This is a genomic window from Citrobacter youngae, from assembly GCF_003818115.1.
GTDB classification, from domain to species: Bacteria; Pseudomonadota; Gammaproteobacteria; order Enterobacterales; family Enterobacteriaceae; genus Citrobacter; species Citrobacter youngae.
On record NZ_RPOI01000039.1, the window covers coordinates 1 to 49,619 of the forward strand.

Annotated in this window: 46 protein-coding genes, 2 tRNA genes and 1 other RNA gene; 20 read left to right on the forward strand and 29 right to left on the reverse strand. The window is 52.7% G+C overall.

What is annotated here, in order from left to right; genetic code table 11:
* Window positions 1-307 precede the first annotated feature (307 nt).
* From rnpB to garP, 5 genes are all read right to left on the reverse strand, one after another.
* Window positions 308-684, reverse strand: an RNA gene (rnpB, locus tag EHN13_RS23200) — RNase P RNA component class A.
* Between the two features lie 32 nt (window positions 685-716).
* Window positions 717-1,862 carry a glycerate 2-kinase gene (garK, locus tag EHN13_RS23205; protein ID WP_061068667.1) on the reverse strand — a complete coding sequence of 382 codons (1,146 nt, stop codon included), beginning with the start codon at window positions 1,860-1,862 and terminating at the stop codon, window positions 717-719.
* A gap of 65 nt (window positions 1,863-1,927) precedes the next feature.
* Window positions 1,928-2,818 (reverse strand): 2-hydroxy-3-oxopropionate reductase, encoded by an 891-nt coding sequence (gene garR, locus EHN13_RS23210; RefSeq protein ID WP_048213366.1) that lies wholly within the window; start codon window positions 2,816-2,818, stop codon window positions 1,928-1,930.
* A gap of 28 nt (window positions 2,819-2,846) precedes the next feature.
* On the reverse strand, window positions 2,847-3,617 hold the full coding sequence (gene garL / locus EHN13_RS23215) for a 2-dehydro-3-deoxyglucarate aldolase (RefSeq protein WP_048213367.1): 771 nt from the start codon (window positions 3,615-3,617) through the stop codon (window positions 2,847-2,849).
* A gap of 15 nt (window positions 3,618-3,632) precedes the next feature.
* A complete protein-coding gene (gene garP, locus EHN13_RS23220; RefSeq protein ID WP_048213368.1) occupies window positions 3,633-4,967 on the reverse strand; it encodes a galactarate/glucarate/glycerate transporter GarP in 1,335 nt (444 codons plus the stop codon).
* A 411-nt stretch (window positions 4,968-5,378) separates the two neighbouring features.
* Between garP and garD the strand changes: the two genes are divergently transcribed.
* The 8 genes from garD to EHN13_RS23265 all read left to right on the forward strand — a co-directional run bounded on the left by garD (window position 5,379) and on the right by EHN13_RS23265 (window position 13,532).
* Window positions 5,379-6,950, forward strand: a complete 1,572-nt coding sequence (gene garD, locus EHN13_RS23230) for a galactarate dehydratase (RefSeq protein ID WP_124022151.1) — start codon at window positions 5,379-5,381, stop codon at window positions 6,948-6,950.
* Between the two features lie 179 nt (window positions 6,951-7,129).
* On the forward strand, window positions 7,130-7,984 hold the full coding sequence (locus EHN13_RS23235) for a tagatose bisphosphate family class II aldolase (RefSeq protein ID WP_061068670.1): 855 nt from the start codon (window positions 7,130-7,132) through the stop codon (window positions 7,982-7,984).
* Between the two features lie 132 nt (window positions 7,985-8,116).
* Window positions 8,117-9,388: a tagatose-bisphosphate aldolase subunit GatZ gene (gene gatZ / locus EHN13_RS23240; protein ID WP_061068671.1), complete on the forward strand. Its 1,272-nt coding sequence runs from the start codon at window positions 8,117-8,119 to the stop codon at window positions 9,386-9,388.
* Between the two features lie 14 nt (window positions 9,389-9,402).
* On the forward strand, window positions 9,403-9,867 hold the full coding sequence (gatA, locus tag EHN13_RS23245) for a PTS galactitol transporter subunit IIA (protein ID WP_048213372.1): 465 nt from the start codon (window positions 9,403-9,405) through the stop codon (window positions 9,865-9,867).
* 29 nt (window positions 9,868-9,896) lie between these two features.
* Window positions 9,897-10,181, forward strand: a complete 285-nt coding sequence (gatB, locus tag EHN13_RS23250; protein WP_003828616.1) for a PTS galactitol transporter subunit IIB — start codon at window positions 9,897-9,899, stop codon at window positions 10,179-10,181.
* Between the two features lie 4 nt (window positions 10,182-10,185).
* Window positions 10,186-11,559 (forward strand): galactitol-specific PTS transporter subunit IIC, encoded by a 1,374-nt coding sequence (locus EHN13_RS23255; RefSeq protein ID WP_048213373.1) that lies wholly within the window; start codon window positions 10,186-10,188, stop codon window positions 11,557-11,559.
* A gap of 44 nt (window positions 11,560-11,603) precedes the next feature.
* The gene (gene gatD, locus EHN13_RS23260) at window positions 11,604-12,647 is read left to right on the forward strand and encodes a galactitol-1-phosphate 5-dehydrogenase (protein WP_124022152.1); all 1,044 of its coding nucleotides are present in this window, start codon (window positions 11,604-11,606) and stop codon (window positions 12,645-12,647) included.
* Between the two features lie 111 nt (window positions 12,648-12,758).
* On the forward strand, window positions 12,759-13,532 hold the full coding sequence (locus tag EHN13_RS23265) for a DeoR/GlpR family DNA-binding transcription regulator (protein ID WP_124022153.1): 774 nt from the start codon (window positions 12,759-12,761) through the stop codon (window positions 13,530-13,532).
* 109 nt (window positions 13,533-13,641) lie between these two features.
* Here the strand turns inward: EHN13_RS23265 and rsmI are convergent, their stop codons facing one another.
* The gene (rsmI, locus tag EHN13_RS23270; RefSeq protein ID WP_003024942.1) at window positions 13,642-14,505 is read right to left on the reverse strand and encodes a 16S rRNA (cytidine(1402)-2'-O)-methyltransferase; all 864 of its coding nucleotides are present in this window, start codon (window positions 14,503-14,505) and stop codon (window positions 13,642-13,644) included.
* A gap of 63 nt (window positions 14,506-14,568) precedes the next feature.
* Here rsmI and EHN13_RS23275 point away from each other — a divergent pair, with 63 nt between their 5' ends.
* Genes EHN13_RS23275 through dolP form a run of 4 tightly spaced genes read left to right on the forward strand, consistent with a single transcriptional unit; the run spans window position 14,569 to window position 18,183 of the window.
* Window positions 14,569-16,620 (forward strand): penicillin-binding protein activator, encoded by a 2,052-nt coding sequence (locus EHN13_RS23275; protein ID WP_124022154.1) that lies wholly within the window; start codon window positions 14,569-14,571, stop codon window positions 16,618-16,620.
* Window positions 16,578-16,973 carry a YraN family protein gene (locus EHN13_RS23280; protein ID WP_124022155.1) on the forward strand — a complete coding sequence of 132 codons (396 nt, stop codon included), beginning with the start codon at window positions 16,578-16,580 and terminating at the stop codon, window positions 16,971-16,973. The genes EHN13_RS23275 and EHN13_RS23280 overlap by 43 nt, the downstream gene beginning before the upstream one ends.
* Window positions 16,974-17,007: 34 nt before the next feature.
* Window positions 17,008-17,598: a DnaA initiator-associating protein DiaA gene (gene diaA, locus EHN13_RS23285; protein ID WP_124022156.1), complete on the forward strand. Its 591-nt coding sequence runs from the start codon at window positions 17,008-17,010 to the stop codon at window positions 17,596-17,598.
* Between the two features lie 9 nt (window positions 17,599-17,607).
* Window positions 17,608-18,183 carry a division/outer membrane stress-associated lipid-binding lipoprotein gene (dolP, locus tag EHN13_RS23290; RefSeq protein ID WP_003024954.1) on the forward strand — a complete coding sequence of 192 codons (576 nt, stop codon included), beginning with the start codon at window positions 17,608-17,610 and terminating at the stop codon, window positions 18,181-18,183.
* A 93-nt stretch (window positions 18,184-18,276) separates the two neighbouring features.
* Here the strand turns inward: dolP and EHN13_RS23295 are convergent, their stop codons facing one another.
* Entirely contained in the window at window positions 18,277-18,912 is a 636-nt protein-coding gene (locus EHN13_RS23295) for an NAD(P)H-binding protein (RefSeq protein ID WP_003024957.1), read from the reverse strand.
* Window positions 18,913-18,949: 37 nt separating this feature from the next.
* Window positions 18,950-19,378 (reverse strand): YhbP family protein, encoded by a 429-nt coding sequence (locus EHN13_RS23300; RefSeq protein ID WP_124022157.1) that lies wholly within the window; start codon window positions 19,376-19,378, stop codon window positions 18,950-18,952.
* 43 nt (window positions 19,379-19,421) lie between these two features.
* Between EHN13_RS23300 and EHN13_RS23305 the strand changes: the two genes are divergently transcribed.
* Complete coding sequence (locus tag EHN13_RS23305) at window positions 19,422-19,730, forward strand: GIY-YIG nuclease family protein (protein ID WP_269149339.1); 309 nt, start codon at window positions 19,422-19,424, stop codon at window positions 19,728-19,730.
* Here the strand turns inward: EHN13_RS23305 and EHN13_RS23310 are convergent.
* On the reverse strand, window positions 19,717-20,220 hold the full coding sequence (locus EHN13_RS23310) for a GNAT family N-acetyltransferase (protein ID WP_003024966.1): 504 nt from the start codon (window positions 20,218-20,220) through the stop codon (window positions 19,717-19,719). The two genes, EHN13_RS23305 and EHN13_RS23310, sit on opposite strands and share 14 nt — an antisense overlap.
* Window positions 20,214-20,738 carry a ubiquinone anaerobic biosynthesis accessory factor UbiT gene (gene ubiT, locus EHN13_RS23315; RefSeq protein WP_124022158.1) on the reverse strand — a complete coding sequence of 175 codons (525 nt, stop codon included), beginning with the start codon at window positions 20,736-20,738 and terminating at the stop codon, window positions 20,214-20,216. The genes EHN13_RS23310 and ubiT overlap by 7 nt, the downstream gene beginning before the upstream one ends.
* A gap of 220 nt (window positions 20,739-20,958) precedes the next feature.
* Between ubiT and ubiU the strand changes: the two genes are divergently transcribed.
* From ubiU to EHN13_RS23330, 3 genes are all read left to right on the forward strand, one after another.
* Window positions 20,959-21,954 carry a ubiquinone anaerobic biosynthesis protein UbiU gene (ubiU, locus tag EHN13_RS23320; RefSeq protein WP_115642792.1) on the forward strand — a complete coding sequence of 332 codons (996 nt, stop codon included), beginning with the start codon at window positions 20,959-20,961 and terminating at the stop codon, window positions 21,952-21,954.
* 8 nt (window positions 21,955-21,962) lie between these two features.
* Window positions 21,963-22,841 carry a U32 family peptidase gene (locus EHN13_RS23325; RefSeq protein WP_420912878.1) on the forward strand — a complete coding sequence of 293 codons (879 nt, stop codon included), beginning with the start codon at window positions 21,963-21,965 and terminating at the stop codon, window positions 22,839-22,841.
* Between the two features lie 78 nt (window positions 22,842-22,919).
* Entirely contained in the window at window positions 22,920-23,927 is a 1,008-nt protein-coding gene (locus EHN13_RS23330; RefSeq protein WP_032938295.1) for a luciferase-like monooxygenase, read from the forward strand.
* Window positions 23,928-24,014: 87 nt separating this feature from the next.
* Here EHN13_RS23330 and mtr read toward each other — a convergent pair whose 3' ends face one another.
* The 12 genes from mtr to EHN13_RS23390 all read right to left on the reverse strand — a co-directional run bounded on the left by mtr (window position 24,015) and on the right by EHN13_RS23390 (window position 37,885).
* The gene (mtr, locus tag EHN13_RS23335) at window positions 24,015-25,259 is read right to left on the reverse strand and encodes a tryptophan permease (protein WP_124022160.1); all 1,245 of its coding nucleotides are present in this window, start codon (window positions 25,257-25,259) and stop codon (window positions 24,015-24,017) included.
* Between the two features lie 145 nt (window positions 25,260-25,404).
* The gene (gene deaD / locus EHN13_RS23340; RefSeq protein ID WP_124022161.1) at window positions 25,405-27,327 is read right to left on the reverse strand and encodes an ATP-dependent RNA helicase DeaD; all 1,923 of its coding nucleotides are present in this window, start codon (window positions 27,325-27,327) and stop codon (window positions 25,405-25,407) included.
* Window positions 27,320-27,400: a protein YrbN gene (yrbN, locus tag EHN13_RS23345; protein ID WP_010723222.1), complete on the reverse strand. Its 81-nt coding sequence runs from the start codon at window positions 27,398-27,400 to the stop codon at window positions 27,320-27,322. The genes deaD and yrbN overlap by 8 nt, the downstream gene beginning before the upstream one ends.
* A gap of 106 nt (window positions 27,401-27,506) precedes the next feature.
* Complete coding sequence (nlpI, locus tag EHN13_RS23350; protein WP_040234121.1) at window positions 27,507-28,391, reverse strand: lipoprotein NlpI; 885 nt, start codon at window positions 28,389-28,391, stop codon at window positions 27,507-27,509.
* A gap of 109 nt (window positions 28,392-28,500) precedes the next feature.
* The gene (gene pnp, locus EHN13_RS23355) at window positions 28,501-30,633 is read right to left on the reverse strand and encodes a polyribonucleotide nucleotidyltransferase (protein ID WP_047408353.1); all 2,133 of its coding nucleotides are present in this window, start codon (window positions 30,631-30,633) and stop codon (window positions 28,501-28,503) included.
* A gap of 246 nt (window positions 30,634-30,879) precedes the next feature.
* Complete coding sequence (gene rpsO, locus EHN13_RS23360; RefSeq protein WP_000059465.1) at window positions 30,880-31,149, reverse strand: 30S ribosomal protein S15; 270 nt, start codon at window positions 31,147-31,149, stop codon at window positions 30,880-30,882.
* Window positions 31,150-31,422: 273 nt separating this feature from the next.
* Complete coding sequence (gene truB, locus EHN13_RS23365) at window positions 31,423-32,367, reverse strand: tRNA pseudouridine(55) synthase TruB (protein ID WP_124022162.1); 945 nt, start codon at window positions 32,365-32,367, stop codon at window positions 31,423-31,425.
* A complete protein-coding gene (gene rbfA / locus EHN13_RS23370; protein ID WP_003024988.1) occupies window positions 32,367-32,771 on the reverse strand; it encodes a 30S ribosome-binding factor RbfA in 405 nt (134 codons plus the stop codon). Before rbfA ends, truB begins: the two co-directional genes overlap by 1 nt.
* Before the next feature lie 146 nt (window positions 32,772-32,917).
* Window positions 32,918-35,608 carry a translation initiation factor IF-2 gene (gene infB / locus EHN13_RS23375; RefSeq protein WP_048213393.1) on the reverse strand — a complete coding sequence of 897 codons (2,691 nt, stop codon included), beginning with the start codon at window positions 35,606-35,608 and terminating at the stop codon, window positions 32,918-32,920.
* A gap of 24 nt (window positions 35,609-35,632) precedes the next feature.
* Complete coding sequence (gene nusA, locus EHN13_RS23380; RefSeq protein ID WP_124022163.1) at window positions 35,633-37,120, reverse strand: transcription termination factor NusA; 1,488 nt, start codon at window positions 37,118-37,120, stop codon at window positions 35,633-35,635.
* A gap of 28 nt (window positions 37,121-37,148) precedes the next feature.
* A complete protein-coding gene (rimP, locus tag EHN13_RS23385; RefSeq protein WP_003024996.1) occupies window positions 37,149-37,601 on the reverse strand; it encodes a ribosome maturation factor RimP in 453 nt (150 codons plus the stop codon).
* Window positions 37,602-37,808: 207 nt separating this feature from the next.
* A tRNA-Met gene (locus tag EHN13_RS23390) sits at window positions 37,809-37,885 on the reverse strand.
* Between the two features lie 334 nt (window positions 37,886-38,219).
* On the opposite strand from EHN13_RS23390, the gene argG reads away from it, so the two are divergent.
* Window positions 38,220-39,563: an argininosuccinate synthase gene (gene argG, locus EHN13_RS23395; RefSeq protein WP_124022164.1), complete on the forward strand. Its 1,344-nt coding sequence runs from the start codon at window positions 38,220-38,222 to the stop codon at window positions 39,561-39,563.
* A gap of 189 nt (window positions 39,564-39,752) precedes the next feature.
* Here argG and EHN13_RS23400 read toward each other — a convergent pair.
* The 3 genes from EHN13_RS23400 to EHN13_RS23410 form a co-directional block, all read right to left on the reverse strand.
* Window positions 39,753-39,839: transfer RNA gene (locus EHN13_RS23400), tRNA-Leu, on the reverse strand.
* Between the two features lie 9 nt (window positions 39,840-39,848).
* Window positions 39,849-40,181, reverse strand: a complete 333-nt coding sequence (gene secG, locus EHN13_RS23405; RefSeq protein ID WP_006687886.1) for a preprotein translocase subunit SecG — start codon at window positions 40,179-40,181, stop codon at window positions 39,849-39,851.
* A gap of 167 nt (window positions 40,182-40,348) precedes the next feature.
* Window positions 40,349-41,242 (reverse strand): LysR family transcriptional regulator, encoded by an 894-nt coding sequence (locus EHN13_RS23410; RefSeq protein ID WP_101741908.1) that lies wholly within the window; start codon window positions 41,240-41,242, stop codon window positions 40,349-40,351.
* A 148-nt stretch (window positions 41,243-41,390) separates the two neighbouring features.
* On the opposite strand from EHN13_RS23410, the gene iadA reads away from it, so the two are divergent.
* Window positions 41,391-42,524 (forward strand): beta-aspartyl-peptidase, encoded by a 1,134-nt coding sequence (gene iadA / locus EHN13_RS23415; RefSeq protein WP_124022165.1) that lies wholly within the window; start codon window positions 41,391-41,393, stop codon window positions 42,522-42,524.
* A gap of 10 nt (window positions 42,525-42,534) precedes the next feature.
* Window positions 42,535-44,001: a C4-dicarboxylate transporter DcuC gene (gene dcuC / locus EHN13_RS23420; protein ID WP_115601400.1), complete on the forward strand. Its 1,467-nt coding sequence runs from the start codon at window positions 42,535-42,537 to the stop codon at window positions 43,999-44,001.
* 50 nt (window positions 44,002-44,051) lie between these two features.
* Here dcuC and glmM read toward each other — a convergent pair whose 3' ends face one another.
* The 4 genes from glmM to rlmE form a co-directional block, all read right to left on the reverse strand.
* Window positions 44,052-45,389, reverse strand: a complete 1,338-nt coding sequence (glmM, locus tag EHN13_RS23425; protein WP_124022166.1) for a phosphoglucosamine mutase — start codon at window positions 45,387-45,389, stop codon at window positions 44,052-44,054.
* A complete protein-coding gene (gene folP / locus EHN13_RS23430) occupies window positions 45,382-46,230 on the reverse strand; it encodes a dihydropteroate synthase (RefSeq protein ID WP_048213410.1) in 849 nt (282 codons plus the stop codon). The genes glmM and folP overlap by 8 nt, the downstream gene beginning before the upstream one ends.
* A gap of 217 nt (window positions 46,231-46,447) precedes the next feature.
* On the reverse strand, window positions 46,448-48,379 hold the full coding sequence (gene ftsH, locus EHN13_RS23435) for an ATP-dependent zinc metalloprotease FtsH (RefSeq protein ID WP_048213411.1): 1,932 nt from the start codon (window positions 48,377-48,379) through the stop codon (window positions 46,448-46,450).
* 99 nt (window positions 48,380-48,478) lie between these two features.
* Window positions 48,479-49,108 (reverse strand): 23S rRNA (uridine(2552)-2'-O)-methyltransferase RlmE, encoded by a 630-nt coding sequence (rlmE, locus tag EHN13_RS23440; RefSeq protein WP_004106110.1) that lies wholly within the window; start codon window positions 49,106-49,108, stop codon window positions 48,479-48,481.
* A 125-nt stretch (window positions 49,109-49,233) separates the two neighbouring features.
* Between rlmE and yhbY the strand changes: the two genes are divergently transcribed.
* Window positions 49,234-49,527: a ribosome assembly RNA-binding protein YhbY gene (yhbY, locus tag EHN13_RS23445; RefSeq protein WP_003025016.1), complete on the forward strand. Its 294-nt coding sequence runs from the start codon at window positions 49,234-49,236 to the stop codon at window positions 49,525-49,527.
* Window positions 49,528-49,619 lie beyond the last annotated feature (92 nt).

The following is a 49,619-nucleotide window of genomic DNA, read 5'->3' on the forward strand; positions in this document are numbered from 1 at the left end:
ATTTATGTTACAACGGACAGAATGATGGACTTCCTGTTAGGGCTACGCCACAGAAAGCAAAAAACCCCGCCGGAGCGGGATTCTATAAAGAGTGAAGCTGACCGATAAGCCGCGTTCTTTTGAGCATAGCGTCGTGGACAGTCATTCATCTATTCTGTCTCACAAAGCAAAAACCCCGCCGGAGCGGGATTCTATAAAGAGTGAAGCTATCCGATAAGCCACGTTCTTTTGAGCATAGCGTCGTGGACAGTCATTCATCTATTCTGTCTCACAAAGCAAAAACCCCGCCGGAGCGGGGTTCTATAAAGAGTGAAGCTGACCGATAAGCCGGGTTCTGTCGTGGACAGTCATTCATCTAGGCCAGCAATCGCTCACTGGCTCAAGCAGCCTACCCGGGTTCAGTACGGGCCGTACCTTGTGAACCCCTATTTGGCCTTGCTCCGGGTGGAGTTTACCGTGCCACGGACTGTTACCAGCCGCGCGGTGCGCTCTTACCGCACCCTTTCACCCTTACCTGATCCCACTTGCGTGGGCCATCGGCGGTTTGCTCTCTGTTGCACTGGTCGTGGGTTTCCCCCCCAGGCGTTACCTGGCACCCTGCCCTATGGAGCCCGGACTTTCCTCCCCTCCGCCCGTCTCCCCCGAAGAGGACGACGACGAAGCGGCGACTGTCTGGTCAGCTTCGGCGCGCAGTATAGAGGGTTCGTGCGCCTTTGTCACCCCGCACTACGCATTCCGATCGCCAGCGTGGCAGCGATATTCCTTGAAGCGCGGTAAATATTATCCGATGCCCCGCGGAAAGCGTCCTCCAGCGTGCCGATCCGGGTTAATACGCTAAACACCGCATCAATGCCATATTGGTGTACCACGTCCACATCGCGTGTCAGGCTACCGGCAATACCAATTACTGGTTTATGGTACTTCTTCGCTACATTTGCCACACCAATCGGCACTTTGCCATGCACACTCTGGCTGTCGATACGTCCCTCACCGGTGACCACCAGCGTACAATCGTGAATATGTTCTTCCAGATTGAGCGCCTGAGTCACAATCTCGATACCACTGCGCAGCTCCGCGCCTAAAAAAGCCATTAACGCGGCCCCCATTCCACCAGCCGCTCCCGCGCCAGGTACGTCTTTCACATCCACCCTGAGCGATTTTTTAATGATATCGGCATAGTGGGAAAGATTGCGGTCCAGCTCGACAATGTGCTCCTCAGTCGCCCCTTTCTGAGGCCCAAAGATGCGGGATGCGCCAGTATCGCCCGTCAGAGGATTCGTCACATCACAGGCAACACGGATTGAACAGGTTTTTAAGCGCGGATCCAGCCCCGAAACATCGATGGTATTGAGGCAAATCAGGCTACCGCCGCCGTAACCGATTTCAGTACCGTTGGCATCACAGAGTTTTGCTCCCAGTGCCTGCACCATACCCGCGCCGCCGTCATTGGTCGCGCTACCGCCAATGCCGATAATGATACTTTTCGCACCGCTTTCCAGCGCCTGCAAAATCAACTCTCCGGTACCACAAGACGTTGTCACTAATGGATTGCGTTTTTCAGGAGGAACCAACGCCAGGCCGCTGGCTGCAGCCATTTCAATAAACGCGGTTTTACCGTCACCGGACATGCCCCAGCAGGCATTCACTTTTTCACCCAGCGGCCCCGTCACCCACGCGGAATATTCACTCCCTTGCGTGGCGGCAATCATGGCTTCGACCGTTCCTTCGCCGCCGTCGGCCACCGGAACTGAAACATATTGCGCATCGGGAAATATTTCCCGAAATCCTTTTTCTATTGCCTGAGCGACCTCAGTGGCAGATAGACTTTCTTTATAAGAGTCTGGGGCAATTACGATTTTCATAGTTATGTAGCCTGACTGTGCCGCGCAAGGCAAGAAATACAGGGCGCACATCCGCGCCCTTCTTGTTAGCGTGTGACTTCCACTTTCGCCAGTTTTTCGTAGTAGCATGCAAGCGCGCTGTGATCGGCGGTGCCCAGCCCATCTGCACGCAGCGCCTGCATCATCTCCATGACTGCAGCAGTCAGCGGCAACTGCGCGCCGACCCCATGAGAAGTGTCCAGCGCATTGGCCAGATCTTTGATATGCAGGTCAATACGGAAACCCGGCTTAAAGTTGCGGTCCATGACCATCGGCGCTTTCGCGTCCAGTACGGTGCTTCCCGCCAATCCGCCACGGATCGCCTGATACACCAGATCCGGGTTCACACCCGCTTTGGTCGCCAGCGTCAGCGCTTCAGACATCGCGGCAATGTTCAGCGCCACAATCACCTGGTTCGCCAGCTTAGTGACGTTACCCGCGCCAATGTCACCGGTATGCACCACGGAGCCTGCCATCGCTTTCAGCAGATCGTAGTACTTGTCGAAAATCGCTTTATCACCGCCAACCATCACCGACAACGTGCCATCAATCGCTTTTGGCTCGCCGCCGCTTACCGGTGCATCCAGCATATCCACGCCTTTCGCTTTCAGCGCGTCGCTGATTTCACGGCTGGCTAACGGCGCGATGGAGCTCATGTCGATAAGCACTGTGCCCGGTTTCGCCCCTTCAATAATTCCGCCTTCACCCAGCGCCACTTCCTTAACATGCGGAGAGTTCGGCAGCATGGTGATGATCACATCGCACTGTTCAGCAATATCTTTCGCCGTGGCGGCGGTTTCTGCACCAGCGGCAATGACTTGTGCAATGGATTCCGGGTTACGGTCAGCAACCACCAACGAGTAACCTGCCTTGAGGAGGTTTTTACTCATTGGTTTACCCATGATACCGAGGCCAATAAAACCAACTTTCATTGTCATGTCTTTATCTCTCTACTGTCGATGGTGGTTATTTCTTAAAAGAATCAGCCAGTTTCTGCGTGGCTGAACGGAACACGCCAAGGTCGCTGCCAACAGCAACAAAGGTCGCGCCCCACTCCAGATAACGACGCGCATCCGCCTCTACCGGGGCCAGAATTCCGCTTGGTTTGCCATGTGCTTTCGCGCGGGCAAAAATGTGCTGGATAGCTTTCTGCACATCAGGATGCGACGCATTGCCGAGGTGGCCTAGCGCCGCAGCCAGATCGCTTGGGCCGACGAAGACACCGTCTACGCCTTCGGTCGCCGCGATAGCGTCAACGTTATCAACGCCCTGCTGACTTTCGATCTGCACGATGATGGTGATGTTCTTATTCGACTGCGCAAAGTAGTCCGGTACGGTGCCAAACATATTGGCGCGATGGGAGACGGACACGCCGCGAATACCTTCCGGCGGATAGCGGGTCGACGCCACGGCGTTCACCGCCTCTTCTTGTGTCTCAACGAACGGGATCAGGAAGTTGTAAAACCCAATATCCAGCAGACGCTTGATAATCACCGGCTCGTTGGTCGGTACGCGCACGACTGGCGCGCTGGCGCTGCCTTTCAGCGCCATCAATTGCGGGATAAACGTCGAGATATCGTTCGGCGCGTGTTCGCCATCCAGCACCAGCCAGTCAAAACCTGCCAGGCCTAAAACCTCGGTACTGATTGGGTTGGCTAATGCAGACCAGCAGCCAATCTGAATCTGTTGCGCCGCGAGGGCCGCTTTAAACTTATTCGGAAAAATCGTGTTATTCATCGCCTATACCTTTGTTTATTTCTGCAATTCCATACGTTTAATGTCACCGACAATAAACAGGTAGCAAACCATCGCCATCAGCGCCGAGCATCCTACAAACATCAGCGCAGCATTAAATGAGTGCAGCTCGCTCACCAGATAACCAATCACCAGCGGGGTGACGATGGAAGCGACGTTGCCAAATACGTTAAATACCCCCCCGCACAGACCGACGATTTCTTTCGGTGCGGTATCGGAGATCACCGGCCAACCCAGCGCGCCGAAGCCTTTGCCGAAGAACGCCAGCGCCATCAGCGCGACAACCAGGGTAGTGTTATCGGTGTAGTTACACAGAATAATGGTCGACGCGAGCAACATTCCGAGCACAATCGGCAGCTTACGTGCCAGGGTGATGCTGAAGCCGCGTTTAATCAGATAATCAGAGAACACACCGCCGAGCACGCCACCGGCAAATCCGCACAGCGCAGGAATCGACGCCACCAGACCCACTTTCAGAATCGACATGCCTTTTTCTTGCACCAGGTAGATCGGGAACCAGGTCAGAAAGAACCAGGTGATGGTATTGATAAAATACTGTCCGAAGAACACCCCAAGCATCATGCGATTAGTCAGCAACTGCTTGATATAATGCAGCTTAGGACCGCCAGATGCCGCAGCGCCCGGCTTCTTGTGATCCATATCCACAACCGCGCCGTTGTCAGAGATAAACTTCAGCTCTTCCTGCGACATACGCGGGTGATCGGTTGGGTTATGAATAAACTTTACCCACAGGCCGGTGAGCACAAAACCGATAACGCCCATCACGGTAAAGACGTGCTCCCAACCCCAGGCGAAGGTCAGCCAGCCCAGCAGCGGCGAAAACAGCGCCAGAGAGAAATATTGTGCGGAGTTAAAAATTGCGGATGCCGTACCGCGCTCTTTCGTCGGGAACCAGGCCGCCACAATACGGGCGTTCGCCGGGAAGGACGGCGCTTCCGAGAAGCCCAGCATGAAACGCATGATGAACATTGAAATACCCGCCCAGGCCAGCGGAAACATATCCACGAATCCCTGCAGGAAGGTAAACAGCGACCAGAAAAACAGGCTGTAAGTGTAGACTTTCTTCGAGCCGAACTTATCGAGCAGCCAGCCGCCGGGGATTTGCATCAACAGATAAGCCCAGCCGAAGGCGGAGAAAATGTAACCCATTGAGATGGCGCTGAGCTGCAACTCTTTCGCCACTTCCGTACCGGCAATAGACAACGTCGCACGGTCCGCGTAGTTAACGGCGGTAACAATAAAGATTATCAGCAATATTAAATAACGAGTGTGCGTACCTTTCTTTTTCTCTACCACCGTATCCAGTATCATACTATTTACCTCAGGTTACCTCGGGTACATGTCTTTTATTATTCGGCAGGCATTTTTAAGAATTAATTACCACCAATAAAAATACGCAATAATTTATCAGGTGCTATGAAACCGTGATTTAGTATAATCAGCACGACAAGGTTAATCATTGTGCAAATGCTCACTAAAGAAAATGCGTTAGAATATTATCCTGGGCAAATGCACATAAGCATGGGCGCTAATGCACACATTTACGTATTGCCACCTCTGGCAGCATGATGTACCTGAGTTTAAGTGATCATGGTCACATTCTCAGATTTAATCTCCTGACATTCTTATTTCACAATACCAAGTTTTTATTGCTTTTAATTAGCTGCAATATAACAACACCCATACAATTATTATCACCACCTGGCTGGAGAATACTGGACAATGGCCGACATCGAAATTAGACAAGAATCGCCAACGGCGTTTTATATTAAAGTTCACGACACAGATAATGTGGCGATTATTGTCAATGACAATGGTCTGAAAGCCGGGACACGTTTTCCGGACGGACTGGAGCTAATTGAACATATTCCCCAGGGTCATAAAGTGGCGCTATTGGACATTCCTGTTCACGGCGAAATCGTGCGTTATGGCGAAGTGATAGGCTATGCCGTTCGCGATATCCCCCGCGGTAGTTGGATCGATGAATCGATGGTTGAACTGCCAAAAGCCCCGCCGCTGGAAACATTACCGCTGGCAACCAAAGTCCCGGAACCGCTGCCGCCGCTGGAGGGGTATACCTTCGAAGGGTACCGCAATGCTGACGGCAGCGTCGGCACCAAGAATCTGCTCGGCATCTCCACCAGCGTGCACTGTGTGGCGGGCGTGGTGGACTATGTAGTGAAAATCATTGAGCGCGATCTGTTGCCCAAATATCCGAACGTCGACGGCGTGGTGGGGCTCAATCACTTGTACGGCTGCGGCGTGGCGATCAATGCCCCTGCCGCCATCGTGCCGATTCGTACAATCCACAATATTGCGCTGAACCCGAACTTCGGCGGTGAAGTAATGGTCATCGGCCTTGGCTGCGAAAAACTCCAGCCTGAGCGCCTGCTGGAAGGTACTCACGATGTGAAAAGTATTCCGGTAGACAGCGCCAGTATCGTCAGCCTGCAGGATGAAAAACACGTTGGCTTTAAATCCATGGTAGAAGACATTTTGCAGGTCGCTGAGCGCCACCTGGCAAAGCTCAATCAGCGCCAGCGCGAAACCTGTCCGGCATCAGAACTGGTTGTCGGCATGCAATGCGGCGGCAGCGATGCGTTTTCTGGCGTAACGGCCAACCCGGCGGTAGGTTATGCCTCCGACCTGCTAGTTCGCTGCGGTGCGACCGTGATGTTCTCGGAAGTGACCGAAGTCCGCGATGCGATCCATCTTCTGACCCCACGGGCAGTTAACGAAGAGGTGGGCAAGCGTCTGCTCGAAGAGATGGCCTGGTACGACAACTATCTCGATATGGGAAAAACTGACCGCAGCGCTAACCCCTCTCCGGGTAACAAGAAAGGCGGTCTGGCAAACGTGGTGGAAAAAGCGCTGGGTTCTATTGCCAAGTCAGGCAAGAGCGCGATTGTCGAAGTATTGTCGCCGGGTCAGCGTCCAACCAGGCGCGGCCTGATTTATGCCGCCACCCCGGCAAGCGATTTTGTCTGTGGTACGCAGCAGGTTGCTTCCGGCATTACCGTGCAGGTGTTCACCACCGGTCGCGGTACGCCGTACGGTCTGATGGCCGTGCCGGTGATAAAAATGGCGACGCGAACTGAACTGGCTAATCGTTGGTTTGACCTGATGGACATCAACGCAGGCACCATCGCGACCGGAGAAGAAACCATCGAAGAAGTAGGGTTAAAGCTATTCGAGTTCATTCTCGACGTGGCCAGCGGTCGTAAGAAAACCTTCTCAGATCAGTGGGGATTACATAACCAGCTGGCGGTATTTAACCCGGCACCGGTAACCTGATTTTTCACTGTTTTTTCTTCAGGAGCATGTCTACGGGCATGCTCTTTTTTTTGGCATAAACTTTCGCAACCCTCCCATTACTTTCGAAACTTTCATTTTTCAGATCGAAATCACAAAAAAACATTACGAAACCCTATACTTTATTTCGAAGAAAGAAATCGAAAGACTTCGGAGGAAGTATGTTTATCATTTCAAGCAAAACGATGCTGAAGAAGGCTCAACAAGAAGGCTACGCCGTCCCCGCGTTTAACATCCACAATCTCGAGACCTTACAGGTTGTCGTGGAAACGGCTGCCGAGCTACGTTCTCCGTTGATCGTCGCCGGAACGCCAGGTACGTTTAGCTACGCTGGTGTAGGTAATATAGTCGCTATCGCCAGCGAGCTGGCCAGAAGCTGGAACCACCCCCTGGCAATTCATCTCGATCACCATGAAAGCGTCAGCGATATTGAAGCGAAAGTCTCCGCAGGGATTCGCTCTGTCATGATCGACGGCTCCCATTTACCGTTTACCGATAACATCGCGTTAGTCAAACGCGTGACGGATTACTGCCACCGCTATGACGTCAGCGTTGAAGCAGAACTGGGACGCCTGGGCGGGCAAGAAGATGATCTGATCGTGGATGGCAAGGATGCACTTTATACCCACCCTGAGCAGGCTCGAGAGTTCGTAGAAAAAACAGGTATCGACTCACTGGCAGTCGCCATTGGCACTGCCCATGGCTTGTACACCGCAGAACCAAAACTGGACTTTGAACGGTTAGCGGAAATTCGTCAATGCGTTGATATTCCTTTAGTTTTACATGGCGCTTCCGGCCTGCCCCCTCAGGATATTAAACGCGCAATCACTCTCGGGATCTGCAAAGTCAACGTCGCTACCGAACTCAAAATCGCCTTTGCTGACGCACTCAAAAACTACCTGAGCGCCCACATCGATGCGAACGATCCACGGCACTACATGGTGCCAGCAAAAACAGCGATGAAAGAGGTGGTACGTAAAGTCATTGCCGACTGCGGCTGCGAAGGAAAGCTGTAAGTCCTTCATTAATTTGAATTGCACGGGTGCTGACAAAGGTTTGTTTTTAAAGCTGGATCACGAAAGATGCTTTTACCCTTGCCTTCAATCCAAAAATATTATGAAGATAAACAAAAGATATCGGAGATAGAAGTGAAAGAAATAATCTCTCGTCATAAAGCGGGTGAACATTTGGGCATTTGTTCTGTTTGTTCAGCCCATCCGCTGGTGATTGAATCCGCATTACGTTTTGATCTCAATACAGACAGTAAAGTGCTGATCGAAGCGACATCTAATCAGGTAAATCAGTTTGGCGGCTATACCGGGATGAAGCCTGCCGATTTCCGTGACTTTGTGTATAACATTGCAGAACAAGTCGGTTTCCCTCGTGAAAGACTGATTCTCGGGGGCGATCACCTCGGTCCTAACTGCTGGCAAAATGAACCGGCAGCAGAGGCAATGGCGAAATCCGTAGATTTAATTAAAGCTTATGTCGCCGCTGGATTCAGTAAAATCCATCTTGATGCCTCTATGTCCTGTGCTGACGATCCCACACCGCTGGATCCAATGGTTGTCGCCGAGCGCGCCGCTGTGTTATGCCAGGCCGCAGAAGCAACAGCCACTGAAGAACAGAAACGCCAATTAACTTACGTTATAGGGACAGAAGTTCCTGTACCTGGCGGAGAAGCCAGTACTATTGGTACCGTACATGTTACCCGCGAAGAAGATGCTGCCCGTACTCTGGAAACACACCAGGTCGCTTTTCGCGCATTAGGGCTTGAAGAAGCATTAACCCGTGTGATCGCCATTGTCGTCCAGCCAGGCGTAGAGTTTGATCACACACAGATCATTCACTATCAACCACAAGCCGCACAAGCGCTTTCCGCCTGGATCAAAGAGACGCCGATGGTCTACGAGGCGCACTCCACAGATTATCAAACCCGTCAGGCCTATCGTGACCTGGTACGTGACCACTATGCGATTCTGAAAGTCGGTCCCGCGCTGACTTTCGCCCTTCGCGAAGCTATTTTTGCGCTGGCACAAATGGAAAATGAGCTGATCTCTCCGGAACAACGGAGCCGGGTGCTGGAGGTGATTGATGAAGTCATGCTGAATGAGCCGGACTACTGGAAAAAATACTATCGTCCAACCTGGAGCCAGGCGATGGTCGATATTCACTTCAGCTTGTCTGACCGTATTCGCTACTACTGGCCTCATCCGCGTATTCGTCAAAGCGTGGAAAAGTTAATTGCCAACCTGAACGGTGTGGCATTACCGCTGGGACTAATTAGCCAGTTTATGCCCGTGCAGTTTGAGCGCCTGTCAGAAGGAACGCTCACAGCTACACCACATAATCTGATTATCGACAAAATCCAGGACGTTCTGCGTGCCTATCGCTTTGGCTGCGCGCCAGTTATCGCCTGAAATCTGGAGAATATATGAGCCAACTCTTTGTCCGAACCGGAATTAATTTTAGCTCGTGTCAGCATGCGCTGGTGCACATTGGGGAAGAGATGCTGGCCAAAGGGGTCGTGCATGAAAGCTACCCGCAGGCCCTGATTGAGCGTGAAGCAACCTTTCCAACTGGAATCGCGCTGGAACATCATGCCGTTGCGATCCCGCACTGTGAAGCCGTTCATGCGAAATCGCCAGCTATCTATCTGATTCGCCCAGAGACGCCTGTCAACTTTCAGCAGGCAGATGATGATGAAGAGATAGCGGTCTCTTTAATTATTGCCTTAATCGTTGAGAACCCGACGGCGCAGCTGAAGCTCCTGCGTCGTCTGTTTAGTGAGCTGCAAAACCCGAACACCATTGAAGCATTATTGAATGCGCCAGATGCTGAACTGGCAATGCTCTTTCGGGAAAAAATCCTTGAGTCTGAGCCTTGCGCCCAGGCTTGATAAAAAACTGATAATAAAAGGAATACCCTATGAAACGTAAAGTAATTGTGGCTTGCGGCGGTGCTGTAGCAACTTCAACAATGGCAGCAGAAGAAATTAAAGAATTGTGTGAAGCCAACAATATCCAACTCGACCTGGTTCAGTGCCGGGTAACGGAAATCGAAACCTATATGGATGGAGCAGATCTTATCTGTACCACCGCCCGTGTTGACCGTACTTTTGGCGATATCCCTGTGGTCCACGGCATGCCTTTTGTTTCAGGCGTAGGTATCGAAGCGTTGCAGCAAAAAATACTGACTATCCTCGTGGGGTAACGCCATGTTTAGCGAAATAATGCGTTATATCCTCGATTTAGGTCCAACGGTTATGCTGCCGCTCGTGATCATCATCTTCTCAAAACTATTGGGGATGAAGCTCGGGGATTGTTTTAAATCTGGTCTGCATATTGGGATCGGCTTCGTCGGCATTGGTCTGGTTATTGGCCTGATGCTGGATTCTATCGGGCCTGCCGCAAAAGCAATGGCGGAGCAGTTTCAAATCAACCTGCATGTCATTGATGTTGGTTGGCCGGGTTCATCACCAATGACCTGGGCTTCGCAAATTGCGCTAATTGCGATTCCTGTCGCCATTGGTGTGAATATCCTGATGCTGGTTACCCGCATGACCCGCGTGGTGAACGTCGACATCTGGAATATCTGGCATATGACGTTTACCGGCGCCATGTTGCATCTGGCAACCGGTTCATACTGGCTGGGCATTCTCGGCGTGGTTGTTCACGCCGCATTTGTCTACAAACTTGGCGACTGGTTTGCGAAAGACACGCGCGACTTTTTCGGTCTCGAAGGTATTGCCATTCCACACGGCTCATCAGCCTATCTGGGGCCAATAGCGGTCCTGGTTGATACGATCATTGAAAAAATCCCGGGTCTGAATCGCATTCATTTCAGTGCAGATGATGTACAGAAACGCTTCGGTCCTTTTGGTGAGCCAGTCACCGTCGGTTTTGTTATGGGCTTAGTGATCGGCTTGTTAGCCGGGTATGACATCAAAGCAGTATTGCAACTGGCGGTAAAAACTGCTGCCGTCATGCTGCTCATGCCGCGCGTCATTAAACCGATTATGGATGGCTTAACACCTATCGCGAAGCATGCCCGCAAACGCCTGCAGGCGAAATTTGGCGGTCAGGAGTTCTTAATTGGTCTGGATCCCGCATTGCTGCTCGGCCATACGTCGGTGGTTTCCGCCAGCCTGATCTTTATTCCGCTGACCATTCTGATTGCCGTGCTGGTCCCAGGTAATCAGGTTCTGCCCTTCGGTGATCTTGCCACTATTGGGTTCTTCGTCGCAATGGCGGTAGCCGTTCATCAGGGAAATCTATTCCGCACGCTGATCTCTGGCGTCATCATCATGGGCATCACCTTGTGGATCGCCACCCAGACCATCGGCTTACACACTCAGCTTGCCGCCAACGCCGGGGCACTGAAAGCAGGTGGAATGGTCGCCTCTCTGGACCAGGGGGGCTCGCCGATCACCTGGTTACTGATTCAGCTCTTTACCTGGCAAAACGTCGTGGCGTTTGCAGTTATTGCCATCATTTACTTCGCAGGTGTGCTATTGACCTGGCGCCGGGCACGTAATTTCGTCGCCGCCGAAAAAGCAGCCGCTATCTCAGAAAGCCAGCCCACATCTTAATTTCTGGGGAGCATTTGCTCCCCTTCACATTTCTGGAGACTCTTATGAAATCAGTGGTTATTCACGCTGAGGGAGACGTACGCGTTGAAGAACGTCCCATGCCCCAACTGCAAGCCGATAACGATGTATTGGTCAGGGTGGTTAGTTCAGGACTTTGCGGTTCTGATATCCCGCGTATTTTCTCTCATGGTGCGCATTATTACCCAATAACGCTGGGTCATGAATTTAGTGGTTATGTTGAATCCTACGGCACTGGCGTTACTGATATGCAACCAGGCGACGCCGTTGCCTGTGTGCCGCTGCTCCCCTGCTTCCACTGTCCTCAGTGTGAGCGTGGTTACTTTTCGTTGTGTAAGCAATATCAGTTTGTCGGTTCGCGTAGCGAAGGGGGCAATGCGGAATATGTGGTCGTAAAACGCGCCAATCTGTTCCGACTGCCATCAGATATGCCGATTGATGACGGGGCATTCATCGAACCGATTACCGTCGGTTTGCATGCCTTCCATCTGGCCCAGGGCTGCGAAGATAAAAACGTGATTATTGTGGGCGCGGGTACTATCGGTTTACTGGCACTGCAATGCGCCCGCGAACTCGGCGCCAAAAGCATCACGGCGATTGATATCAACCCGCAAAAATTGACGTTAGCGAAAGAACTGGGGGCAACCTATGTGTTTAACAGTCGGGAGATGAGTGCGACTGAGATTCACTCTGGTCTGGAGAACGTTCAGTTTGACCAACTCATACTGGAAACTGCGGGAACCCCACAAACTGTGACGCTGTCGATCGAAATTGCCGGCCCTCGCGCTCAACTGGCGTTAGTGGGTACGCTGCATCACGATCTGGCGCTGGCTTCAGGTGTCTTTGGACAAATATTACGTAAAGAGTTAACCATTCTTGGCAGTTGGATGAACTATTCCAGCCCATGGCCTGGAGAAGAATGGGAAACTGCAGCGCGTTTACTGACGGAAAAACGCTTACAGCTTGAGCCATTAATTGCCCACAGTGGTGATGCCGAGAGCTTTGCCAGCGCCGTCAAGTCACTCAATGGCGCGCCGATGCAGGGTAAAATTCTGCTCAAACTCTCCTGACCTCACGAGCCAGCAACCTGCGCTGGCTCACATTTCCTTTCGAAATTTAGCGTTCACCTTTCGCAATCCTTCGATTAAACTAGTGATAGTTAAATTATCAGGTAAATCAATATGAACTCATTTGAGAGAAGGAACAAAATTGTCGACCTGATTAATACGCAAGGCAGCGTGCTGGTAATGGACCTTTCGAATACCTTTGGTATTTCTGAAGTGACTATTCGCGCCGACCTGCGGTTATTAGAGGAGAAAGGTCTTGTCACCCGTTTTCACGGCGGAGCGGCAAAACCAGGAAGCCACCTGGCTGAAGGCGACAATCAGGAAGTGATATTGGAAGAGCGGTATCAACTTGCCAGCGATCCGAAAAAAAGGATCGCCCAGGCCGCGACCGCAATGGTCGAAGAAGGCATGACCGTCATTCTCGATAGCGGAAGCACGACCTTACTGATCGCTGAGGCGCTAAACCGAAAAAGTAATATCACTGTTATTACCAATAGCCTGCCTGCTGCGTTTACGTTATCGGAAAACAAAGATATTACGCTGGTCGTCTGCGGTGGCACGGTGCGTCACAAAACGCATTCAATGCATGGCACTATCGCTGAACGTTCCCTACAAGGGATAAGCGCTGACCTGATGTTTGTGGGCGCTGACGGGATTGATGCCACTAATGGTATTACGACATTCAATGAAGGCTATTCGATTAGTAGCGTAATGGCGGCGGCTGCACATAAGGTCATTGCCGTACTGGATGCGACAAAATTTAACCGACGTGGATTTAATCAGGTACTTCCCATGGAGAAGATTAACTGCGTAATAACCGACGACAGCATCAGCAAACAGGATAAATCAGCGCTGACTAAAACAGGCGTTGAACTGCTGGTCGTTTAAATTACCCGCCACATCTCCCGTTTCGTCGCGCCAATGCGTTGCAGTTTGCCTTTTAGCTGCAACGCGTTGGCGCGTTCTTCCGACAAGCCGGCGATAAATCCAGCCCCTCTTACTCTCCCTGTTGTTCCAGTGCGTGCTTATACAATGCATTCTTTTTCACGCCGTGGATTTCAGCGGCCAGCGCGGCGGCCTTTTTCAGCGGCAGTTCGGCTTGCAGCAGCGCCAGGGTTCGCAGCGCATCGGCAGGCAGGTCGTCTTCTTGCGCTTTATGCCCTTCGACAATCAGCACCATTTCACCTTTGCGACGGTTTTCATCTTCTTTTACCCACGCCAGCAGCTCGCCGACCGGTGCGCCGTGAATGGTTTCCCAGGTTTTGGTCAGCTCTCGCGCCAGCACCACGTAACGGGATTCGCCCCAGACGGCAACCATGTCTTCCAGGCTATCCAGCAAGCGGTGGGTAGATTCATAAAAAATAAGCGTACGCGGCTCTGCCTCAATGGCTTTCATCGCATCACGACGCCCTTTCGATTTGGCAGGCAGAAAACCTTCATAGCAAAAGCGGTCTGAAGGCAAACCAGCAGCGCTTAGGGCAGCAATCGCCGCGCAAGGGCCCGGCAGAGGAACAACGCGGATCCCCGCTTCGCGACAGGTGCGCACCAGATGGTAACCAGGATCGTTAATCAGCGGCGTTCCGGCATCGGAAACCAGCGCAATGTTTTGCCCTTCTTTGAGCTTCGCAACCAGCGTTTCAGCCTTTTGCTGCTCGTTGTGGTCATGTAGCGCGAACAAACGCGCGTTAATCGCGAAGTGTTGTAACAATAATCCTGTATGACGAGTGTCTTCAGCGGCAATCAAATCAACGGCTTGTAAAACTTCGAGCGCTCGTTGGGTAATATCAGCCAAATTTCCTATAGGAGTAGGTACAATAAAGAGTTGGCCTTGAGAATTATCCGCCGATTCGTGTTGTTTCATTGTGTCGTCCGTATTGCCGATTTAATATTGAGCATTGAGTAAAAAAATATCACTGGATACAGTATGGTACCCTCAACATTTTCTCGTTTGAAAGCCGCACGCGCGCTACCAGTCATTCTGGCAGCACTGATTTTCGCAGGCTGTGGCACCCAGGCACCAGACCAGAGTGCAGCCCATATGCAGGGCACTGCGCAGGCTGATTCCGGCTTTTATCTGCAACAAATGCAGCAAAGCTCAGATGATAGCAAGACCAACTGGCAATTACTCGCCATTCGTGCACTGCTGAAAGAAGGCAAGAGCCAGCAGGCTACCGAGCTGTTCAACCAGCTACCGCAGAAACTCAGCGATACTCAGCGTCGTGAGCAGTCGTTGCTCGCCGTCGAGATCAAGCTCGCGCAGAAAGATATCGCTGGCGCTCAGGCCCTGCTGGATAAACTCACTCCTGCCGATTTCGATCAAAACCAGCAGGCCAGATACTGGCAGGCGCAAATCGACGTCAACCAGGGGCGCCCATCACTGACGCTACTGCGCGCCCTGATCGCCCAGGAACCGCTGCTGCCCGCGAATGCTAAGCAGAAAAACATCGATGCCACATGGCAGGCGCTGTCATCCATGACCCAGGAACAAGCGCAGGCGCTGGTCATCAATGCGGATGAAAACGTGCTGCAAGGCTGGCTGGATCTCCAGCGCGTCTGGTTCGATAACCGTAACGATCCGGACATGATGAAAGCCGGGATTGCTGACTGGCAGAAACGTTATCCGCAAAACCCGGGCGCAAAAATGCTGCCAACGCAGTTGGTTAACGTGCAGAGCTTTAAGCCCGCCTCCACCAGCAAAATTGCGCTGCTGCTGCCGCTGAACGGTCAGGCCGCTGTATTTGGCCGGACTATTCAGCAAGGCTTTGAAGCGGCGAAAAATATGGGTACTCAACCCGTATCGGCCCCTGCTGTAGCTGCGCCTGCTGTGGATACAACTGCTGCGACGACCACGGAACAGCCGCAAACGACTGACGGTGTTGCCAGCCCTTCTCAGGCGTCAGTAAGCGATCTGACCAACGAGACGCCAGCTCAGCCAGAAACACCTGCTGCGCAGCCCGCAGCATCCGCTCAGCCAACAACCGCCAGCGCACCGGCGAATCCGTCTGCAGAGCTGAAAATCTACGACACGTCGTCACAGCCGCTGAATCAGATCCTGACTCAGGTTCAGCAAGATGGCGCCAGCATCGTGGTTGGTCCGCTGTTGAAAAACAATGTTGAAGAGCTGATGAAAAGCAACACGCCATTAAATGTGCTGGCGCTTAATCAGCCGGAGTCGGTGAAAAACCTGCCGAACGTCTGCTACTTCGCTTTGTCGCCAGAAGATGAAGCGCGCGATGCCGCACGCCACATCCGTGAACAAGGAAAACAAGCACCACTGCTGTTGATCCCGCGGAGTTCATTAGGCGATCGCGTTGCCAACGCCTTTGCACAGGAATGGCAAAAGCTGGGCGGTGGCGTAGTGTTGCAGCAGAAGTTTGGCTCCACCGCCGAGCTGAAAATGGGCGTCAACGGCGGTTCGGGAATTTCCCTGACGGGCAGCCCGGTGGCCTCCTCTGTACCTGCGCAACCTGGCGTGACGATTGGCGGTCTGACGATTCCGGCTGCGCCTACAGATGCGCAGATCACCGGCGGCAGCGGCCGTGTTGATGCCGTGTATATTCTGGCGACGCCGGAAGAAATTGCCTTTATTAAGCCGATGATCGCTATGCGCAACGGCAGCCAGAGCGGCGCAACGCTGTACGCCAGCTCCCGTAGCGCGCAGGGAACTGCTGGCCCGGATTTCCGTCTGGAGATGGAAGGCTTGCAGTACAGCGAAATACCGATGCTGGCAGGTGCTAACGCTCCTCTCATGCAGCAGGCGCTTGGCGCGGTTCGTAACGACTACTCACTGGCACGTATGTATGCCATGGGCGTCGATGCCTGGTCACTTGCCAACCACTTCTCGCAAATGCGTCAGGTACAGGGTTTCGAAATTAACGGCAACACCGGGGCCTTAACCGCAACGCCGGATTGTGTGATTAACAGGAAGTTATCATGGCTCAAATACCAGCAAGGACAAGTCGTCCCCGCCAGTTAACGAGTAAACAGACCGGTGACGCGTGGGAATCCACCGCGCGTGACTGGCTGCAAAGCAAGGGACTGCATTTTATCGCCGCTAACGTGCGTGAGCGTAGCGGCGAAATCGACCTGATAATGCGTGAAGGCAACACCACCGTCTTTGTTGAGGTTCGCTATCGGCGCTCGGCCCAGTTTGGCGGCGCAGCGGCGAGTGTGACCCGGAGCAAACAACACAAATTATTACAGACCGCCCGCTTGTGGCTTGCGCGCCACAATGGGAGTTTTGATACTGTGGATTGCCGGTTCGATGTGTTAGCCTTCACCGGAAATGATGTTGAGTGGTTTAAGGACGCGTTCAACGACCGCTCATAGTTGAAGATTCAGAGCCTGGTTCTTAAGGATTAGCGTGTTAGATAGAATTAAAGTCTGCTTTACAGAAAGCATTCAAACTCAGATAGCTGCGGCTGAAGCACTTCCGGATGCGATCTCCCGTGCCGCCATGACGCTGGTTCAGTCCCTGCTCAATGGCAACAAAATTCTCTGTTGTGGTAATGGGACGTCCGCTGCCAACGCACAGCATTTTGCTGCCAGCATGATCAATCGTTTTGAAATAGAACGCCCAAGTTTACCTGCGATTGCACTAAACACTGATAATGTGGTCTTAACTGCGATTGCCAACGATCGCCTGCACGACGAAGTTTATGCAAAACAAGTCCGTGCGCTGGGACATGCAGGAGATGTTCTGCTGGCAATCTCTACGCGTGGTAATAGCCGCGATATCGTAAAAGCCGTTGAAGCCGCCGTGACACGCGACATGACAATCGTCGCGCTGACCGGGTATGACGGAGGGGAACTGGCCGGATTACTGGGGCCGCAGGATGTTGAAATCCGTATCCCCTCACACCACAGCGCCCGCGTTCAGGAAATGCACATGCTGACGGTCAACTGCCTTTGCGATCTCATCGATAACACGCTTTTCCCTCACCAGGATGATTAAGGAGTACACATGAAGGCATTTTCGCCGCTTGCTGTGATTATCGCTGCACTGCTGCTGCAAGGCTGTGTCGCTGCTGCCGTTGTCGGAACTGCTGCTGTCGGCACCAAAGCCGCGACGGATCCTCGCAGCGTCGGCACCCAGGTAGATGATGGAACCCTGGAATTACGCGTCAATACGGCGTTGTCGAAAGATGCCCAGATCAAGAAAGAAGCGCGAATCAACGTGAGCGCATATCAGGGTAAAGTGCTACTGGTCGGTCAGTCGCCGAATAGCGAACTGTCTGCACGAGCAAAACAGATTGCGATGGGCGTAGAAGGTACGACTGAGGTCTTTAATGAGATCCGTCAGGGCCAGCCAATCGGTCTGGGCGATGCGTCCAACGATACCTGGATAACCACCAAAGTACGTTCCCAGTTACTGACCAGCGATCAGGTGAAATCCTCTAACGTGAAAGTCACGACCGAGAATGGAGAAGTGTTCCTGTTAGGTCTGGTGACCGAACGCGAAGCGAAGGCAGCGGCAGACATCGCCAGCCGGGTAAGCGGCGTGAAACGCGTCACGACGGCCTTTACGTTTATTAAGTAATACTGATGCCGGATAGCGACGCATGGGCGTCTTATCCGGCCTACAGGACGTTATCGTTTGTAGGTCGGATAAGCGTCAGCGCCATCCGACATTTTATTTAGCCCTTTCGCGTAACTCGGAAGAGGTCAGGATCGAAACCCCTTCATGCCCAGGCGCCAGCGCTTCTGCCAACATTGCCCGCGCAACATCGCGCGCTTCAATCGACTTCCAGTTACCCGGCAGCAGCCTGAACAACGGTGCTAAAAACATCTCATTAGCCCGCTGTTTATCCCGATCACCCAATAGCATGGAAGGCCGGGCAATGGTAAGCCGAGGCCAATTCTGCGCGATCAGCGCCTGCTCCATTTCACCTTTCACCCGGTTATAAAAAAACGGTGAATTGGCATTAGCGCCCATCGAACTCACCACCAGCATATGCTGTGCCCCCAGTCGACGCCCCGTCAGAGCTGTATCCACTACCAGCGTATAATCAGCGTGGATAAATGCTTCTTTGCTGCCCGCTTCACGTCGGGTCGTTCCCAGACAACAAAAGACAATATCGACCGGATCGGTAACCTGCGCCAGAGCATCGGTTAGCTGCGGATCGTGGGGATTATAGATGCCAACCGTATCAGCCAGCGGTCGACGCGTCGGCGCCGTAATGGCATTGATCCGGGGTTCATTCAGTAGCATCCGCAATAAATGTCCACCCACCAGACCCGTTGCACCGGTTATTAACACCTGGCTCATCGTTTATTTTCCCCTGACGCTTCAATCACTCTTTTAACTATAGATCACGTAGCCAGTACATCTTTTTACCGAAGCCCAGCGTGTTGTCCGTGAATTTGACTTCATCCAGTCGAATCTCCCACACGGGCGCTGGCAACATTCTGGCGACGGGGAAACGGCGGTTGTAGGCGTTACGCGCGGTTTCACTCTCCTGCCCTTCAAGACGGCGAATTTCCCCCTTAAACTGCACGCCACGAATCAGGGCGACCGTTTTGGGCTGACCATTTACCGTGCCGGCAATCGGTGCACACGGTCCCGACATCTGCGCATGGCGCGTTTTATCTTCGGTCAGCACATAGAATGCCATCTTCTGCGCATCAAACAGGTAAAACGCATTGGCGCACCACAATTCACCTTCATGGTGTACACACCAGGTCACGACGTGCTGTTTTGCCAGCCAGCGAGACACCGCAGTCAGTGTTTCCATTTCTGTTCTCTTTTATACTGTAGGCCTGAAAATTATCACGTCGATGGTGACAATGACACCCTGGTATCTGTACCTGATCCGTACCGCTGACAACGCCTTATACACCGGAATAACCACCGATGTGCAGCGCCGCTATAAGCAGCATCAAAGTGGGAAAGGCGCGAAGGCGCTACGTGGAAAGGGGGAACTCACGTTGGCATTTGCGGCGCAGGTTGGCGACCGTTCGCTGGCCCTGCGCATAGAGTATCGGGTCAAGCAGCTTACAAAACGCCAGAAAGAGCGCCTTGTAGAAGGCGAAGGGCTTGAGGCTCTACTGAGCAGCCTGCAAGCCCCGCATGTTAAAAACGATTGAAGTGGTCGTGGTATTCCACCAGGCCTGTCACGCCCTCCAGCGCATCATCCGCCAGGCGATGAACCTGGAACGCGCTTTCGGTGCCCGGCCAGCGACAACGCAGGTCATGATGCGCTGCCAGCTCAAAGCCAAAGCGGCTGTACAGTGCCGGATCGCCCAGCGTAACCACCGCGGCGTAGCCAAACTCGTTCAGGGAATCGAGTCCTTCATAGACCAGTTGACGCGCCAGGCCCTGTCCCCGGTAGTTTTCATCCACCGCGAGCGGCGCCATGCCGACCCATTGCAGATCTTCACCCTGCACATCGACAGGGCTGAACGCGACGTAACCCACTACCTGACCTTCATCATCGGTAGCAACCAAACCCAGCGTTAAGAAACCATCTTCACGCAGGTCGTGGACTAATTTTGCTTCCGCATCGCTCTCAAATGAACGGCGCAGCAATGCATCAATACCAGGGGCATCAATGGGAATCTCAACTCGAATCAGCATGGCTCACCTACCGAGGTCTGTTTGGTTTCTGGCGACGTTTTCATACCCGCCTCAACAAAATCCGCCAACTGCATCAGCATGACGCGCAACGCTTTAGGCATCTGCTCCAGTTCGATGGCATCCATCAGATTTTTTACGTACAGCCCTAATTCTGTATCACCTTCGATCACCAGGCGACGCTGGAAGAAAAGCGTATCTGGATCCTGCTTACGCGCCGCGATCATCAGCAGATCGCTGGCATCGGCGCTAAAACTGACATCCGCATCTGCATTCTGGCTGACGATCAGTTTATCGTTCTGAACAGAGGTATACCATTTAAGGCCGATGTCACGCACATGAATGCTCAGCCAGCGACCGTCGAGAAACTCCAGCTCCCCATCGGCCAGCGCCTGACTAAACTGCCAGCTCAGGACCTGCTCCAGAACCTGGCGCTTCAGCGCAAAGGGCGTCAGTTTAACCGGTACACTCATCAGAGAAGGACCTAAATGTACTAAGCGTGAACGCAGTTTATCCAACACGAGCTTTACTCCCTGTTTCAATAGTCCTGCTATTTTGCCATATCAAATAAACGACATAGCGGCATAAATCAACAATTCGCTACGAAATTGTTACCTCTTTATTGGTGTCACCAATACGACTTTAACTGCCTCAAATCAAAAATTGTCTCAGCAAGGTTAACTAAAATCCCTCTTCGTTAACATTTCTGCGCCCGACATGGCGCAACGTTCAGGATAAATTATGGAGCTGCTCTGCCCTGCCGGAAACCTCCCGGCGCTTAAGGCGGCCATCGAGAACGGCGCTGATGCTGTCTACATCGGGCTGAAAGATGATACCAACGCCCGTCATTTCGCCGGCCTTAATTTTACCGAGAAAAAATTGCAGGAAGCGGTGAGTTTCGTTCATCAGCACCGCCGTAAGCTGCACATTGCGATTAACACCTTTGCCCATCCGGATGGGTATGTACGCTGGCAGCGTGCCGTTGATATGGCAGCGCAACTGGGGGCGGATGCGCTGATCCTCGCCGACCTCGCCATGCTTGAGTATGCCGCAGAGCGCTATCCCCATATTGAGCGCCATGTCTCCGTTCAGGCATCTGCGACTAACGAAGAGGCAATTAATTTCTACCATCGCAACTTTGACGTTGCGCGGGTCGTACTGCCACGCGTGCTGTCGATTCATCAGGTGAAGCAATTAGCCCGCGTAACCCCAGTTCCGTTAGAAGTGTTTGCCTTCGGCAGTCTGTGCATTATGGCAGAAGGTCGTTGCTACTTATCTTCTTATCTGACAGGCGAATCGCCAAACACCGTGGGTGCCTGCTCCCCTGCTCGCTTTGTGCGCTGGCAACAGACCCCGCAAGGGCTGGAATCCCGCCTAAACGAAGTTCTGATCGATCGCTATCAGGATGGAGAAAACGCCGGTTATCCGACGTTATGCAAAGGCCGCTATCTGGTTGATGGCGAACGCTATCATGCACTGGAAGAGCCTACCAGTCTGAACACGCTGGAACTGCTGCCCGACTTACTGGCCGCCAATATTGCTTCGGTCAAAATCGAGGGACGTCAGCGCAGCCCGGCTTATGTCAGCCAGGTGGCGAAAGTGTGGCGTCAGGCGATCGACCGCTGTATGGCCGACCCGCAAAACTACGCCCCGCAGGACGCGTGGATGGAAACGCTCGGTTCAATGTCCGAAGGCACGCAGACCACGCTTGGCGCGTATCACCGTAAATGGCAGTGAGAGAAGCAATGAAATATTCCTTAGGGCCGGTGCTGTGGTACTGGCCGAAAGAAACGCTGGAAGATTTTTATCAGCAGGCCGCCGTAAGCCAGGCCGACGTTATCTATCTTGGCGAAGCGGTATGCAGTAAACGTCGCGCCACCAAAGTGGGCGACTGGCTGGATATGGCGAAATCACTCGCGGGCAGCGGTAAACAGGTGGTGCTGTCGACGCTGGCGCTGGTGCAAGCTTCCTCTGAGCTGGGAGAACTGAAGCGCTATGTTGAAAATGGCGACTTCCTGCTGGAAGCCAGCGATCTCGGCGTGGTAAACATGTGCGCCGAGCGTAAGCTGCCGTTTGTCGCCGGGCATGCGCTCAACTGCTACAACGCGGTAACCCTGCGTTTACTGCTCAAGCAGGGCATGGTGCGCTGGTGTATGCCGGTAGAGTTGTCCCGCGACTGGCTGGTAAACCTGCTCAACCAGTGTGATGAGCTGGGTATTCGCAATCAGTTTGAAGTAGAGGTGCTGAGCTACGGGCATCTGCCGCTGGCATACTCCGCCCGCTGCTTTACCGCACGCTCTGAAGATCGTCCCAAAGACGAATGTGAAACCTGCTGCATCAAATACCCGAACGGACGCGATGTGCTGTCGCAGGAGAATCAGCAGGTCTTTGTCCTCAACGGGATCCAGACCATGAGCGGCTATGTCTACAACCTCGGCAACGAGCTGACATCGATGCAGGGTCTGGTTGATATTGTGCGTCTGTCCCCTTCAGGCACTGAAACATTCGCCATGCTCGACGCCTTCCGCGCCAATGAAAATGGCACGGCCCCATTACCTCTTGCCGCCCACAGTGACTGCAATGGCTACTGGAAGCGACTGGCTGGTCTGGAGCTGCGGGCGTAAAAAAGCTCACTTTGTTAACAACGGTAATCAAATTTTAATGCAGTATTAAAAGATTAACCGGTAACAAAGTGAGCCGTTATGACTGACAAAACTATTCCGTTCTCGGTGCTGGATCTGGCACCGATCCCTGAAGGTTCTTCGGCAAAAGAGGCCTTCACACACTCGCTTGATCTCGCCCGACTGGCCGAAAAGCGCGGCTACCACCGCTACTGGCTGGCAGAACATCACAACATGGTCGGTATCGCCAGCGCGGCAACTTCAGTGCTGATTGGCTATCTGGCTGCCAATACCACCACACTGCATCTCGGTTCCGGTGGCGTTATGCTGCCTAATCATTCGCCGCTGGTGATCGCCGAGCAGTTCGGTACCCTGAATACGCTGTATCCGGGACGCATCGATCTTGGGCTTGGCCGCGCGCCGGGGAGCGATCAGCCAACGATGCGTGCGCTGCGCCGCCACATGAGCGGTGATATCGATAACTTCCCACGCGACGTAGCTGAACTGGTGGACTGGTTCGACGCCCGCGATCCTAACCCTCATGTGCGCCCGGTTCCCGGCTACGGCGAGCAGATCCCGGTCTGGTTATTGGGCTCCAGCCTGTACAGCGCACAGTTGGCAGCCCAGCTCGGCCTGCCGTTTGCCTTCGCCTCACACTTTGCTCCGGATATGCTGCATCAGGCGCTGCATCTGTATCGCACCCAGTTCAAACCCTCAGCGCGGCTGGCAAAGCCGTATGCGATGGTGTGCATCAACATCATTGCCGCTGACAGCAATCGCGACGCCGAGTTTCTTTTCACCTCGATGCAGCAGGCGTTTGTGAAACTGCGTCGTGGCGAAACCGGCCAGCTACCACCGCCGGTAGAGAATATGCATCAGCTGTGGTCCGCTTCTGAACAGTACGGCGTACAACAGGCGCTGAGCATGTCGCTGGTTGGTGATAAGGCAAAAGTGCGTCACGGTCTTGATGCCATTTTGCGTGAAACCCAGGCCGATGAAATTATGGTTAACGGCCAGATTTTTGATCATCAGGCACGTCTTCATTCGTTTGATTTGGCGATGGATGTGAAGCAGGAATTGTTGGGGTAGCGCGGTTTGTGCCGGATGGCGGCTACGCCTTATCCGGCTTACACGGTACTGTAGGCCCGGTAAGCGCAGCGCCACCGGGCAACGGTTTTACTGGTATACAGGCAACAAATTAACGCTCGACAGAATATGGATAATCGCGTTGCCGATACCAAATACCAGGATCAGCGCAATCATCGGTTTGCCGCCCCAGACGCGGAATTTCGGGCTACCGAAACGCTCGCGGGATTTACGGGCCAGCAGCGCCGGAACAATGGCAGCCCAGATGGTTGCCGCGAGTCCTGCATAGCCAATGGCGTACAGGAAACCGTTCGGCCACAGCAATCCACCCACAATTGGCGGCACAAACGTCAGCAATGCCGTTTTAAAACGCCCCATTGCCGAGTCATCAAAGCCAAACAGATCCGCCAGATAGTCAAACAGACCGAGCGTGACGCCGAGGAATGAACTCGCCACCGCAAAGTTAGAGAACACCACTAACAGTAGATCCAGGCTGCGGCTGTTCAGTACGCCGCTCAGCGCCTGTACCAGCACATCAATGTTACCGCCCTGCTGCGCAATACCGATAAACTCCGGACGTGGAATATTCCCCATCGTTCCCAGTAACCATACGGTATACAGCACCAGCGCCAGCAGCGTGCCATACACCAGACACTTCACAATGGTTTTCGGATCTTTACCGTAGTACTTCATCAGGCTCGGGACGTTACCGTGGTAGCCGAACGACGCCAGGCAAAACGGCAGCGTCATCAGCAGGTACGGCGTATAAGAAGCATTGCTTTCCGCCACGTTAAACAACGTTGTGGGCTGAACGTGTCCCAATAAACTGCCGAAGGTCAGGAAAAAGGTAATTACCTTCGCACCCAGCACAATCGCCGTCATGCGGCTAACCGCTTTGGTGCTTAACCACACCACAAATGCCACCAACAGCGCAAAGCCAAGACCCGCCGCGCGCGCCGGAACATTCAGCGACATCTCCGAGAAGGTGTGATGCAGAATCGACCCGCTCGCTGAGATATACGCGTAGGTCAGAATATAGAGAACGAAAGCAATCGAGATGCCGTTCACCACGTTCCAGCCTTTGCCCAGCAGATCTTTCGTGATGGTGTCAAAGCTGGAACCAATGCGGTAATTGAGGTTAGCTTCAAGGATCATCAGCCCGGAGTGCAGCATGCAGAACCAGGTGAAGATCAGCGCTGCCATTGACCAGAAAAACCACGCCCCGGACATGACCACTGGCAGAGAAAACATCCCCGCGCCAATAATGGTGCCGCCGATAATCACCACGCCGCCGAGCAACGAAGGTGATGTTTGGGTGGTGGTTAGTGTTGCCATTTAGCCATCTCTCCAGTCATTTATATTGTGACTACATCTCAATGTGCTGCACTGTACCAGTACACGAGTACAAATGAAATAAAAAAAGCCCCGATTGTTGAGATCGGGGCTGTATATATTACTTTACGCTTTTATACCGTGAGGCTTATGCGTCACCGCCGAAACGACGACGACCAGCGGAGTCATCACGACGCGGAGCAGAAGAATCGTCACGACGCGGACCACGGTTGCCTTCACGACGTTCGCCGCTGAAACGACGACCATCGCCACGACCGCCTTCACGACGCTCACCGCTGAAACCACGACCTTCGCCACGACCACCTTCACGACGCTCGCCGCTGAAACGGCCACCGCCACGACGTTCACCACCGGTGTGTGGAACGGCATCGCCAACCAGCTGCATATTCATCGGCTTGTTCAGGATGCGAGTACGGGTAAAGTGCTGCAGCACGTCGCCCGGCATACCTTTCGGCAGCTCGATGGTGGAGTGGGAAGCAAACAGCTTGATGTTACCGATATAACGGCTGCTGATATCACCTTCGTTAGCAATAGCACCAACGATATGACGGACTTCAACACCGTCATCACGGCCCACTTCAATGCGGTACAGCTGCATATCGCCAACGTCACGACGTTCACGACGCGGGCGATCTTCACCACCACGGTCATTACGCGGGCCACGATCGTTGCGGTCACGCGGACCACGATCGTCACGGTCGCGGAATTCGCGTTTCGGACGCATCGGCGCATCTGGCGGCAGGATCAGCGGACGTTCGCCCTGAGCCATTTTCAGCAGTGCGGCTGCCAGCGTTTCGATATCCAGCTCTTCTTCCGGCTGCATTTTCGCCAGCAGAGCACGGTACTGATCCAGATCGCTGCTTTCCAGCTGCTGCTGTACTTTAGCGGCGAATTTTTCCAGACGGCGTTTGCCCAGCAGTTCTGCGTTCGGCAGTTCTACTTCCGGAATCGTCAGCTTCATGGTGCGTTCGATGTTACGCAGCAGACGACGCTCACGGTTCTCAACGAACAGCAGCGCACGGCCAGCACGACCCGCACGACCAGTACGGCCGATACGGTGAACGTAAGACTCGGAATCCATCGGGATGTCGTAGTTAACAACCAGGCTGATACGCTCAACGTCCAGGCCACGGGCCGCAACGTCGGTTGCAATCAGAATATCCAGGCGGCCATCTTTCAAACGTTCCAGAGTCTGCTCACGCAGGGACTGGTTCATGTCGCCGTTCAGTGCAGCGCTGCTATAACCGCTACGTTCCAGCGCTTCTGCCACTTCCAGGGTCGCATTTTTGGTACGAACGAAGATAATCGCCGCATCAAAATCTTCTGCTTCCAGGAAACGCACCAGCGCTTCATTTTTACGCATGCCCCATACAGTCCAGTAGCTCTGGCTGATGTCAGGACGCGTGGTAACGCTGGACTGAATGCGTACTTCCTGCGGCTCTTTCATAAAGCGGCGGGTAATACGACGAATCGCTTCCGGCATAGTCGCCGAGAACAGAGCGGTCTGATGACCTTCCGGGATCTGCGCCATGATGGTTTCAACGTCTTCGATGAAGCCCATACGCAGCATTTCGTCTGCTTCGTCCAGTACCAGACCGCTCAGTTTAGAGAGGTCCAGAGTCCCGCGCTTCAGGTGATCCAGCAGACGGCCCGGCGTACCGACGACGATCTGTGGTCCCTGACGCAGGGCACGTAATTGCACGTCATAACGCTGGCCGCCGTACAGGGCAACCACGTTCACGCCGCGCATGTGTTTAGAGAAATCCGTCATGGCTTCTGCAACCTGAACCGCCAGTTCGCGGGTCGGTGCCAGCACCAGAATCTGAGGTGCCTTCAGCTCAGGATCAAGATTGTTAAGCAGCGGTAAAGAGAACGCTGCAGTTTTGCCGCTACCTGTCTGGGCCATACCCAGAACATCGCGACCGCCCAGCAGATGCGGAATGCACTCTGCCTGGATTGGAGATGGTTTTTCGTAACCCAGATCGTTAAGGGCTTCAAGGATAGGAGCCTTCAGGCCCAGATCTGCAAAAGTGGTTTCGAATTCAGCCATGTAGTACGTGTGCCTCAAAATTAATGGCGGCCAGTCTACATAACTCATCATGAAATTGATCTGCAATTTTCATTGAAAAGTGTGAACCGGCTCAAAGTAGGTGTATTAACGAACAACAACGCCCTCACCCGTGAAGGTGATGGCAATCAAAAAAGATTACGGGCTGATGTGTACGTCAGCTATTGCTGGTCCGATTCTGCCAGGTCATCTTGGTCCTGGCCCAGGAGCGATAATTCCAACAATGCGTATCGGTGCTCAACAAAGTTATGAACGTTGTTAGCCACCGCCAGTTTGAACAATGCCGTAGCGTTGTCCAAATCCCCCAGACTTAGGTAGTACTTACCTAAATAGAAGTTGGTTTCACTGAGATGCTCAGCGAGCGAGGTGTTATCCGTTGCGTCCGCCTTCAGGCGTTCCATCAGCGTTGCTTCGCTAATGTTGCCCAGGTAGAACTCGACAATGTTCCATCCCCATTGCTCTTTATCTGATTTCTCAAAGCGTTGCTTTAACGCTTCTTTAGCCTGCTTCTCATCGAGCTTCTGCTCGGCGAGATAAAGCCACAGACTACGGAAAGGATCATTGGGATCGTCTTGATAAAACGCTAGCAGATCATCTTGCGCTAACTTGTCGCGACCGCCGTAATACAATGCGATACCGCGATTTAAGTGCGCGTAGTTGTAAGTTGGATCAAGCTCAAGTACAGAATCAAACGCTTCATAGGCAGCATCAAAATTGCCTGCCTGCGTTAAATATATACCTAAGTAATTGAATACTTCAGGCATATCTGGTCGGATTGCCAGCGCTTGTGAAAAATCATTTCGCGCCAGTGCCCTCAGACCGAGACTATCATACAACACTCCGCGCTCATATAAAAGCTGTGCGCGTTCGTCATCGGTTAAAGCCCGACTGGCAAGAATTTGTTCCATACGTGCCAGAATCACTTCCTGCTGCAAAGTCGGTTGCAATGGTACTGCGAGGACTTCACTCTTACGCCAGGTGGAATTACTGCATCCAGCCAGCGTGAGTGCTGTCGCAACGAAACACCAGCGCAAAAAAGGCTTCATTTCCCACTCCCGAAGACAACGATTGAATGAACGTCCAGGTTCCCCGGTTGCTAACAAGGCATCCTGCCGGGTTAAAGGCCCTCCGCTCTCACGGAGGGCAATGGCAACCTTACTCGCCCTGGCTTGCCGGAGCTTCCGGTTCGCCTGCAGGCTGAGACTGCTCAGTTGCTTCTTTAATGCTCAGACGTACACGGCCCTGGCGATCAACTTCCAGAACTTTGACCGGTACTTCCTGACCCATCTGCAGGTAATCGGTCACTTTCTCAACGCGCTTATCAGCGATCTGAGAGATGTGTACCAGGCCTTCTTTACCGCCACCGATGGCAACGAATGCGCCAAAGTCAACGATACGGGTCACTTTACCATTGTAGATACGGCCTACTTCGATCTCTGCGGTGATCTCTTCGATACGACGGATAGCATATTTCGCTTTTTCGCCGTCGGTCGCAGCAATCTTCACGGTACCATCATCTTCGATTTCAATGGTGGTGCCGGTTTCTTCGGTCAGAGCACGGATAACAGAACCGCCTTTACCGATAACGTCTTTGATCTTGTCCGGGCTGATCTTGATGGTGTGGATACGCGGAGCAAATTCAGAGATATCGCCACGCGGTGCGTTGATCGCTTGTTCCATCACACCCAGGATGTGCAGACGCGCACCTTTAGCCTGGTTCAGAGCAACCTGCATGATTTCTTTGGTGATACCTTCAATTTTGATATCCATCTGCAGTGCAGAGATACCGTCGCGGGAACCCGCCACTTTGAAGTCCATATCGCCCAGGTGGTCTTCGTCGCCCAGGATGTCAGACAGAACAACATAGTTGTCGCCTTCTTTCACCAGCCCCATCGCGATACCCGCAACGGCGGCTTTAATTGGCACGCCTGCGTCCATCAGCGCCAGGGAAGCGCCACATACGGAAGCCATAGAAGAAGAACCGTTAGATTCGGTGATTTCAGAAACCACACGCACGGTGTACGGGAATTTATCCAGTTCCGGCATCACTGCCAGTACGCCACGTTTCGCCAGACGACCGTGACCAATCTCACGACGCTTCGGAGAACCGACCATACCGGTTTCACCTACGCAGTACGGAGGGAAGTTGTAGTGGAACAGGAAGTTGTCAGTACGCTCGCCCATCAGTTCGTCGAGGTTCTGTGCATCACGAGTGGTGCCCAGGGTCGCGGTAACCAGCGCCTGAGTTTCGCCACGGGTGAACAGTGCGGAACCGTGAGTACGCGGCAGAACGCCAGTACGCACGTCCAGACCACGGATCATGTCTTTTTCACGGCCATCGATGCGCGGCTCGCCTGCCAGTACGCGGCTACGAACAACGTTTTTCTCGATAGCGTGCAGAATTTCACCCAGCTCGTTAGCGTCCAGGGTTTCGTCTTCAGCCACCAGAGTCGCGATGGTTTCAGATTTGATTACGTCAACCTGAGCATAACGCTCTTGTTTGTCGGTGATGCGGTAAGCGTCGCTCAGGCGAGCTTCTGCCAGTGCGGCAACGCGCGCGTTCAGCGCTTCGTTGACGGCTTCTGGCTGCCAGTCCCAACGCGGTTTGCCAGCTTCTTTCGCCAGCTCGTTGATGGCCTGAATAACAACCTGCTGCTGTTCGTGACCGAATACCACAGCGCCCAGCATCTGGTCTTCGCTCAGCAGTTCAGCTTCGGATTCAACCATCAGTACGGCAGCTTCTGTACCCGCAACAACCAGGTCCAGCTTGCTTTCTTTCAGTTCGTCCTGAGTCGGGTTCAGTACGTACTGGTCATTGATGTAACCAACACGTGCAGCACCGATCGGGCCGTTGAATGGGATGCCAGACAGCGTCAGCGCAGCAGATGCACCAATCATGGCCACGATGTCCGGGTTAACCTGCGGGTTAACGGAAACAACGGTGGCGATAACCTGAACTTCGTTAACGAAGCCTTCCGGGAACAGCGGACGAACCGGGCGGTCAATCAGACGCGCAATCAGGGTTTCGCCTTCGCTCGGACGGCCTTCACGACGGAAGAAGCTACCTGGGATACGGCCAGCAGCGTAGGTACGCTCCTGATAGTTAACGGTCAGCGGGAAGAAATCCTGGCCTGGTTTCGCTTTTTTCTGGCCAACAACGGTAACAAATACCGCAGTGTCATCCATGCTAACCATAACAGCGGCAGTCGCCTGGCGCGCCATCATGCCGGTTTCCAGCGTAACGGTATGCTGACCGTACTGGAATTTACGAACGATCGGATTAAGCAAAATAATATCCTTTCTCTATTTTTTGACGGCACATTTTTGCGCCATCGTTAATACCCGATCTTCTGCGCATCCTCGCGACTAATGACAACCCTAACCCATAAGCATGAGTAAAGCCTCTCATTAGCCGCGCGAACCTCTGCAACGGAAGATCATTCATAGCAACAATACATTAGTTTCCAGCGAATTGCTGCCATCTGCTGGAAAAAAGGGGCCATGAAGGCCCCCTCTTTCTGAAACTCGAAAGAATTAGCGACGCAGACCCAGACGCTCGATCAGCGCGGTGTAACGTGCAACATCTTTACGTTTCAGGTAGTCGAGCAGTTTACGACGCTGAGAAACCATGCGCAGCAGACCACGACGGCTGTGGTGATCTTTTTTGTGCTCTGCAAAGTGGCCCTGCAGGTGGTTAATCTGTGCAGTCAACAGAGCAACCTGAACATCGGTAGAACCGGTGTCGTTTGCATCACGACCAAACTCAGAAACGATTTTAGCGGTAGCTTCAGTACTTAGAGACATTTTAAAACTCCAAAGTGTTAAGAATGAAAGGATGCCGATCTCTAATTCAGCTATCCCAGTGTATACACTTCATCCTTCAAGCTGACTCTGCGTTGGCTGCGTCCGCTCACCTCAGTCACTTACCTGAGTAAGCTCCTGAGGATTCTCAGACTTGCCGCCTTGATGCAGCTTGAATGATTTTGTGTATACGCCACGCAGATTGTTAAACAATTCACGCGACGTTAAGCGGCAGTATTCTACTCGCAGCGCCCTTTTATCGCAAGACAGAGAGCGCTATGCAGGATACTCAACCACCAGGCGGCGGGGAGCAACACGACCTTCATCGTCCATTTCCCCCATGCCGATAAACTTGCCTTCTTCACCTTCCGTCACGCGCACCAGTCCTTCCAGCGGCGCGCCTGACGTCCGTACCGGATTACCATTTTTAAAGTAAACCGACGATGTTAAAGGTAAATTAACTACCGGATAGTCTGATGCCGGACTGTCCATTGGCATCAGCAAAGGATCAAGCAACTGCGCCGCCGGAATATTTTGCTGTTCTGCCTGCTCAACCAGTTCACGCAGATGCTCCAGCGTGACCATACGATCCACCGGATACTTGCTGACCGTCAGACGACGCAGATACGTTACGTGCGCGCCGCAGCCCAGCTTCTCACCGAGATCGTCAACGATGGTGCGAATATAGGTGCCTTTGGAGCAGTGAACTTCCAGCTCCAGCTCGTTACCTTCGTGGCGAATAAACAGCAGCTCATAGACGGTAATCGGGCGCGCTTCACGCGGCACTTCAATGCCCTGACGCGCATATTCGTACAGCTTCTTACCCTGATACTTCAGCGCCGAATACATTGACGGGATCTGCTCGATATCGCCGCGGAAAGTCTCCAGCGCGCTTGCAAGCTGCTCAGCGGTGAAGGTTACCGGACGTTCCTGCACGATTTGCCCATCAGCATCCGAGGTGTCAGTACGCTGGCCCAGACGGGCAACCACACGATAGCGTTTATCAGAATCCAGCAAATACTGTGAAAACTTCGTCGCTTCACCGAGGCAAATCGGCAGCATGCCTGTCGCCAGCGGATCCAGCGCGCCGGTATGTCCCGCGCGGTTGGCATTGTAGATGCGCTTTACTTTTTGCAGTACGTCATTGCTGGACATGCCTTGCGGTTTGTCCAGCAGCAGAACACCGTGAATGTCGCGACCACGACGACGAGGACGACTCATCAGTCCTCCTTGCTGTCGTCCGCTGGGTTCACACGACGCTCATCGTCATGTTTCACCACGCTGGTCACCAGGTTGGACATGCGCATCCCTTCGACCAGTGAGTTGTCGTAGAAGAAGGTCAGTTCCGGCACGATACGCAGACGCATGGCTTTACCCAGCAGAGAGCGGATAAAACCAGAAGCTTCCTGCAGCGCCTTAATACCATTTTTAACGGCAGCTTCGTCCTGGTCGTTCAGGAACGTCACGAATACTTTGGCATACGCCAGATCACGGGACATCTCAACACCAGACACGGTAGTCATCATGCCCACGCGTGGGTCTTTGATTTCGCGCTGCAGGATGAGTGCGATTTCTTTCTGCATCTCCTGCGCGACGCGCTGCGGGCGACCAAATTCTTTCGCCATAATAAATTCTCCAGAATAAAGACAAAAAAGGGGCAATAAGCCCCTTTTTAAATTTCTTGCCGGGTGGCGCTTCGCTTACCCGGCCTACGCTTAATCATCTTCTCAGGATTTTGGGCTGCAAGTTGCGGCCCAAAAGACGACGAAGATTATGCGATGGTACGTTTGATCTCAATGATCTCGAACACTTCGATCATATCGCCAACGCGAACGTCGTTGTAGTTCTTAACGCCGATACCACATTCCATGCCGTTACGGACTTCGTTGACATCATCTTTGAAGCGGCGCAGGGATTCCAGCTCACCTTCATAGATAACCACGTTGTCGCGCAGTACGCGGATTGGGTTGTGACGTTTAATCGTACCTTCGGTAACCATACAGCCTGCGATAGCGCCGAATTTCGGTGATTTGAACACATCACGCACTTCAGCCAGACCAATGATCTGCTGTTTCAGCTCCGGAGACAGCATGCCGCTCATCGCTGCTTTCACTTCGTCGATCAGATGATAGATGACGGAGTAGTAACGCAGATCCAGGCTTTCAGATTCGATAACTTTACGTGCAGATGCATCAGCACGGACGTTGAAGCCAACCAGAATCGCGTTGGATGCCGCTGCCAGAGTCGCGTCGGTTTCGGTGATACCACCTACGCCAGAACCAATGATCTTCACTTTGACTTCGTCGGTAGACAGTTTCAGTAAAGAGTCAGAAATCGCTTCGACAGAACCCTGCACGTCGGCTTTCAGGACGATGTTCACTTCGTGAACTTCACCATCAGTCATGTTAGCGAACATGTTTTCAAGTTTAGATTTCTGCTGACGAGCCAGTTTAACTTCACGGAATTTGCCCTGACGATACAGTGCAACTTCACGGGCTTTCTTCTCGTCACGAACGACAGTAACTTCGTCACCTGCAGCCGGAACACCGGACAGACCGAGGATTTCCACCGGAATGGATGGACCTGCTTCCAGGACTTCCTGACCCAATTCGTTACGCATCGCACGAACGCGACCGTATTCGAAGCCACAGAGTACGATGTCGCCTTTATGCAGCGTACCTTCACGCACCAGTACGGTAGCAACCGGACCACGACCTTTATCCAGGAAGGATTCGATAACCGCACCGCTCGCCATACCTTTACGCACAGCTTTCAGTTCCAGTACTTCGGCCTGCAGCAGGATAGCGTCCAGCAGCTCATCGATACCGGTACCCGCTTTCGCAGAAACGTGAACGAATTGGCTCTCGCCGCCCCACTCTTCCGGCATGATGCCGTACTGGGACAGTTCGTTTTTAACGCGATCAGGATCCGCTTCTGGTTTATCGATCTTGTTGACTGCAACCACTACCGGCACACCTGCCGCTTTCGCGTGCTGGATTGCTTCGATAGTCTGCGGCATCACGCCGTCGTCTGCTGCAACAACCAGAACAACGATATCCGTTGCCTGAGCACCACGAGCACGCATGGAGGTAAACGCGGCGTGACCCGGGGTATCCAGGAAGGTGATCATACCGTTGTCAGTTTCAACGTGGTACGCACCGATGTGCTGAGTAATGCCGCCTGCTTCGCCAGAGGCCACTTTCGTGGAACGAATGTAGTCCAGCAGAGACGTTTTACCATGGTCAACGTGACCCATGATGGTGACTACCGGTGCGCGCGGTTCAGCCGCAGCGCCGGTATCACGGTCGCTCATTACCGCTTCTTCCAGCTCGTTTTCACGACGCAGGATAACTTTGTGGCCCATCTCTTCGGCAACCAGCTGTGCGGTTTCCTGGTCGATGACCTGGTTAATGGTCGCCATTGCGCCCAGTTTCATCATCGCTTTGATGACCTGAGAGCCTTTAACTGCCATTTTGTTCGCCAGATCGCCAACGGTGATGGTTTCACCGATCACAACGTCACGGTTAACGGCCTGAGCTGGCTTCTGGAAGCCCTGCTGCAGAGCGGAACCTTTACGCTGCTTACCGCCTTTACCACCGCGAACCGCGGCACGCGCTTCTTCACGGTCAGCTTTAGATTCAGCGTGTTTGTTGCCTTTCTTCGCCGGACGCGCTGCTTTCGTGCTGCGAGTACGACCACGGCCGCCTTCGACTTCACGATCGTTCTCGTCTTCAGCCTGGCGAGCGTGCTGGGAAGTGGTGACGTGATAATCGCTGGTATCTTCAACAGGTTCAGCGTTATTCACACCATTTTTCTCATTTTCTTCCGCCATACGGCGAGCTTCTTCCGCTACGCGGCGCGCTTCTTCTTCAAGCTTGCGACGTGCTTCTTCTTCCGCTTTACGCTTCAGTTCAGCGGCTTCATTTTCACGGCGGGCTTTTTCGGCCTGGGCGGTTTTAGTCATATCGTCGGTCTGTTGATTGCTCACTTTGTCTTTTTCCGCAGCTTCACGTTTCGCTTTATCAGCGGCTTCACGCTTAGCTTGTTCTGCGGCCTCACGTTCGGCTTTTTGTTGCGCCTCGCGTTTGGCAGCTTCTTCTGCCTCACGACGGGCTTGCTCTTCCGCTTCACGCTGCGCCTGCTCTTCCGCGGCAAGGCGTTCAGCCTCTTGCGGATCGCGTTTCACAAAGGTGCGTGTCTTGCGGACTTCGATTTGTACCGATTTACTTTTCCCACCGGTACCTGGAATATTGAGAGTACTGCGCGTTTTACGCTGCAATGTCAACTTATCCGGCGCTGAGCCGTTTTCACGGTTCAGGTGCGCCAGTAAGGTTTGTTTCTCTTGTGCGGATACAGAGTCGTCAGCAGACTTCGGGATACCTGCATCAGCAAATTGCTGTACCAGGCGATCCACGGAGGTCTGTATCTCTGCAGCCAGTGTTTTTACGGTTACATCTGTCATACTGTTCCTTCCTGCTACAGTTTATTACGCTTCGTCGCCGAACCAGCAAATATTACGGGCAGCCATAATCAGCTCACCGGCTTTTTCGTCGGTCAACCCTTCGATATCAGCCAGATCATCAATGCCCTGTTCAGCGAGATCTTCCAGCGTACAAACACCACGGGCAGCCAGTTTGAAGGCCATCTCACGATCCAATCCTTCCAGATTCAGCAGATCGTCAGCCGGTTTGTTATCACCGAGGCTTTCTTCCTGGGCCAGTGCCAGAGTGGTCAGTGCGTTTTTAGCACGCTCGCGCAGCGCTTCAACGGTCTGTTCATCCAGGCCGTCGATTTCCAGCAGCTCTTTCATTGGCACGTAGGCCAGTTCTTCCAGCGTCGCAAAACCTTCTTCCACCAGAACGGTCGCGAAATCTTCATCGATATCGAGATATTTGGTGAAGGTGTCAATGGCTGCATGTGCTTCTGCCTGATGCTTCGCCTGCAGGTCATCAACGGTCATCACGTTGAGTTCCCAACCGCTCAGTTGTGAAGCCAGGCGGACGTTCTGACCATTACGTCCAATCGCCTGCGCCAGGTTATCGGCTTCAACCGCGATATCCATGGTGTGTTTGTCTTCATCCACCACGATAGAAGCGACGTCTGCTGGCGCCATTGCGTTAATCACGAATTGCGCCGGGTTATCATCCCACAGGACGATATCAATACGCTCGCCGCCCAGTTCGGTAGAAACCGCCTGAACGCGCGCACCGCGCATACCAACACACGCGCCGACCGGATCAATACGCTTGTCGTTGGTCTTAACGGCGATTTTCGCACGCGATCCTGGATCGCGAGCAGCCGCTTTAATTTCGATCACTTCTTCGCCAATTTCTGGCACTTCAATGCGGAACAGTTCAACCAGCATTTCCGGTTTGGAACGAGTTACGAACAGTTGCGCACCGCGCGCTTCCGGGCGTACAGAGTACAGAACGCCACGAATACGGTCACCTGGGCGGAAGTTTTCACGCGGGAGCATGTCTTCACGCAGGATCACGGCTTCAGCATTGCTGCCCAGATCCAGAGAAATGTTGTCGCGGTTTACTTTCTTCACCACGCCAGTAACGATTTCGCCTTCGTGCTCGCGGAACTGATCAACAACCATTGCACGTTCAGCTTCACGTACTTTCTGTACAATAACCTGTTTCGCGGTCTGGGTAGTGATACGGTCAAAGGTGACAGATTCAATCTGATCTTCAACATATTCGCCCACGTTCAGACTTTCGTCTTCGAAGCGTGCCGCTTCCAGCGTAATTTCTTTGGTCGGCTGAGTAACTTCTTCTACGATTACCCAACGACGGAAGGTATCGAAATCACCGCTTTTACGATCGATTTCTACGCGAACGTCGATCTCTTGCTCATATTTTTTCTTTGTTGCTGTAGCCAGCGCACTTTCCAGCGCTTCAAAAATTTTCTCGCGTGGCAGCGCTTTTTCGTTGGATACGGCTTCAACAACAGCCAAAATTTCTTTGTTCATCGCGGGCTTTTCACCTCAATCCAGACTGTTAAAAGTGGGGAACCAGGTTCGCCTTCTGGATATTACTCAGCGCGAACACTTCATCTTTGCCTTCGACTGTGACCGTGATCATCTCACCGTCCACCGCTTTGATAACGCCCTGCCATTTACGACGGTTTTGTACCGCCATACGAAGAACCAGCGTGACTTCTTCACCCAGGAAACGCACGTAGTGTTCAGCTGTGAACAGAGGACGGTCGAGACCCGGAGAGGAGACTTCCAGGTTATAGGCAACGGTGATTGGGTCTTCGACATCCATCACGGCGCTTACCTGATGGCTCACATCAGCACAATCATCAACATTGATGCCATCTTCACTATCAATATAGATGCGCAGTGTGGATGTGCGACCGCGAATAAATTCGATGCCGACCAGTTCGTAGCCCAGGGCTTCAACCGGCGCTGTAATCATCTCTGTTAATTTTTGCTCTAATGTGGACAAGCCCACCCCCAAGACATAAAAAAAGGGCCTAAAGCCCAGTTATTCTGTAGTCAGATAACAAAAAACCCCGATAAATCGGGGCTTTAGATAACTGAACCCTATAACCGCACCTGCGGTTCGGAAAACCTTCCGAAAGAATTTTTTTCAAATCCAGCTACGAAGGCCTAAGTCTTCACAGTATATTTGAAAAAGAACTCTAAGGGAAAGTGGTTGCGGGGGCCGGATTTGAACCGACGACCTTCGGGTTATGAGCCCGACGAGCTACCAGGCTGCTCCACCCCGCGCCTGAAACGTGGCAAATTTTACGCGTTTTGGGTAAAAAATGCAAATACTGCTGGGATTTGGTACCGAGGACGGGACGTAAAATCTGCGCACAGTATATTGATTCACTATGCGTTATGTCAACCTTGTTACGACTATGCAAATCAATGAATGCTGGCCCGTGGATGTTCAGCAAGATAAATATGCCATCCACGCCGTTATTTAACGAAATTATCACTAAACTCTTCCTGTCATCCAGAAAAGATGATTAAATGAAAACTCATTTATTTTGCATAAAAATGCAATTAGTATAATAAGCCGACCTCTTCACCAGTCTATCAAGCAGGGTTTTATTTTATGACGACGATTCTCAAGCATCTCCCGGTAGGTCAACGTATTGGTATCGCTTTTTCCGGCGGCCTGGACACCAGTGCAGCACTGCTGTGGATGCGACAAAAAGGGGCTGTCCCATATGCATATACTGCGAATTTGGGCCAGCCGGATGAGGATGACTATGACGCCATCCCTCGCCGTGCAATGGAATATGGTGCTGAGAATGCTCGCCTGGTAGATTGCCGTAAGCAGCTGGTTGCCGAAGGGATCGCTGCCATTCAGTGCGGTGCATTCCACAACACCACCGGCGGACTGACCTATTTCAATACCACCCCGCTGGGTCGTGCAGTCACCGGCACCATGCTGGTTGCTGCCATGAAAGAAGATGGCGTAAATATCTGGGGTGACGGTAGCACCTATAAAGGGAACGATATTGAACGTTTCTATCGTTACGGCCTGCTGACCAACGCCGAACTGCAGATTTACAAACCATGGCTGGATACCGACTTCATCGACGAACTCGGCGGTCGCCATGAGATGTCCGAATTTATGATTGCCTGTGGTTTCGACTACAAGATGTCTGTCGAAAAAGCGTATTCCACCGACTCCAATATGCTCGGCGCGACCCACGAAGCTAAAGACCTCGAGTTCCTGAACTCCAGCGTCAAAATCGTCAACCCGATTATGGGCGTGAAGTTCTGGGATGAGAGCGTGAAGATCCCGGCAGAAGAAGTGACCGTGCGTTTTGAACAAGGCTATCCGGTTGCCCTGAACGGTAAGACCTTCAGCGACGACGTTGAGATGATGCTGGAAGCCAACCGTATCGGCGGCCGTCATGGTCTGGGTATGAGCGACCAGATTGAAAACCGTATCATTGAAGCAAAAAGCCGCGGTATCTATGAAGCCCCGGGGATGGCACTGCTGCACATCGCCTACGAGCGTCTGCTGACCGGTATTCACAACGAAGACACCATTGAGCAGTATCACGCACATGGTCGCCAGTTGGGTCGTCTGCTGTATCAGGGCCGCTGGTTCGACTCTCAGGCGCTGATGCTGCGTGATGGTCTGCAGCGTTGGGTTGCCAGCCAGATCACCGGTGAAGTCACGCTGGAACTGCGTCGCGGTAACGACTATTCAATCCTCAACACCGTGTCTGACAACCTGACCTACAAGCCAGAACGTCTGACCATGGAGAAAGGTGATTCGGTATTCTCGCCAGACGATCGTATCGGTCAGTTGACTATGCGTAATCTGGATATCACCGATACCCGCGAGAAGCTGTTTGGCTACGCGCAGTCTGGCCTGCTCACCGCCTCTTCCGCAACCGGCCTGCCGCAGGTTGAGAATCTGGAAAACAAGGCGAAATAATCATTCATCGTCTTAAGGCCGCGAAAGCGGCCTTTTTTATGCGCGGAATATGAGAGATGTAGGCCTGATAAGGCGTTTACGCCGCCATCCGACATTATTACAACGCCTGATGGCGCTACGCTTATCAGGCCTACAGCCACAAATGACAGACGAAAAAAAAGACGCTTTTCAGCGTCTTTTTTCGGAATTTGGTACCGAGGATGGGACTCGAACCCACAAGCCCGTTAGGGCACTACCACCTCAAGGTAGCGTGTCTACCAATTCCACCACCTCGGTACAGAATACTTAGTGCGGGATATCGCTGGTCGGCTGAGCCGGAGCAGCTGGCTGAGTTTGCTCGGTTTTCGCCGGTGCGCTCAGATTTTCCCACTCACTTCCTTTATTGGTCTTATTGCTGTTCATGTTACCCAGCACCAGACTGATAATGAAGAACAGAGTTCCTAACACAGCTGTCATACGGGTCATGAAGTTGCCAGAACCACTTGAACCAAACAGTGTACCAGAAGCGCCTGCGCCAAAAGAGGCTCCCATATCAGCGCCTTTGCCTTGCTGCAGCATGATCAAGCCTACCAGGCCAATTGCCACAATAAGGAAAACTACTAAAAGAGCTTCGTGCATAATCAACCTGTTCCTTGCGGAGTTGCCGCGTACAATGCTTCGACCATTAAAGCGGGAATATTTACTGTTTCCCACTGAAGCGGGTGTGAATACTAACCAAAGCGAATAACCTTCGCAAGGGCAATTTGTTAGCATTGTATCAACTGCGGAAAAAATCGCCATATCAATCAAAAACGCAGCAACTTCTCCCAGCATCGCTGCATTACTGACCGCTGATCGTCAAGGTTTGCCCAAACAACAATTGGGATCTCACAAACCAGATCCGAATTTTCTGGCCAACACTGAATGATCTCCTGATTCACCAACTCCTCAGCCACCATTGATTCAGGTAACCACGCCATTCCCATATGGCGCAGTACCATTTCTCGTATTGTTTCGCTTAGCCCAGTCTCAAACACTTTTTTCAACCGTGGGCGCACTCGTTGTTCTGCCGGATCAATAATACGTCTGACAAAGGTATAGTCGCTGTAGCATAGCCAGGGGATCGCGGTATGCGGATCATCCAGTTTGTCCGCGAGTTGCGCAGAAACCACCGGGATAAAACGCTCATATCGCCATAAAGAACGTTTCAGCCCTCCGGCAATCTCCAGCCCCGGTTGTGAAGAGGGTAAATCGTACGTCACCAGCATATCAATTTGCCGGTTTATCAGGGCATTAAAGTGATTATCAATCCCCTGGATGCTGGCATTTACCGTGAAGTTTAATTGCGGTTCACTTTGGCGCAAATAGTTGATCATATCCGGCAAGATATTCACCGACAGCGTATGCAGGCTAACCATTACCAGCGTATTGTCCGTTGCTGGCATCATCGCCGACAGCTCGTGGCGCGCCTCTGTTAACGTGCTAAGGACGTGCCTGGCATAAGGTTCAAAGCGTTCGCCATAACAGGTTAGTGTAACGGGCGTCGTGGTGCGGTCAAACAGCGGGACCCCCAACATCTCCTCCAGAGCCTTTATACGTCGGCTTAGCGCGGGTTGGGTGATATGCCGCTGTATCGCTGCCTGGGAGTAATTCCCATACTGGCTCAACGCCAGAAAATCTTCTAACCACTTCGAATCCACGTCTCATTCCCCATCATGCCATAACCGTATCCACCGATGACAAATCGGCAATAGTCACAGTTATAGTAATGGCTTTAATGTGGGCATCATAACAACAATATTCCGTTTCACCTGCCGACTCTCACCCTCGACGTTTGACAGGACCGATATGTTTACTTTACTGACCAATGCCCGCGTTTTTTCTCCGGAGGATTTAGGCCTCTGTTCCCTGCTCATACATGCCGATCGCATTGTGGCTGTTGAAAAAGATATTGCACTCTTTGATGGTGTCAAAGAGGTCATCGATTGCCGCGGTAAGTGGGTAATTCCCGGAATTATCGATCAGCATGTTCATCTTACCGGCGGCGGCGGTGAAGCCGGCTTTGCCAGCCGGACACCAGCCGTCAAGCTGCGCGATCTGATTCAGGCCGGTATTACGACGGTCGTCGGCGTGCTGGGTACTGATGCGATATCCCGCTCCCCGAAAGATCTTTACGCCAAAATGCAGTCCCTCAATCTGGAAGGCCTGCGTGCGTATATGCATACCGGAGCCTACGCGGTACCCAGCCCGACAATTACACGATCCATTCGCGATGATATGGCATTTATCCCGGCAATCCTGGGTGTCAAAATCGCCCTCGCCGACCACCGTGGCTCTTACCCCTCTTTCCAGGAATTATTGAGGATAGTCAGTGATATCCGCGTGGCTTCACTGCTGGCCGGAAAAAAAGGGTTGCTGCACGTACACCTGGGCAATCTGCCGGAAGGGATGTCACAGCTGATAGAACTGTGTGATGCCGGTATTCCAATTCATCACATTTCACCGACGCATGTCGCGAGGACAGAAGCATTGTTCGAACAGGCTATCGCTTTCGCACATCGCGGTGGCCATATCGACGTGACGTCTGGCGGCAGTCGATTTATGCCCCAGGAGCAAGCGATTCTCCACGCGCTGGAATCACAGGTTCCGGCTGATCGCATCACCATTAGCTCTGATGGCAATGGCAGCGTGCCGCGCTTTAATGCGCAAGGCATCGTAGAAGGGTTAAGCGCCGCGCCGGTAGCTGGCAACCTCAACCTGCTGCCTCGTCTGATTGATGTCGGTATTCCAGTGTCTCAGGCGATCGCGATGTTGACGGCGAACGTCGCACGCTCACTGGGTATTTCTGGCGGCGTACTTTGCGCAGGAGAACGTGCTGATATTTGCGTGCTCAATGACGACCTCTCACTGGCCCACCTGTTTGCCGCTGGAAAGCCGCTACTGCGTGATGGTGAGTGTCTGGTTACCGGCAACTTCGAGTAAGGGGGCGAGAATGTCATTATTACTGGCGCTACTCGCCATCATTTTTGCCGGACGTCTGATCCTGAAAAAGTACCACCCTCAGTCGGTGTTGCTCTTAACCGGGATCGTACTACTGCTTGTCGCGCATTTTAGCGGGATGACCACGCTCAGTAGCCTGGTAAAAAAGAGCACCGGATTTGGCCCCTTTGACGCCTTTGAGTTTATTCGCGACACCCTGAGCGTGCGTCTCGGCGGTCTCGGGCTACAAATCATGCTGATAGGTGGCTTTGCCACCTATATGTCGGCCATTGGCGCAAGTCAGGTGCTGGTGCGCGTCACATCCCGCCCCTTGCAACGTCTGAACTCCCCTTACCTGCTGCTAGGGCTGGCCTTGCTGCTGGGCCAATTTCTGTCGCTATTTATCAGTAGCGCCACCGGACTGGGTCTGCTATTGATGGCAACGCTTTACCCCCTGCTGACCCGTCTTGGCTGCAGCCGCGCCGCCGTTGCTGCAGTTATCGCCAGTACCTGTGCCGTTGAATTTGGCCCGGGTTCCGGGAACTCAGTTCTCGCCGCTAAAACGGCGGGTATCGAGGTAGTTAACTATTTTGTTCAGGATCAGTTACCGATCGTTGTCCCCGTTATTCTGTTCATCGCCCTGCTGCATATTGTTGTACAACGCTTTTTCGATCGCCGGGAGAGCGATGACAATACCGCGCAGCAAATGCAGACATTAACCTCAACCGAAGAAGCTGAAGCGCCGGTTGCCTGGCTATTCCTGCCGATGTTACCGCTGGTGTTGATGCTGGTGTGCAGTGATTTAGTATTCAGCTCACTCAAAATTACGCTCGATACCGCCGTACTGATAAGCCTGGCCATTACCCTGATTTGCGAATATTGCCGCCATCGTAAAGCTCGCGACGTGATGGCTGGCGTACAAAAAGTCTTCGACAGCATGGGCAGTGTGTTTGCCACGGTAGTCACGCTGATTATCGCCGGTGAAGTCTTCTCCGCCGGTCTGAAAGCGATTGGTGCGGTTGATGCGCTGCTGTCACTCTCAGGAGAATTTGGCCTCAGCGCAGCTTCCATAATCTTGCTGATGACGCTAATCACCTTTGCGATTTCAGCGTTGATGGGCTCCGGAAATGCAGCATTTTTCTCCTTCGCCCCGATGGTGCCGGATATCAGCCGCCATATCGGCAGCGACGTGGCGGTTATGATGCTACCGATTCAGATCTCAGCGGGCATTGGACGGACATTGTCGCCTATTGCCGGCGTGATTATCGCCATCGCCGGGATCGCAGGTGTATCACCGGTGGATATCGTTAAACGCACCGCAATTCCGATGCTGGGAGGATGGCTGCTGATGATTGCGCTGACATTCGCCCGATCCGGGCACTTGTTGGCGGTTCTCCCGTGGCTGAGCGTCCTCGTGCTATTGATGGTCGGTGGCTACTTCTGGCAGCGCCGACGTAAACAGCCGCTGGCAGTACAGTAAAAAAAAGCCGGAGTCTCTCAGACTCCGGCTCTTACACTTTACGGAAAGGGTTAAACGGCTTTCACTGCATCCGCAATGCGGTGCGCAAACTCCGTAACCTGTGCTTCGTCTTCACCTTCAACCATCACACGGATTAATGGCTCAGTGCCCGACTTACGCAACAGTACGCGTCCACGGTTACCCAGTGCCGCTTCAACCTCTGCCATCACCGCTTTCACGCTTTCATGTTCCAGCGGATCGCCGCTACCTGCGGTGTAACGTACGTTAACCAGCAGCTGTGGGAACATTTTCATACCGCTGCACAGGTCGTGCAAACTCATATGGTTGCGCACCATCGCCGCAAGCACCTGCAGGCCCGCCACGATGCCGTCACCGGTAGTGGTTTTGTCCAGCAGGATCACATGACCAGAGTTTTCGGCACCGATACGCCAGCCTTTTTCCTGCATTTTTTCCAGCACATAGCGGTCGCCAACTTTCGCACGGGCAAACGGAATACCCAGCTGTTTCAGCGCCAGCTCGAGGCCCATGTTGCTCATCAGTGTACCTACCGCACCACCACGCAGCTGTCCCTGACGCAGAGCTTCACGGGCGATGATGTACATGATCTGATCGCCATCGACCTTATTACCTTCATGGTCAACCATAATGATGCGGTCGCCATCGCCGTCCAGCGCAATACCCAGATCGGCTTTTTCCGCGATTACGCGCGCCTGCAGCGCACGAACATCGGTCGCGCCGACTTCTTCATTGATGTTCACGCCGTTCGGTTCACAGCCAATCGCAATGACGTTAGCACCCAGCTCGCGCAGTACATTTGGCGCAATGTGGTACGTTGCACCGTTAGCGCAGTCCACCACAATTTTAAGCTCGTTCAGGCTCAGTTCATTCGGGAATGTGCCTTTGCAGAACTCAATATAACGACCGGCAGCATCGACAATACGACTGGCTTTACCCAGTTCGGCCGAATCCACGCAGGTGATTGCTTTTTCCATCTCCGCTTCAATTGCTTCTTCAACTGCATCCGGCAGTTTGGTCCCGTCGATGGAGAAGAATTTAATCCCGTTGTCATAAAATGGGTTGTGAGAAGCGGAGATAACAATCCCGGCTTCAGCACGGAAAGCACGCGTCAGATAAGCAACGGCAGGTGTTGGCATGGGGCCGGTGAAAGAAGCTGACAACCCCGCGGCAGCCAGGCCCGCTTCCAGCGCGGACTCCAGCATATAGCCGGAAATACGCGTATCTTTACCGATAATGATTTTGCGTGAACCATGACGTGCCAGCACTTTTCCTGCCGCCCAGCCCAGCTTGAGCACAAAGTCAGGAGTGATTGGAGCGTCGCCTACACGACCACGAATCCCATCGGTGCCAAAATATTTACGATTACTCATAGCGTTTGTTTTCCTTTGCAGACAATGTGGCTTCCACCACACGCATCGCTTCTACGGTTTCTTTGACGTCATGGACACGAATAATCTGCGCTCCCTGCATTGCGGCAATGACCGCGCATGCAAGGCTGCCGCTCAAACGCTCAGATGGACCCACATTGAGCAATTGGCCAACCATTGATTTTCGTGACATCCCTACCAGCAGCGGCAGATTAAAATGATGAAATTCCGCCAGACGTGCCAGCAATGTGTAGTTGTGAGTAAGATTTTTACCGAATCCGAATCCTGGGTCGAGTAGCAATTTATCTTTTGTGATTCCGGCCCGTTCACAACGTGCTATTTGCTCAACAAAGTAACGATTTACCTCAGCAAATACATCCTCATACTTCGGTGCTTCCTGCATAGTTTTCGGCTGCCCCTGCATATGCATCAGGCAAACCGGCAATCCAGTTTCTGCCGCAGCTTCCAGCGCGCCCGGCTCCGAGAGTGAGCGAATGTCATTAATGATATGTGCGCCCACTCTGGCGCACTCACGAATGACCTCTGGTTTTGAGGTATCTACCGAAATCCACACTTCAAAACGTTGAGCAATTGCCTCCACCACCGGGATCACTCGCTGCAGTTCTTCTTCCACGCTAACATCCGCCGCTCCCGGTCGCGTAGACTCACCACCCACATCAATGATAGTCGCCCCTGCGTTAATCATCAGATTTGCGTGTTTTACCGCCTCAACCAGAGAGTTGTGCGCCCCGCCATCAGAAAAAGAGTCTGGTGTGACGTTTAAAATCCCCATGACGTGGGGATGGCTGAGATCCAGCGAAGATCCCTGAGCAAAGAGTTTCATAGTGTTATCCCTGGTATATACCCAATGAATTTCGAATTGCATCTGCATTAGCTTTCCTCGCTCACCCCAGTCACGTACTGATGTACGCTCCAGGGGATTCCCTGCGTCGCCGCCTTGATGCAATTCGAAATTCATTGGGTATAAGTTGATAAATAAAAAAACCCCGGAGCAAGCCCCAGGGTTTTCAATTAAAACATGGTCATCAGATGACGATAACTTATTTGTCGCCTAACTGCTCTGACATGTTGCCCGGGTTCGGCGTACGCGGCTCTTCAGCCGGACGCGGTGCACTCGGGGTGCCATTGTTGCCAGAGTTGTTAGATGAACCAGACTCTTCCCAACCCGCTGGCGGGCGCACATCGCGGCGAGCCATCAGATCATCAATCTGCGGTGCATCGATGGTCTCATATTTCATGAGCGCATCTTTCATCGAGTGCAGAATGTCCAGGTTATCGTTCAGCAGACGGCGAGCACGGTCATAGTTGCGCTCAATCAGTGATTTCACTTCCTGATCGATAATACGCGCGGTTTCATCGGACATATGTTTTGCTTTCGCAACAGAACGACCGAGGAACACTTCGCCTTCTTCTTCCGCGTACAGCAACGGCCCCAGTTTGTCAGAGAAGCCCCACTGAGTGACCATGTTACGCGCCAGATTCGTCGCGACTTTAATGTCGTTGGACGCACCGGTAGAAACATGTTCAGCACCGTAGATGATCTCTTCCGCCAGGCGACCGCCGTACAGCGTGGAGATCTGACTTTCCAGTTTCTGACGGCTGGCGCTAATTGCGTCGCCTTCAGGCAGGAAGAAGGTGACACCCAGCGCACGACCGCGCGGAATAATCGTCACTTTGTGCACCGGATCGTGCTCCGGCACCAGGCGACCGATGATTGCATGGCCAGCTTCGTGATACGCGGTAGATTCTTTCTGCGCTTCCGTCATCACCATGGAGCGACGTTCCGCACCCATCATGATTTTGTCTTTCGCTTTCTCGAACTCAACCATCGATACAACACGCTTGTTACCACGCGCTGCAAACAGTGCCGCTTCGTTCACCAGGTTCGCAAGATCCGCACCGGAGAAACCAGGCGTACCACGAGCAATGATTGCCGCATCGATATCCGGAGACAGCGGTACGCGACGCATATGCACTTTCAGAATCTGTTCACGACCGCGAACGTCTGGCAGCCCCACCACAACCTGACGGTCAAAACGGCCTGGGCGCAGCAGCGCAGGGTCAAGAACATCCGGACGGTTAGTTGCCGCGATAACGATAATACCTTCGTTACCTTCGAAGCCGTCCATCTCAACCAGCATCTGGTTCAGCGTCTGTTCACGTTCATCGTGACCGCCACCCAGACCAGCGCCACGCTGGCGACCTACGGCGTCGATTTCATCGATGAAGATGATACACGGTGCCGCTTTCTTGGCTTGTTCGAACATGTCACGCACACGAGATGCGCCCACACCAACGAACATTTCCACGAAATCAGAACCGGAAATTGTGAAGAATGGAACCTTCGCTTCACCCGCGATGGCTTTTGCCAGCAGGGTTTTACCTGTACCCGGAGGACCAACCATCAGGACGCCTTTCGGGATCTTACCGCCCAGCTTCTGGAAACGGCTCGGTTCGCGCAGGTATTCAACCAGTTCAGCGACCTCTTCTTTCGCTTCGTCACAACCCGCGACATCAGCAAAAGTGGTTTTGATCTGATCTTCGGTCAACATGCGCGCTTTGCTCTTACCGAACGACATGGCACCTTTGCCACCACCGCCCTGCATTTGACGCATAAAGAAGATCCAGACACCAATCAGCAGCAGCATTGGGAACCAGGAAATGAAGATAGAAGCCAGCAGGCTCGGCTCTTCAGGCGGCTCACCAACAACCTTGACGTTTTTGGTCAGCAGGTTATCAAGCAGCTTCGGATCGTTAACCGGAATGTAGGTCGTGTAACGGTTACTATCTTTCTTGGTAACGTTAATCTCACGTCCGTTGATACGCGCTTCACGAACCTGGTCCTGATTGACCTCTTGCAGGAAGGTAGAGTAATCAACCTTACGGCCATTAGACTCGCTGGGCCCAAAGCTCTGGAATACTGACATCAGCACAACGGCAATGACCAGCCAGAGTATTAGGTTTTTCGCCATGTCACTCAAGGGATTAACCTCATATTACAACTGTGTTAAAAACAGCGTCAGGATACTCTATATCCAGTGTCTTTCAAACTTTCGTTTGAAATCTACCGGTTATGGTTTACGCCCGGTCGCTACAATGTACACTTCACGCGAACGGGCGCGAGAAGAGTCCGGCTTACGAACTTTGACCTTCGTAAACAGGGAGCGAATCTCTCTTAGATACTCATCGAAGCCTTCGCCCTGGAACACCTTCACTACAAAACTACCACCTGGCGCTAATACATCACGAGCCATTCCAAGTGCCAGTTCAACCAGATACATGGCCCGGGGAATATCCACCGCCGGTGTTCCACACATATTTGGCGCCATATCAGACATGACAACTTGTACTTTACTGTCACCTACACGCTCAAGTAACGCTTTCAGGACTAATTCATCACGAAAGTCGCCCTGAAGGAAGTCCACACCAACGATTGGATCCATAGGTAAAAGATCGCAAGCGATAATGCGGCCGCTGTTTCCGATCTGCGTAACCGCATATTGCGACCAGCCACCGGGTGCAGCGCCGAGGTCAACAATCGTCATCCCCGGTTTAAAAATTTTGTCACTTTGCTGTATTTCATCAAGTTTAAACCAGGCACGGGAACGTAACCCCTTTTTCTGTGCCTGTTGAACATATTTATCGCTAAAGTGTTCCTGAAGCCAGCGACTCGAGCTGGCAGAACGCTTTTTACCTGTCATTTCACTTTCCCATCGGGCAGTTCATCGTAACCAATGGTGTAAATATCTACACAGCTATTTGGCGATATATGGGAGATGGCGGTAGAATGACCCGTTTTCAATCCCAACGTAAGCAAAAATATACGATGAATCTGAGTACTAAACAAAAACAGCACCTGAAAGGTCTGGCACATCCGCTCAAGCCTGTAGTTATGCTTGGCAATAATGGTTTGACCGAAGGGGTACTGGCCGAGATTGAACAAGCGTTAGAGCACCATGAGCTTATCAAGGTGAAAATCGCCTCGGAAGATCGCGATACTAAAACCTTGATCGTGGAAGCTATCGTACGCGAAACCGGCGCCTGCAATGTACAGGTCATCGGCAAAACGCTGGTACTGTATCGCCCGACTAAAGAACGTAAAATCTCGCTGCCACGCTAAGAATATCCCAAAGTTGAACACGAAGTTTGTGTAAAACGCGGGAATTTCCGCTAGCAGGAGAGCAAAATGCCACGCTCTCTTCGTTGATAAAA

Coding starts and splice junctions, on each gene's coding strand:
- garK (WP_061068667.1), bottom strand. CDS start 1,862: ATGAAAATCGTAATTGCCCCAGACTCTTATAAAGAAAGTCTATCTGCC.
- garR (WP_048213366.1), bottom strand. CDS start 2,818: ATGACAATGAAAGTTGGTTTTATTGGCCTCGGTATCATGGGTAAACCA.
- garL (WP_048213367.1), bottom strand. CDS start 3,617: ATGAATAACACGATTTTTCCGAATAAGTTTAAAGCGGCCCTCGCGGCG.
- garP (WP_048213368.1), bottom strand. CDS start 4,967: ATGATACTGGATACGGTGGTAGAGAAAAAGAAAGGTACGCACACTCGT.
- garD (WP_124022151.1), top strand. CDS start 5,379: ATGGCCGACATCGAAATTAGACAAGAATCGCCAACGGCGTTTTATATT.
- EHN13_RS23235 (WP_061068670.1), top strand. CDS start 7,130: ATGTTTATCATTTCAAGCAAAACGATGCTGAAGAAGGCTCAACAAGAA.
- gatA (WP_048213372.1), top strand. CDS start 9,403: ATGAGCCAACTCTTTGTCCGAACCGGAATTAATTTTAGCTCGTGTCAG.
- gatB (WP_003828616.1), top strand. CDS start 9,897: ATGAAACGTAAAGTAATTGTGGCTTGCGGCGGTGCTGTAGCAACTTCA.
- EHN13_RS23255 (WP_048213373.1), top strand. CDS start 10,186: ATGTTTAGCGAAATAATGCGTTATATCCTCGATTTAGGTCCAACGGTT.
- gatD (WP_124022152.1), top strand. CDS start 11,604: ATGAAATCAGTGGTTATTCACGCTGAGGGAGACGTACGCGTTGAAGAA.
- EHN13_RS23265 (WP_124022153.1), top strand. CDS start 12,759: ATGAACTCATTTGAGAGAAGGAACAAAATTGTCGACCTGATTAATACG.
- rsmI (WP_003024942.1), bottom strand. CDS start 14,505: ATGAAACAACACGAATCGGCGGATAATTCTCAAGGCCAACTCTTTATT.
- EHN13_RS23275 (WP_124022154.1), top strand. CDS start 14,569: ATGGTACCCTCAACATTTTCTCGTTTGAAAGCCGCACGCGCGCTACCA.
- EHN13_RS23280 (WP_124022155.1), top strand. CDS start 16,578: ATGGCTCAAATACCAGCAAGGACAAGTCGTCCCCGCCAGTTAACGAGT.
- dolP (WP_003024954.1), top strand. CDS start 17,608: ATGAAGGCATTTTCGCCGCTTGCTGTGATTATCGCTGCACTGCTGCTG.
- EHN13_RS23295 (WP_003024957.1), bottom strand. CDS start 18,912: ATGAGCCAGGTGTTAATAACCGGTGCAACGGGTCTGGTGGGTGGACAT.
- EHN13_RS23300 (WP_124022157.1), bottom strand. CDS start 19,378: ATGGAAACACTGACTGCGGTGTCTCGCTGGCTGGCAAAACAGCACGTC.
- EHN13_RS23305 (WP_269149339.1), top strand. CDS start 19,422: ATGGTGACAATGACACCCTGGTATCTGTACCTGATCCGTACCGCTGAC.
- EHN13_RS23310 (WP_003024966.1), bottom strand. CDS start 20,220: ATGCTGATTCGAGTTGAGATTCCCATTGATGCCCCTGGTATTGATGCA.
- ubiU (WP_115642792.1), top strand. CDS start 20,959: ATGGAGCTGCTCTGCCCTGCCGGAAACCTCCCGGCGCTTAAGGCGGCC.
- EHN13_RS23325 (WP_420912878.1), top strand. CDS start 21,963: ATGAAATATTCCTTAGGGCCGGTGCTGTGGTACTGGCCGAAAGAAACG.
- EHN13_RS23330 (WP_032938295.1), top strand. CDS start 22,920: ATGACTGACAAAACTATTCCGTTCTCGGTGCTGGATCTGGCACCGATC.
- mtr (WP_124022160.1), bottom strand. CDS start 25,259: ATGGCAACACTAACCACCACCCAAACATCACCTTCGTTGCTCGGCGGC.
- deaD (WP_124022161.1), bottom strand. CDS start 27,327: ATGGCTGAATTCGAAACCACTTTTGCAGATCTGGGCCTGAAGGCTCCT.
- yrbN (WP_010723222.1), bottom strand. CDS start 27,400: ATGAAAATTGCAGATCAATTTCATGATGAGTTATGTAGACTGGCCGCC.
- nlpI (WP_040234121.1), bottom strand. CDS start 28,391: ATGAAGCCTTTTTTGCGCTGGTGTTTCGTTGCGACAGCACTCACGCTG.
- rpsO (WP_000059465.1), bottom strand. CDS start 31,149: ATGTCTCTAAGTACTGAAGCTACCGCTAAAATCGTTTCTGAGTTTGGT.
- truB (WP_124022162.1), bottom strand. CDS start 32,367: ATGAGTCGTCCTCGTCGTCGTGGTCGCGACATTCACGGTGTTCTGCTG.
- rbfA (WP_003024988.1), bottom strand. CDS start 32,771: ATGGCGAAAGAATTTGGTCGCCCGCAGCGCGTCGCGCAGGAGATGCAG.
- infB (WP_048213393.1), bottom strand. CDS start 35,608: ATGACAGATGTAACCGTAAAAACACTGGCTGCAGAGATACAGACCTCC.
- nusA (WP_124022163.1), bottom strand. CDS start 37,120: ATGAACAAAGAAATTTTGGCTGTTGTTGAAGCCGTATCCAACGAAAAA.
- argG (WP_124022164.1), top strand. CDS start 38,220: ATGACGACGATTCTCAAGCATCTCCCGGTAGGTCAACGTATTGGTATC.
- secG (WP_006687886.1), bottom strand. CDS start 40,181: ATGCACGAAGCTCTTTTAGTAGTTTTCCTTATTGTGGCAATTGGCCTG.
- iadA (WP_124022165.1), top strand. CDS start 41,391: ATGTTTACTTTACTGACCAATGCCCGCGTTTTTTCTCCGGAGGATTTA.
- dcuC (WP_115601400.1), top strand. CDS start 42,535: ATGTCATTATTACTGGCGCTACTCGCCATCATTTTTGCCGGACGTCTG.
- glmM (WP_124022166.1), bottom strand. CDS start 45,389: ATGAGTAATCGTAAATATTTTGGCACCGATGGGATTCGTGGTCGTGTA.
- folP (WP_048213410.1), bottom strand. CDS start 46,230: ATGAAACTCTTTGCTCAGGGATCTTCGCTGGATCTCAGCCATCCCCAC.
- ftsH (WP_048213411.1), bottom strand. CDS start 48,379: ATGGCGAAAAACCTAATACTCTGGCTGGTCATTGCCGTTGTGCTGATG.
- rlmE (WP_004106110.1), bottom strand. CDS start 49,108: ATGACAGGTAAAAAGCGTTCTGCCAGCTCGAGTCGCTGGCTTCAGGAA.
- yhbY (WP_003025016.1), top strand. CDS start 49,234: ATGAATCTGAGTACTAAACAAAAACAGCACCTGAAAGGTCTGGCACAT.